A 44,704-nucleotide genomic window follows, 5' to 3' on the forward strand; every position below is an offset into this window, starting at 1 on the left:
CCGATGATTAGGCACTAAAAGAAACCCCGGGGGGTGGGGGGGGGGGGGGGGGGGGGGGGGGGGCGGGGGCGGGGGGGGGCCGGGGCGGGGGGGGGGGGGGGGCGGGGGGCGCCGGGGGGGGGGGGGCGGCCCCGCGGCAGCGCTGCGGATGGCGAATTTGCCGAACCGGCCGTGGATCTGGCGGACTCGGCGGAAGTCCGGCAGCCGTTGCGGGCGTTGCCGAAGCCGGCCGAGCGCCGCAAGCAGGCGCGCACCGGCGCACCGGCGGCGGCCGGCGGCAAGCGCGCAAAAGGAAATAGCGGCGCCGCGCAGCAGGCCGAGTGGGAGGAATTTTAAGCGGGCAGCAAGGCATGCTCCTACACGCCACCAAGAGGAATTCCGATAGCGATCCCCTACACGAAAACGCATCATTGCCACACCTGAAACGCGGCGGAATTTCAAGTGTCGGCGCGAATCCGGCGAGTACGTTCTTTCACTTTCGCAAAGGAATCAAAATGAACTCGAATCAAAAAGGTGGCGGTAGTAAACAAGGCTCCAACCAGGGCAGCAGCAAGCAGTCCGGCGGCCAGGGTTCGTCCAGCGGATCGCGCGGCAGCAGCGGCGGCACGCAGGGCGGCACCCATGAGCAGCACGTGGAGGCCGGCCGTCAAAGCCACAAAAACGACGGCAAGAAACAGTCCGGCGGCTCCGGTAATCAAGACCGCTGAATAAGCCGGCGAGGCCGGTGAGGCCAGCGGCGGTCACTGCGGCGCCAGCCCCGGCGCCGCATCAGATGTTTGCCACCCGTTGTCCGCGCGGCGGCACGAAATCCTTCACTTCATTGATCATCCCTACCACCTGGCCTTCGGACGCCGTCAGGTGCAAATCGGAATATTCGTGGATGCGCCAGTGCTCGGCGGTGAGCTGCACGTGCTCGCGCAGGATCTGCTCGGTACGGGCATCGTCCGCCTGCAAGCCCTCGACGATGATGCGCAGCGCGTCCGGCCGGGCGCCGTGCGGCGCGCTGGCGTGTGACTTGTGCACCATGAAGCGCGCCGTGTCGCTGGCATAGCGCTCCGAGCCGGACAGGAACAGGATCACCGCGATCGAGGCCACCGCGCCGGCGTTGTAGGTGCAGATGCGGATCGGCAGCTTGCTCAGGTAGTTGTACAGGCAGATGCCGTCGCTGACGTAGCCGCCGTTGGACTGGATCAGGATATGGGCGGTGGTGATGCGGTCCTCCGTCATGTCGGCGACCGCGTCGAACACGCGACGCACCATGTCGCTGTTGACGTCGCCGGACAGGGTGAACCACGCGTGGCCCTCGTAAGTAGTTGAATCTTGGCTCATGGCTGGGCTCTCGAATAGGTGTGGTTTATTCTAGCAAATAGTTGTTTTGCCGGCCTTATTGTTGCATTCATTCGTGCGCGGGTATTGTTGCCACCATCGCCGCCACCGTTGCCGTCAAGATTGACAATATCGCCCTTCTGACATATATTCCCGAGTCTTGATCGGGAGAGGGTTGCCGGGCGAATTCGCCGGAGCAGCCGCCGAAGGGGCACTACCCAAAAACTCTCAGGCAAAAGGACCGATCAAGGGGCCAGTTTGGCTCAACTCTGGAGAGCGGCCGCGGCATACGCCGGCGGCCCACCGAAGGGGCGCGCGGAGATCCATTTCTCCGTAATCTCTCAGGTACCAAGGACAGAGGGGTCTGCGATCATTGTGGAATCAGCTTTTTAGCCGTTCCTTGTATGTTCTGTTAACCCCTATTCGAATTGGACCGAGGAATCATGACGCTCAAAGCCACCCCACTCAACAACGCCCACCGCGCCGCCGGCGCCCGCATGGTCGATTTCGGCGGCTGGGACATGCCGGTCAACTACGGTTCGCAGATCGAAGAACACAACGCCGTGCGCACCGACGTCGGCATGTTCGACGTGGCCCACATGTGCGTGGTCGACATCAAGGGCGACAACGCGCGCGCCTTCCTGCGCGGCCTGCTGGCCAACAACGTCGACAAGCTGCAGGTGTCGGGCAAGGCGCTGTACTCGTGCATGCTCAACCCGCAGGGCTTCGTCATCGACGACCTGATCGTCTACTTCATCAACGAGAGCTGGTTCCGCCTGGTGGTCAACGCCGGCACCGCCGAAAAAGACGTGGCCTGGATGCAGCAGCAAAACACCGCCACCAACAGCGGCCTGACCATCACCCAGCGCAGGGATGGAGACGGCGCCAACGCCATGGCCTTGATCGCCGTGCAGGGCCCGAACGCCCGCGCCAAGGTATGGCAGGTGATCCCGGAATCGAAGGAAGGCACGGCCGACATGAAGCCGTTCAACGTGGCCTTCGCCCACAGCCCTGTGTTCGGCGAGGCGATGATCGCCCGCACCGGCTACACCGGCGAAGACGGCTTCGAGATCGGCGTCGCCGCCGACCAGGCCGAGAAGCTGTGGAACGCGCTGGCCGCGGCGGGCGTCAAGCCGGCCGGCCTGGGCGCGCGCGACACCTTGCGCCTGGAAGCGGGCATGAATCTGTACGGCCAGGACATGGACGAAACCGTCAACCCGCTGGACGCCGGCCTGGCCTGGACCATCGACCTGGTCGCCGAGCGCGACTTCATCGGCAAGGCCGCGCTGCAGGCGATGGGCCAGAACGCCCAGTTCGTCGGCCTGATCCTGCGTGAAAAAGGCGGCGTGCTGCGCGCGCACCAGAAGGTCGTCGTGGCCGGCACCGACGCCGTCGGCGAGATCACCAGCGGCACCTTCAGCCCGACCATGCAGCAGGCCATCGCGCTGGCGCGCGTGCCCAACGGCGTGGCCGTCGGCGACACCGTGCACGTCGAGATCCGCGACAAGAAGCTGGCCGCGTCCGTCGTCAAGCTGCCGTTCGTGCGTAACGGTAAAATCCTTGCTGTATAAATTAGTACCCCTGACACCTACCCTCTGGAGCCTTACATGAATATTCCTGCAGACCTGAAGTACACCGAATCCCACGAATGGGTACGCGCTGAGTCTGACGGCACCGTCACCGTCGGCATCACCGAGTTCGCGCAGGACGCGCTGGGCGACATCGTCTTCGTCGAACTGCCGAAAGTGGGCACCACCTACGGCGCCGGCGACGACGCGGCCGTGGTGGAATCGGTCAAGGCGGCCAGCGACATCTACGCGCCGATCGCCGGCGAAGTCGTGGCCGTCAACGAAGACGTGGCCAGCGCGCCGGAATCGATCAACACCGACGCCTACAGCGCCTGGCTGTTCAAGATCAAGCCGGCCGACGCCGCAGCGATCAACGGCCTGATGGACGCCGCCGCCTACGGCAAGACCACCGAAGCGTAATTTCGCCGCCACGCCGCACCGTCATTCCCGCTTGCGCGGGAATGACGGCAGCGGCTGATTTGCCGTCCCGCTCACTTACTCAGCTCCCCGCCCCCATATCATGACCCGCACCAGCCTGACCCAACTCGAAGCCCGCGACGCCTTCATCGCCCGCCACATCGGCCCTGACGCCGCCGAACAGGAAGCCATGCTGTCGGTACTCGGCTACGCCTCGCGCGCCGCCCTGATCGACGCCCTGGTTCCCGCCAACATCCGCAACCAGGGCGCGCTGCCGCTGGGCGCGTACTCGCAGCCGATGCCGGAACAGGAAGCGCTGACCAAGCTGAAAAAGATCGCCTCGAAGAACAAGGTGCTCAAGTCGCTGATCGGCCAGGGCTACTACAACACGCTGACGCCGGGCGTCATCCTGCGCAACATCTTCGAGAACCCGGCCTGGTACACCGCCTACACGCCTTACCAGCCGGAGATTTCGCAGGGCCGCCTGGAAGCGATCCTGAACTTCCAGCAGACCGTCACCGACCTGACCGGCATGGGCATCGCCAACGCCTCGATGCTGGACGAAGGCACCGCCGCCGCCGAGGCCATGACCTTGCTGCAGCGCGTGGGCAAATCGAAATCTGCCGTGTTCTACGTTGCCGACGACGTGCTGCCGCAGACCCGCGAAGTGGTCGAGACCCGCGCCAAGCCGCTGGGCATCGAGGTGCGCGGCTTCCATCCGGCCGAGCTGGCCGGCATCGGCGAAGCCTTCGGCGTGCTGCTGCAGTACCCTGGCGTCAACGGCGCGGTGCGCGACTACGCGGCCGACGTGGCGACGATCAAGGCCAAGGGCACGATGGTGGTGGTCGCCGCCGACCTGCTGGCGCTGACCATGCTGACGCCGCCGGGCGAATGGGGCGCCGACGTCGTCGTCGGCAACAGCCAGCGCTTCGGCGTGCCGCTGGGCTTTGGCGGCCCGCACGCCGGCTACCTGGCCACGCGCGACGAATTCAAGCGCAGCATGTCCGGCCGCCTGGTCGGCGTCACCATCGACGCCCAGGGCAACAAGGCCTACCGCCTGGCGCTGCAAACCCGCGAGCAGCACATCCGCCGCGAAAAAGCCACCTCCAACATCTGCACCGCGCAGGTGCTGCTGGCGGTGATGGCGTCGATGTACGCCGTCTACCACGGCCCGAAAGGTCTGCAGCAGATCGCCAAGCGCGTGCACCGCTACACCGGCGTGCTGGCGTCCAACCTGAAGACGCTGGGCTACACCGTCGTCAACGACAGCTACTTCGACACGCTGACCGTCGCCGTCAAGAACGCCGAGCAGCTGCACGCGTCGGCCCATTCGCACGGCGTCAACCTGCGCGTGATCGACGCCTCGCATGTCGGCGTGTCGCTCGACGAGACCACCACCCGCGAAGACATCGCGCTGCTGTGGACCGTGTTCGCGCATCCGGTTGGCGGCCCGGCCCACGGCCCGGACTTCGACACCGTCGAAGCGGCTGTTTCGCGCTCGTTCCCGGAATCGCTGGCGCGCACCAGCGACTACCTGACGCATCCGGTGTTCAACCGCTACCACTCCGAAACCGAAATGCTGCGCTACCTGCGCAGCCTGGCCGACAAGGACCTGGCGCTGGACCGCACCATGATCCCGCTCGGTTCGTGCACGATGAAGCTGAACGCGACGTCCGAGATGATCCCGGTCACCTGGCCCGAGTTCTCCAACATCCACCCGTTCGCGCCGGACGCGCAAACCGTCGGCTACCGCGAGATGATCGCCCAGCTGGAAGAGATGCTGTGCGCGCTGACCGGCTACGCGGCCGTGTCGCTGCAGCCCAACGCCGGTTCGCAGGGCGAGTACGCCGGCCTGCTGGTGATCCAGGCCTACCACGCTTCGCGCGGCGAAGGCCACCGCAACATCTGCCTGATTCCGTCGTCGGCGCACGGCACCAACCCGGCGTCGGCCAACATGGTCGGCATGCAGGTGGTGGTGACCGCCTGCGACGCCAGCGGCAACGTCGACCTGGCCGACCTGAAGGCCAAGGCCGAGCTGCACTCGAAGAACCTGGCCTGCGTGATGGTGACCTACCCTTCGACCCACGGCGTGTTCGAGGAAGGCATCCAGGAACTGTGCGAAATCGTCCACGGCCACGGCGGCCAGGTCTACATCGACGGCGCCAACATGAACGCGCTGGTCGGCGTGGCGGCGCCGGGCTCGTTCGGCGGCGACGTGTCGCACCTGAACCTGCACAAGACCTTCTGCATCCCGCACGGCGGCGGCGGTCCTGGCGTCGGCCCGATCGGCGTCGGCGCGCACCTGGCCAAGTTCCTGCCCAACCAGCGCTCGAACGGCTATATCCGCGACAACGCCGGCATCGGCTCGGTCAGCGCGGCGCCGTACGGTTCGGCCAGCATCCTGCCGATTTCGTGGATGTACATCGCGATGATGGGCGCCGAAGGCCTGACCGCGGCCACCGAGACGGCGATCCTGAACGCCAACTACATGGCGCGCCGCCTGTCGCCGCACTTCCCTGTGCTGTACTCGGGCCACGACGGCCTGGTGGCGCACGAGTGCATCATCGACCTGCGTCCGCTGCAGGATGCCACCGGCATCAGCAACGAGGACGTGGCCAAGCGCCTGATGGACTTCGGCTTCCACGCGCCGACCATGAGCTTCCCGGTGCCGGGCACCCTGATGATCGAGCCGACCGAGAGCGAATCGAAGGCCGAGATGGACCGCTTCATCGACGCCATGATCACCATCCGCGGCGAGATCGCCAAGGTTGAAAGCGGCGAATTCGACAAGCTGGACAACCCGCTCAAGTTCGCGCCGCACACGGCCGAGGTGTTGACGGCCGACGTCTGGGAGCGCAAGTACAGCCGCGAAGTGGCGGCCTACCCTGTGCCGTCGCTGCGCAAGCAGAAGTACTGGCCGCCGGTCGGCCGCGCCGACAACGTCTACGGCGACCGCAACCTGTTCTGCGGCTGCGCGCCGATGAGCGACTACGAGTAAATCACCCGCTCCTCACGAAGCCCGGCACGCGCCGGGCTTTTTTTTGCCTAAAGTGTTTGACACGCTGACACCTGTCAGATATTCTTTACACATGAAATCGAAAACGCCAACCCCCACCGGAGACCAGCTGCTGGCCATGCTGGCGGCGCTGTCGAATCCGCACCGGCTGCGCATCATCGCCGCCCTGTCGGCGGGCGGACGCAACTACGTCAGCCAGATGGCGCGCGAGCTGGGCATCAGCCGGCCCTTGCTGCACCTGCATCTGCAGAAGCTCCAGGACGCCGGGCTGGTCGCCAGCCAGCTGGAGTTGTCCACCGACGGCAAGGCGCTGAACTATTTTGAAGTGAACGCCTTTGCCGTCGAGCTGACCCCGGCCTTGATCGCCGAGGCGGCGAAAACCCTGTCCAACAACACTGAAACCTAGAGGCCATCATGTCCGAACACATCTATTTGTTAACCCTGGCCCTGCCGCTGGCGGCCATCGTCGCGGTCTTCGGCCTGCGCGCGCTGGCCGCGGTCAAGCAGGCCAGGCTGCGTTTTGAGAACGATGAAGAGTACCGGCAGATCGCCGAGAAATCGGCGGCCGCGCAGGCCGAAACGGCAGCCGCGCTGAAGGCCATGGGCGCATCGCTGGCCGACGTCCAGTCGCGGCTGGCGCAGGTCGAGAAGGTATTGAAGGAAGTCGAGTAGTCCACTTTTTAAGGAGCCACGCCATGCATCAAGTATCGTTGTTACGCCTGTATATGCTGAGAACCGTCTACCTGATCATCGCCGTGGGCCTGGGCCTGGTGATCTGGCCCGGCGTGATCCATCACACCCAGCCGTGGGGCCTGATGCAGGGCTTCGTCAACTGCATGCTGGCCGCGTTCGGCCTGCTGTGCGCGCTCGGCATCCGCTATCCGCTGCAGATGCTGCCGGTGCTGCTGTGGGAGCTGAGCTGGAAAGTCCTGTGGCTGGTCGTCGTCGCGCTGCCGGCCTGGCAGGCAGGCCCGCTGGATCAGGCCATGCTGGAAAACCTGATTGAGATAGCCGTGGTGGTGATCATCCCGATCGCCATGCCGTGGGGCTATGTGTTCAATAAATACTTGAAACAGCCGGGCGACCGCTGGGTGGGCGCCTAGCTGCGCACCGACGCCAGACGCAGACGCGCCACGCGGGGCGAGCCCGCCGGATGGACCAACCCGGGCGGATCGCGTCCTTCGTCCAGCTTGAACGTCGCCACCGCCTCCGACAGCGTGACGGCCTGGCGCTGCAGGCCGGTCGCGGCGGCGGCGGCCTGCTCCACCAGCAGCAGGTTTTGCTGCGTCACCTGGTCCATCTCGACGATGGCCTGTTTTACGTCCTGCAAGCCCTGCGCCTGTTCCGCGCTGGCCTCGCTGATCTGGCCGATGATGTCGCCCACCTGCCGCACCGACGCCACGATCTCCTCCATGCTGACGCCGGCCTCCTCCACCGAGCGGCTGCCGCCCTCGATCTCGGCCACCGACTGGGCGATCAGCAGCTTGATCTCCTGCGCCGCAGTGGCCGAGCGCTGCGCCAGCGTCAGCACCTCGCCCGCCACCTGCGCGAAGCCCTGCCCGTGCGCGCCCGCGCGCGCCGCCTCGGCCGCCGCGTTCAAGGCCAGCAGATTGGTCTGGAAGGCGATGCCGTCGATCACGCCGACGATCTCCACCACCTTGCGCGAGCTGCCGCGGATGGCCGCCATCGTCACCACCAGCCGCTGCACCACGCTGCCGCCGCGCACCGCGAAGCTGGTGGCGCAGCGCGCCAGCTGGTTGGCCAGTTGCGCGTGGGACGCGGTCTGCGTCACGGTCGCGCTGAGCTCCTGCATCGAGCTGCTGGTCTCCTCCAGCGTGCTGGCCTGCGCCTCGGTGCGCTGCGTCAGATCGGCATTGCCCTGCGCGATCTCGCGCGAGGCGGTGTCGATCGACTGCGCCGACGCCAGTATCGTCTTCAAGGTCGTGTTCAGGTTGCGGATGCTGGTGTCCAGGGCGCGCGCCGTCTCGGCGATTTCGTCCTTGCCGTAGACCCGGTTCTTCACCGTCAGGTTGCCCTCGGCCAGGTCGACCGCCGCCGCGCCGATCTCGCGCACCTCCTTCAGCATGGCGTTGCGCACCGCCATCGTCACCAGCAGCGACAGCGCGATCGACAGCGCCACCACCACCGGCATCATGGTCGACAGCGACTTGAACTCGGCTTCGGCGTCGGCGTAGGCGCGCTCGCTGAGCGACTGCTCCAGCCGCGACAACTGCTCCAGCCGCTGCGCCACCACGTCGAACGCGCGCTCGGCCTTGGACATGGCGTTGGCCGCCATCGACTGGTCCACCATGGCCAGCTCGATGACGTCGGCGATGGCCTGGACGTACAGCGCGTGCGCGGCCTGCGACTGTGCCACGAAGCGCCGCTCGGCGGCCGAGTTCTGGGTGGCCATCTCCAGCTGCGCGAACTGGCGGTCCAGCGCCGCGTGGCGGGCGTGGATGTCGCGCACCAGCGCGTCGATGCGCGGCGGCGAGAAGCTGGCGTTGATCCAGGTGAGCAGCTGGTAGATCTCGGTGTGCGCGTGCTGGGCGCCGGCCACCAGGTCGGCCGCCGCCTTCAGCCGCACGGCGCGCTGCTGCACCATGTCCTCCAGCCGCTGGTTCTGCCGCACCATGCCCAGCCCGGCGCCCGCCGACAGCACGATCAGCAGGATCAGCACCACGCCGGGCGCCAGCAGCAGCTTGGGACCTATCCTCAGTTTGCTGAGCATCGCGGCTCAGTGCTTGTAGATGCCGGCTTCCAGCGCCACGTCGCCCACCCGCAGCACGTAGGTGGTCTTGGCCTCGACCTTGCCCGATTCGGGGTTGCGGAACTTGTAGCCGACCCAGCCGTGACCCTGGCCGCGCGCCACCGCCACCATCTCCCGGCGGAACGGCTTGCCGTCGGCGTCCGGCACGTCGAGCAGGTTCTTGCCGATCAGCGCGGTGGTCGGATGGGCCACGGTGATGCCTTCCAGGTCGCGCATCGCCAGGTACAGCGCGCCCTGGTTGAATTCCGGGTCCCGGCTGTTGATGCGCGCGATCATCGCCGCCTTGCCGTGCGTGCGGACGAACCGGGCGCCCTTCTCGGCCAGCGCGACCGCGTCTTTTTCGTTGGGCGCGGCGGCGGCCGCAATGTAAGGGCCGCTCAGCAGCAGGATGATGGCAAACAAGGCGCGCATGATTCCCCCCGGCAGGTAAGATGTTGTAATCTACGTCACGCCACCCGGCCTAATATTGCGTTTAGTCAATTCCACCACGGCCCGACAAAGAAACAACAGGAACCCCATGAAAGCCTCCACCAAGGCGGCGCTGATCTCGGCGCTGCTGTTCCCCGGCCTCGGCCACCTGGCGCTGCGGCGCGGCCTGCGCGGCCTGCTGTTCATCGTGCCGACGCTGCTGGCGGCCGGCTATCTGCTGCGCACCACGCTGGTACTGGCCGGCACGCTGGTCGACGACATCAACAGCGGCAAGCTGCCGTTCGACCCGTTCGCCATCCTCGAACGCGTCAACGCCTCCGGCATTGACAATCCGGCCACCAACGGCGCCGCGCTGGTGTGCATCGTCTGCTGGGCCGGCTCGGTGCTCGATGCGCTATGGCTGGGCCGCCAGCAGCGCCACTGACACCGCTACCTGTTGCGGAAACGCCATTGCAACACGGCAGCCGCCGCGCGCCCCTGTACAAGCGCGCCGCGACCTGCCACCATCTTAACTATGAGAAACAAAATCCCGCGTCCACCGCGCCGTGCGCTGGCCGCGCTGACCTTGCTGCTGACGCTGGCGCCCGCGCGCCACGCCGCCGCCGATAGCACCGACCACTCCGCCGCGCCGCAGGACGCCGACCTGACCGCGTTGCCGCTCGAACAGCTGATGGCGCTGGAAGTATACAGCGCCTCCAAATTCACCCAGCGCGCCAGCGAGGCGCCGTCCAGCGTGACCGTGCTGACCGCCGCCGACATCCGCGCCTACGGCTGGCGCACGCTGGCCGACGCGCTGCGCAGCGTGCGCGGCCTGTACGTCAGCTACGACCGCAACTACAGCTACCTGGGCGCCCACGGCTTCCTGCGGCCGGGCGACTACAATACCCGCTTCCTGCTGCAGATCGACGGCAACCGCGTCAACGACGCCGTCTACGACCAGGCCCCGCTGGGCGCCGAATTCCCGCTCGACCTGGAGCTGGTCGAGCGCATCGAATACGTGCCCGGCCCCGGCTCGTCGATCTACGGCGCCAACGCCTTCTTCGGCGTGATCAACGTCATCACCCGCCGCGCCCAGGACCTCGAAGGCAGCAACGCCAGCGTCAGCGGCGGCCAGGGCGGCGCGCGCCGCGCCAGCGCCAGCCACGGCTGGCGCGACGGCGCCGGCATCGACTGGCTGCTGTCGGCCAGCCGCTACAAGACCGACGGCCGCGACCTGTTCTACGCCGACTACGCCGGCGACGGCAGCGACGGCGTGGCCCGCGGCCTCGATTACGAAAGCGGCAGCCGCCTGTACGCCAAGGCCACGCGCGGCGCCTGGACCGCCACCCTGCTGCACGCCGAACGCGACAAGGGCGTGCCGACCGCCTCGTTCAGCCAGGCCTTCAACGACCCGCGCTCGCGCACCATCGACGACCAGACCTATGCCGACCTGGCCTGGCACGGCGCGCTCGGCGCCCGGGCCGAGCTGGACGCCCGGCTGTACTGGGGCGCCTACGAAACGCTGGGCGACTACGTCACCGATAACCAACTGCGCACCCTCAACCGCGACCTCAGCACCGGCCGCTGGTGGGGCGGCGAACTGCGCGCGCTGGCCGCCGCCGGCGGCCACAAGCTGCTCGCCGGGCTGGACTTCGAGGACGACTACCGGCTGCGTCTGCTCAACTTCGACCTCGAACCGGCGCAGAGCTACCTGGAACAGAACCGGCAAGGCCGGCGCATCGGCCTGTACGTCCAGGACCAGGTGGCGCTGACGCCGACGCTGCTGCTGAACGCCGGCCTGCGCTACGACCACCACCCCGGCAGCGGCGGCGTGTTCAACCCGCGCCTGGCGCTGGTCCGGCAGTGGGACGTCGCCACCACCGTCAAGGCCATGTACGGCAGCGCCTACCGCGCGCCCAACCTCTACGAGCGCTTCTACCAGGTGCCCGGCGCCGGCGGCCAGCTGGCCAATCCGGCGCTGGGCCGCGAGCGCATCCGCAGCAGCGAACTGGCGCTGGTGCGCCAGCTGGCGGGCAACCGCCGGCTCACCGTGTCGGCCTTCCGCAACGAGGTATCGGGGTTGATCGCCGCCGTCGACACCGGCGAGCTGCCGATGTTCATCAACGCCGGCACGGCGGTCGCGCGCGGGATCGAACTCGAATACGAGCAGAACTGGGCCAACTCGGCGCGGCTGCGCGCCAGCTACACCTGGCAGCGGGTGCGCCAGGACGGCGCCGGCGACGGCGTCAACACGCCGCCGCAGCTGGCCAAGCTCAACCTGGCGCTGCCGCTGGCCGGCGCCTGGCGCGCCGGCGTCGAAGCCCAGTACGTCGGGCAGCGGCAAATGATACAGGGCGGGCGCAGCGGCGCCCACCTGCTGGCCAACCTGAACCTGTACTCGCAGCGGTTGACGCGCCACTGCGACGTCGCGCTGGCGGCCTACAACCTGTTCGACCGCCGCTACGCCGACCCGGCCGCCGAGGAGCACCGGCAAAACGCCATCGCCCAGGACGGCCGCCGCCTGCAGCTCAAACTGACGCTGGCCTACTGACATGCCCGTCGCGCACCTTTTCTCCCCGTCCACCCTGCGCGCCGCGTCGCGCGGCGCCTTGTGCGCGCTGCTGCTGGCGGCCAGCGGCGGCGCCTGGACGCAGGTGCCGCCGCCGGTCACCGCGCCGGTGGCCGAATACCAGCTCAAGGCCGCCTACATCTTCAACTTCGCCGTGTTTGCCGAATGGCCGGCCGACGCGCTGGCGGCCGGCGATCCGCTGCAGCTGTGCGCCTACGCCGGCAACACGCTGTTCGACGCGCTGCAGGCGCTGGCCGACAAGACCGTCAACGGCCACCGGCTGGCGGTGCGGGCGCTGGCCGGCGACAGCACGCGCGGCTGCCACCTGCTGGTGCTGGACCGCCAGGACCGCGAGCGCTGGCCGCTGCTGCACCGCAGCCTGACCTTCGCCAGCGTGCTGACGGTGGCCGACGACCGCCAGATCGCCGCCGCCGGCGCCATGCTGTCGCTGTTCATGGAAGACAAGCGCGTCGTGTTCGACGCCGACCTGGGCGCGGTGCGCAGCGCCCGCCTGCTGCTCAGCTCCAAGCTGCTGCGCCTGGCCAGGAGCGTGCAATGAGCAAGCCGCCGCAGTCGCCCACGCCGCTGCCGAACATCTCGCTGCGGCCCGGCCCGCTGGGCAGCCGCGTCGCGCGCAGCAACCTGATGGTGGCCGGCGCCGCGCAGGCCCTGGCCGGCGTGCTGCTGGTGCTGTTCCAGTACATCGCGCTGCGCGGCGCGCTGCTCGACGACCTGCAGGTGCAGGCGCGCATGACCGGCAACAACAGCACCGCCGCGCTGCTGTTCGGCGACCAGCGCGCCGCCGCCGAAACGCTGGCCGGGCTGGCGCTGTCGCCGGCGGTGCAAAGCGCGGCCGTGCTGGACCGCGCCGGCCGGCCGCTGGCCGGCTACCAGCGCGACGGCGCCGCCGCGCCCGCGCTGACGCCGCAACTGCTGGCCGAGCGGCGCCAATTCAGCGGCGCCACGCTGGAGGTGCTCGAACCGGTGTCGGCCAACGGCGAGATGATAGGCAGCGTCGTCATCCGCGCCTCGCTGGCGCCGCTGTACCAGCGCCTGACCGGCTTTGCCGGCTTCACCGTGGCCGCCGCGCTGGCCGCGCTGGGCCTGGCCTGGCTGCTGGTGGCGCGCATGCGCGCCGCCGTGCGCAAGGCCGAGCAGCACCTGCACTACCTGGCCCACGTCGATCCCATCACCTCGCTGCCGAACCGCAACGAGTTCAACGAGCGGCTGGCCGCCTGCCTCAAGCGCGCCGACCGCCAGCACACCGCGGTCGGCCTGCTGCTGCTCGACCTCGACAACTTCAAGGTGGTCAACGACACGCTGGGCCACAACTGCGGCGACCTGCTGCTGCAGCTGGTGGCGCAGCGGCTGCGCGGCACGCTGCGCGCGCACGACATCATCTGCCGCATCGGCGGCGACGAGTTCGTGGTCATCATCGAAGCGGCCGAAGCGGCCGGCGAAGCCGACACCGTGGCGCGCAAGATCCTGCGCGCGCTGTCCGAGCCGTTCCAGATCGAGCACCATCTGCTGCACGTCAGCGCCAGCATCGGCGTGGCGGTCTACCCGGCGCACGGCGACAACGCGCTGTCGCTGATGCGCGGCGCCGACACCGCCATGTACTACGCCAAGAGCCTGGGCAAGAACGGCTACGAAATGTTCCTGCCCGAGATGGCGCTGCGCGCGCACAAGCGCCTGAAGATGGAGGCCAACCTGCGCCGCGCGCTGCAGGAAAACCAGCTGACCCTGCACTACCAGCCGCAGATCGACGTGCGCAGCGGCCGCATGACGGGCATCGAAGTGCTGTGCCGCTGGACCTGCCCCGAGCTGGGCACGGTCAGCCCGGCCGAATTCATCCCGGTGGCCGAGGAAAGCGGCGTCATCGTCCCGCTGGGCCGCTGGGTGCTGCAGACGGCCTGCCGCCAGGCCGCCGCCTGGCGCGGCCAGGGCCTGTTCGACGACATCGCCCACTTTGCCGTCAACCTGTCGGCCGCGCAGACGCGCGACGTCGGCCTGATGGACGAGGTGCTGGCGCTGCTCAAGGAAACCGGGCTGCCGGCCGGCGTGCTGGAGCTGGAAATCACCGAGGGCGTCATGATGGACAACGTCAACGCCAACCTGGCGCTGATGCAGCGCATCCAGGAAGCCGGCATCCACCTGTCGATCGACGACTTCGGCACCGGCTACTCGTCGATGGCGTATTTGAAACGCTTCCCGATCGACCAGCTGAAGATCGACCGCAGCTTCGTCAGCGACGTGCCGGGCGACGGCGCCGCCATCGCCACCGCCATCATCGCCATGGCGCACAGCCTGAACCTGTCGGTGGTGGCCGAGGGCGTCGAAAGCGCGCAGCAGGTCGAGTTCCTGCGCGAGGCCGGCTGCGACATCATGCAGGGCTATTATTTCGCCAGGCCGATGGCCGCGCCCGAGCTGGAAGCGCTGCTGCGCGAACGCCGCCGCTTCATCGGCTAGCGGCGCCGGACCGTCTGTCGTACAATCTGCCTGCGCACCGCCATACGACAGCCTTCGATGTACCTTCCGCCGAAAGGACACGCCATGAAACCGCTTCCGTTTGCCCGCACCACGCTGATTCGCAACACGCTGTTCGTCCTGCTGCTTGCCGGCGCCGCCGGCACCTTGCTGGCCCAGGCCCCCGGGATACGCCGCACGGTGATCAAGAAGGCCGACGTCTCGGTGCCCGGCCGCGAAGCGGTGGTGGCCAGGGTAGAGCTGGACGCCGGCGCCACCGCCGGCCGCCACACCCATCCCGGCGACGAGATCAGCTACGTGCTCGAAGGCGAAGGCGAATTGCGCATCGACGGCGAAGACCCGCGCCGCGTCAAGGCCGGCGAATCGTTCGTGATCCCGGCCGGCACCGTGCACGACGCCCTCAACGTCGGCAGCGGTACGCTCAAGCTGGTCGGCGTGTACGTGGTCGAAAAAGGCAAGCCGCTGGCTACCGCCGCCAAATAGTTGTCATCACAGTTTCATCTGATGGCGCTACAGTGGCGGCGCCTCGAATGAATATTGAACTGTAATGATGATGATGTTGACTTCCCTCGCCCGGCTGCGCGCAGCCGGTGCATACGCCGCCCCTGCCGCCCTTGTCCTCCTGCTGGCGCCCGTCTGCGCCCACGCCGGCCGTCCGATGACGGTCGACGATGCCGCCATTGCCGCGCCCGGCCAATGCCAGCTGGAGACCTACGCGCAGCATGCGCAGCACTACGACGAATACTGGGCCACGCCGGCCTGCAATGTCGGCGGCGACTGGGAGCTGGCCGTCGGCGGCGCCTGGGCCGACGACACGGCCGGCCCGCACAGCCGCACCGTGCACTTCGGCCGGGTGCAGGCCAAGACGGTGTTCAAGCCGCTGGAGACCGACGGCTGGGGCCTGGGACTGGTGCTGGCCGACCAGTTCCGCACCGGCCGCAGCGGCGACGGCGACCTGTCGGCCAACGTGCCGCTCAGCTTTTCGCTGCGCGGCGATGCGGTGCTGGTGCACGTCAACCTGGGCGTGATGCGCCCGGCCGACGTCCGCCGCAGCAGCGCCACCTGGGGCAGCGGCGCCGAGTTCAAGCTCGGCGAGCGCGACTCGCTGACGGCCGAAGTCTACGGCCAGCAGCGCGCCGGCTCGCGCTACCAGTTCGGCCTGGCCCACGCGCTGATCCCCGACCACCTGCAGATCGACGCCACCTGGGGCCGGCGCCTGGCGCGCGGCGCCGTCGAACAGGTCGTCACGGTGGGGCTGGTGCTGCAGTCCAACTGAGCGGCCGCGCGTCAAACCGCCAGCCGGCCCGCGGGGAACGCCTGCGGCAGCGCCATCATGCGCTGCCAGCGCAGTCCCATGGCCAGCACCGACAGCAGCGCCAGCGCGCTGCCCAGCCAGAACCATGGCATACCGGGCACGCTGCGCTCGACCTGCATCGCCACCAGATAGACCACCGCCCCGGCAAAGCAGCCGCCCAGGATCATCGTATGGTTGTAGCTGAACGGCATGCCGGCGTAGTCGCGCAGCAGTATGAGACCGAACGGCAGCACCGCCATCGCCATCACGAAGGTCGCGCCGCGCAGCGGCGGACCGCCGACGATCGCCGCATCCAGCCCCGCCGCACAGGCAAAGGCCGCCAGCCAGACCAGCAGGAAACGCGTCAGCAGCGTGCGCGCCAGCAGACGGTTGAGCGCGGCCGCTCGCGGGGCGCCCGGCGTCAGCAGGTACAGGCTTTGCTCCGTGCCGCGGCGGCTGATGGCGCAGGCCGCGCCGCCGGCGTAGGTCAATGGCGCCAACAGTACCGACATCTGGATCACCGAGGTCTGCGCCATTTGCTGCACCAGGCGGACGTCCGGGCCCAGGTACAGCACCAGCAGCACCGTCATCAACGCCAGCAGCAGCAGGCCGCCGACGGCGACGCCGTGATGGCCTTCGACGCCCACCGTATGCATCATCATGCGCGCGGCCGATGCCGGGACGGCGCGCCGGTTGTCGCGCCGCAGCGTCGCCCGATAGACGGCGCCCGATGCCGTGCACCACAACTTCACCCAGCGCGGCATGCCGCTGGCGGCGGGAGCGCCAGCCGACGGCGCCAGGTTGCGCTGGCGCGCCAGGCGCGCATTGAGTTTTCTGTGCCATGTCCAATGGTTGTCGCCACCGCGCGGGAACACCGCCAGCAGTCCCCACGCGCCCAGCGCGGCGACCACGACCAGGCCGACGCCCGCCACCGCCGGCTCGCCGGCCGCGGCGGCCATGCCGATCAGCTGTTCCAGCCGCCGCTCCACCGACACCGATGCAAGGATCACCGCCGACGGCAGGAACACCAGCAGCATGTAGCGCTGCACGAACAGCATGTACACGCAAAACAGCCCGACACCCGCCAGCAGGTAGCCGAAATGGCCGAACACCGCCGCCAGCAGCGCCGAAGCCAGCAGCGTCGTGGCGACGAGCACCAGCACCGTCAGCACCATCAGCCGGCGCCGCAGTTGCGGCACCAGGCCGGCGTACTCCGGCTGGTTCTGCCGCGCCGCGCTGCGCAGCCAGGTGCCGCACCACAGCAGGATGCCCGCCGCAGCAGCGCAGGCGGCGACCGCGCCGCCGAAGCGCGGCAGCGCCGGCGACAGTCGCAACAGCAGCGGCGCGCCGATCGCCACCGCCGCCAGCAGCGCGCTCACGCGCAGCATCATGCCGCGTCCGCAGCGGTCCAGTATCACCTGGCGCATCAGCTGGCCGTAGCCGTCGTAGAAGGCCGCGCTCATTTGGTCACCTCGACGAACAGGTCTTCCAGGCTCAGGGTTTCGACCCGCAGCTCCGGCCCGGCGCGCAGGTCGGCCGCCTCCTGCCCGCTCAGCCGCGCCAGGATGCTGACGCCGCCGCTGCGGTCCTGCCGGCGGCCGATCTCGTCGCGGAAGCGCAGCGGCGCCAGCGCGGCGGCGCTGCCGGTGATGCGGTGCGTGCTCTCCAGCAGCTCATCCAGCGGCGCCTGCAAGGTGATCTTGCCGCCCTGCAGGAACGCCACGTCCAGCGCCACCCGCTCCAGGTCGGACAGGATGTGGGTCGAGAAGATCACCGTCGTATCGCGCTCGATGACGCCATCCACCAGCTCGTGCAGGAAGTCCCGGCGGCCGACCGGATCGAGGCTGGCCACCGGCTCGTCCAGCACCAGCAGGCGCGGATCGTGCGCCAGCGCGCGGATGATCGACAGCCGCTGCTTCTCGCCGCCGGACAGGCGGCCGATCTGCTTGCCGGCGCAGTCGGCCAGGCCCCAGCGCTCCATCAGGCCGGCCACCTTGGCCTCGTTCCAGCGTGGGTACAGCGCCTTGAAATAGTCCAGCATCTGCGCCGGCGTCAGCCACTCGAACAGCTCCGACTTCTGCGGCACGTAGCCGATGTTGGCGCGCGCCTCGTCGCCGATCTGCGCGGCCGGCTGGCCGAACAGCGTGCTGGCGCCGGCGTCGGCCTCGCGCAGCCCGAGCAGGCATTCGAGCAGGGTCGACTTGCCGGCGCCGTTGCGGCCCAGCAGGCCGATCACCTTGCCCGGCGCGATGTCCCAGTTCACGCCCTGCAGCACTTGCTGGCCGCCGAACGATTTATGCAGGTTGGCGACATTGACGATCGATGCATTCATTTCTCTTCCTTCAGGATTTTATTAAAGAGAGCGATCACGGCGTCCGGATCGAGTTCGAGTTGACGGGCTTCGGCGGCGGCCCGCTCCAGCGTGGGCCGCAGCAGCGCTTCGCGTTCGTGCGTGCTGTGCGGCGCCGCCTTGCGCTCGGCCACCAGCATGCCGATGCCCCGGCTGCGCGCCAGCAGGCCTTCGGTTTCCATCATGTTGTAGGCCTTGGAGACGGTCATCGGATTGACGGCCAGCGCCTGCGCCACTTCGCGCACGGACGGCAGCACGTCGCCCGGCGCCAGCACGCGGGCGGCCAGCAGTCGGCGGGTCTGCTCGATCAGCTGGCGGTAGATCGGCTCGGACGAACCGGTCGCGATCGTGTACAGGGAGGGGGTATGGGAAGTCATCGCCAGTCGTATCCGTGTATTAGTTGAATAATACAGTAGACTACAAACGGCGGCTTGTCAAACAAAAAATATGCGGAGGGGTCAGCTGTTGCGGCGCTGCTCCGGCTGCCACAGCACCCGCGAAATGGTGCGCAGCGACACGCCCTGGGCGGCGAAATAGTCGATCGCGGCGATGTGGCCCTTGCAGGCGTACAAGGCGAGGCCGTTTTCCACCACCCGCGCCATGTCCTTGTCGGGCCGGGCGACCAGCCGCAGCGGCTGAGGATTGCAGCCGGGCCAGGTCTGCTTGCGCGGAGGCGGCGCGCGCAATGGATGGATGATGCCGACCACGCGGCCGGATTTGCTGTTGTCCATGTCACTTCCTCGTTCCGGATATGCCGCCAGCTTAGTACCGCCAACGCCGGCGGTATGTGCGGCCACGCACGGTGGCGGCGGCGCGGCTGACTGATAATCGGCTCATGCGCATCGCCACCTTCAACGTCAACGGCATCAACAGCCGCCTGCCCGCCCTGCTCGCATGGCTGGAGCGCACTCGGCCGGACGCCGTCTGCCTGCAGGAGCTGAAGGCGCCGCAGGACAAGTTTCCCGAAGCCGCTATCAACGAGGCCGGCTACCAGGCCGTCTGGCACGGCCAGAAGAGCTGGAACGGCGTCGCCATCCTGGCCCGCGGCGAGGCGCCGGTCGAGGTCGGGCGCGGCCTGCCCGGCGATCCGGACGACGAACAAAGCCGCTACATCGAAGCGGTGGTCGGCGGCGTGCTGATCGCCGGCCTGTACCTGCCGAACGGCAATCCGGCGCCCGGCCCCAAGTTCGACTACAAGCTCCAATGGTTCGAACGGCTGATCGTGCACGCGGCCAGGCTGCTCGACAGCGGCGCGGCGGTGGTGCTGGCCGGCGACTTCAACGTCATGCCGACCGAGCTCGACGTCTACAAGCCCGAGCGCTGGGTCGACGACGCGCTGTTCCGCCCCGAGGTGCGCGCCGCCTTCCACCGGCTGCTGGAACAGGGCTGGTGCGACGCGCTGCGCACCATGCATCCGGGCGAAAAGATCTACACCTTCTGGGACTATTTCCGCAACGCCTACAGCCGCGACGCCGGCCTGCGCATCGACCACCTGCTGCTCAGCCCCGCCCTGGCGCCGGCGCTGAAGGCGGCCGAGGTCGACCGCGACGTGCGCGGCGGCGACAAGCCCAGCGACCACGCCCCGGTATGGGTGGAGCTCGAACTGGAGGGGCGCTCATGAGCGAACAGAAATGGCCGCACCAGCTGTGGCTGGCGCGGCATGGCCAGAGCGCCGGCAACGTCGCGCGCGACGCCGCCGAAGCCGGCGCGCAATTGCTGATCGATATCGCCGGGCGCGACGTCGACGTCGCGCTGTCGCCGCTGGGCCGGCGCCAGGCGGTGGCGATGAGCGGCTGGTTCGGCGCGCTGCCGGCCGAGGCGCGGCCCAGCGTGGTGCTGTTCTCGCCCTACGCCCGCGCGCGCGCCACCGCGCAGGCGGTGCTCGACGCGCTGGACCGTGACCGGCTGAGCGCCGTGGTGGCCGACGAGCGCCTGCGCGAAAAAGAATTCGGCATCCTCGATCGGCTGACGCCGCTGGGTATCCGCGACAAATATCCGGAGCTGGCCGAACAGCGCCAGCACGTGGGCAAGTTCTATTTCCGTCCGCCGGGCGGCGAGAGCTGGTGCGACGTCATCCTGCGCCTGCGCAGCACGCTAGACACCATCACCCGCGAGTACCGCTGCGAGCGGGTGCTGATCGTCGCGCACCAGGTGATCGTCAACTGCTTCCGCTACCTGCTGGAGCGCATGGACGAGGACGCGATCCTGGCGATCGACCGCGCCGGCGACGTGCCCAACTGCGGCATCACCGAATACCGTTACGACCCCGGCGCGGGCAAGCACGGCAAGCTGGTGCTGGTGCGCGCCAATTTCGTCGCGCCGCTCGAACAGTCCGGCACGCCCGTCACCCATCAGCCGGACCTGCCGGCCGCACCCAAATCATGATCATGGACGACACCGAACACATCATTGAAATCACCGCCGCCACGCTGCGCGACTGGCCGCTGCCCATGCCGGACGCGGAGGCCGACAAGGAAACGCGCGGCCACGTGCTGATCATCGCCGGCTCGCGCGAGATGCCGGGCGCGCTGCTGCTGGCGGCCGCCGCGGCGCTGCGCGCCGGCGCCGGCAAGCTGACCATCGCCACGGCCGCCGGCGTGGCGCCGCAGATCGGCGTCACGCTGCCGGAAGCGCGCGTGATCGGGCTGGCCGAGACCGCCGAGGGCGGCTTGCAGGACAGCGGGCACAGCCTGCGCGACGCCTGCCGCCAAGCCAGCGCGGTGCTGATCGGCCCCGGCATGCAGGACGACGCGGCCAGCACGGTGCTGGTGCGGGCGCTGCTGCCGCACTGCGCCGAGGTGCCGCTGATCCTCGACGCCGCCGGCATGAGCATCGTGCGCGCCAGCCACGGCAGCCACCGCTTCGACCAGCCTGTGCTGTTGACGCCGCACGCCGGCGAACTGGCGGCGCTGAGCGGCGCCGACAAGCTGGAAATCACCATCCAGCCCGAAGCGGCCGCGCGGCGGGCGGCACAACGCTGGCACGCCACCGTGGCGCTGAAGGGTCCGGTGACCGCGATCGCCGCGCCGTCGGGCCGCCTATGGCGTCACCAGGGCGGCAACACCGGCCTGGCGATATCCGGATCGGGAGATGTGCTGGCGGGATTGATCGTGGGCCTGGCGGCACGCGGCGCCGCGCTGGAACAGGCGGCGTCGTGGGGCGTGGCGCTGCACGCGATGGCGGGTGAACAGCTGGCGCTGCAGCATGGCCCGCTGGGCTACCTGGCGCGCGAGATCAGCGCCGAGGTGCCGGCCCTGCTGCGCGCCATGGCGGCCCATTAAGTAATCCGGGGTCAGATCTGACATTCGGACACGAACTCTACCGTAACAGCCGCTACGGTAGAGTTCGTGTCCGAATGTCAGATCTGACCCCGGGTTTGTTTAGACCAGCTTGGCCGAGTGCTCGCGGGTGGCGTGGAACTGCAGCTTCGGCCAGCGTTCCTGCGTCAGGCGCAGGTTGACGCTGGACGTGGCCAGGTAGGCCAGGTTGCCGGCCGCGTCGTAGGCGACGTTGTGGCCCAGCGCGTCCTCGAAGTCCGACAGCGCCTTCTTGTCGTCGCTGGACACCCAGCGCGCGCTGCTGATGCTGGTGCCTTCGAACACCGCGTCGACACCGTATTCGTTCATCAGCCGGCTGGCGACCACCTCGAACTGCAGCACGCCGACCGCGCCCAGCACCAGCTCGCCGCCCTGCACCGGCTTGAACACCTGCACCGCGCCCTCCTCGCCCAGCTGCTGCAAGCCCTTGTGCAGCTGCTTGATCTTCAGCGGGTTGCGGATGCGCACCGAGCGGAAGAAGTCCGGCGCGAAGTACGGAATGCCGGTGAAGGTCAGCAGTTCGCCTTCGGAGAACGAGTCGCCGATCTGCATGTTGCCGTGGTTGGGCAGGCCGATGATGTCGCCGGCGTACGCCTCTTCCACCTGCTCGCGCGACGACGCCATGAACGTCACCACCGACGACACCTTGATCTCACGCCCCAGACGCAGGTGCTTGACCTTCATGCCGCGCTCGAAACGCCCCGAGCACACGCGCAGGAAGGCGATGCGGTCGCGGTGCGCCGGGTCCATATTGGCCTGGATCTTGAACACGAAGCCGGTGAACGGCTGCTCCTTCGGATCGACCGCGCGCACCGTGGCGTCGCGCTCGCGCGGCGCCGGGGCCCAGTCGACCAGCGCCGACAGGATCTCGCGCACGCCGAAGTTGTTGATCGCCGAACCGAAGAACACCGGCGTCTGCACGCCGGACAGGAACTGCTCCAGGTCGAACGGATGCGAGGCGCCGTGCACCAGCTCCACTTCCATCTTCAGCTGGTCCATCTCCAGCGGGAACATCTCCTGCAGGCGCGGATTGGCTATACCCTTGATGATCTCGAAGGCGCCGTCGGCCTTTTCCTCACCGGCCTTGAACAGCATGATCTCGTCGTTCAGCAGGTGGTACACGCCGCGGAAGTTCTTGCCCATGCCGATAGGCCAGGTCACCGGCGCGCACTGGATCTTCAGCACCGATTCAAGCTCGTCGAGCAGCTCCAGCGGATCGCGCGTCTCGCGGTCCATCTTGTTCATGAAGGTGACGATCGGCGTGTTGCGCATGCGGCACACGTCGAGCAGCTTGATGGTCTGCGCCTCGACGCCCTTGGCGGCGTCGATCACCATCAGCGCCGAGTCGACCGCCGTCAGCACGCGGTAGGTGTCTTCCGAAAAGTCCTGGTGGCCCGGGGTGTCGAGCAGGTTGACCACGTGGTCGCGGAATTCGAACTGCATCACCGACGAAGCCACGGAAATGCCGCGCTGCTTCTCGATCTCCATCCAGTCGGAGGTGGCGTGGCGGCCGCTCTTGCGCGCCTTGACCGTGCCGGCCATCTGGATCGCGCCCGAGAACAGCAGCAGCTTTTCCGTCAGCGTGGTCTTGCCCGCATCCGGGTGGGAAATGATGCCGAAGGTGCGGCGGCGCTGTACTTCGCGCGCGATCAGCGCCGGTGTTTTGGCGTTGATCGCGGTGTTCGCGTCGTCGTTATTTTCGGGTATTGCGTTTTCGATATCGTTGACCATTTGTTCGCGATCTGAGGCGGTTTTGCAAAACCCTCGATTTTACCGATACTTGGCCGCCCCGTGTGAACTCTTTACTCCCCCTTGACCCGGCGCCAGCCCACCCGGTGCGCCTCGGCCGACTTGCCCTCTTGCAGCGAGGTGGTCTTGGTTTCGCCGGTGGCCAGGGTGCTGATCATCTTCAGCTGCCCGTTCGGCAGCCGGATGATGATGAAGCCGACCGCCGCCGAGGTGTTCGACAGGATGCTGCCGGCCGGCACGCCAGGCAAGGCGTTGCCAGTGCAGATGTCGACCTGGTAGGCGTTGGACGAGCCGCCGACGTTGCAAGACGACGAGGACGTCGGCAGGTTGGTCACCACGTTGGCCACGCCGCTGACGATCTGCGGATCGAGGTTCATCCGTTCGCCCGGATGCAGCGACCAGTCGAAGTACCAGCCGTCCTTGGTGCTCAGGTCGACCGCGTTGCTGGTGATCGCATAGGTGATGTTGCTGCCGCTGCCGACCTGGCTCAGCGTCTGCTTGACCATGCCGCTGCCGCGTATCGTCAGCGGCAGGCCGTTGTCCTTGAGCAGGTACAGGCTCTGGGTGTCGGTGTTGGCCGTGTCCGGCAGGTCCAGCAGGCGGCCGCTGCCGAACAACACCACGCGCTGCGCGGTCGTGCTCGGTACGGAGACGCCGCCGACCGTGACGGTGGTGGTCACGCCGCACAAGGTCACATCCGGACGGGTGGTGATGGGCTGCAGCGGGCCGGAATCGCCCATCTTGACCACCGGCACGGTGGCGCCACTGGCGTCGGTCAGGTCGAAGCGGTACATATGGCCCTGGTTGTCGCCGCCGTAGATGTAGGTGGTGACCGGATCGATGTTGGGGTCGGTGCTGATCGAGGTGATCTTGGCCAGCCCCGACGGCGTGGTGGTGTCGCCGGCCAGGGTCGAGATCTTTTTCAGCACGGCGCCGGTACCGACGTCGACGATGTACAGGATGCCCTGGCCGCTGCCGGAATTGACGCCGTCCACGCCGGGCACGTTGTTGTAACCGGAGGTGAGGAACACCACCCATTGGCCCTTCCACATGCCGAACTGCGGGTTGCCGAAGGTCAGGCCGATGTCGGGATCGTTGGTGCTGCATATGGCGGGATCGGCGCACAGCTCCCACAGCTGCTTCGGATTGGAGGGGTCGGTAATGTCGAGCGCATAGTAGCCGCGGCCGCCGCCGTTCAGGCCGGCCACCAGCACGGTGGACCAGTTGCCGCCGATCTGCACGTCGGCCAGCTCGGGCGAGCCGTCGGTGGTGAACTGGTGGTTGGTGCCGTAGGTCGTGCTGGCCAGCGCGTACAGCTTCTTCATCGTGATGCGCGGCATGTAGGCCCACAGCTCGGCGCCGTCGGCCGCGTTGAACGCGTGCAGCATGCCGTCGTTGGCGGCGGTGAACACGGTGGCCGTGCGGCTCTGACTGTTTCCCTTGAAAGTGCTGTAGCCGGCGGTGGTGTAGTTCTTGCGCGAATCGCGCAGATAGGCCGGCTTGGACGAGGCAATGTCGCCCAGCAGGATGGGGATGGGGCCGGCCTGGCCTGCCGGCGTGTGGTCGGTCAGCGTGTAGGCGCGGAACAGGTTGTCGTCGGCATACTGCTGGACGCCCAGCAGGTAGTTGACCAGGTTGGCGCCGTTGTTGACAATGGCCTTGTCGGCCGTCGACAGCAGGGTGCACTGCGACAGCGACGTGCATTTGTTGCTGAACCAGCCCTGCTCTAGCGCCGACATGGTGGCGTAGTCGACCTTCCGCAGCGCGCCGCCGGCGGTATTGAACATCCACACCTTGCGGCCGCTGATGTTCTTGCCCACCGTGTCCGAGCTGGTCCACGTCGGCGTATTGCCGACGATGCCGGTCGACGGATCGATCTTCTTGTCCGACAGCTCGCCGTACCACTTCACGGTGGTGAAGGTGTCGGAGAAGATATCGTTGTCCTGCTGCGAGATATTCGGCGTCGAGGTCGCCGCCGCGGCCGCCGCGCCGATGCGGACCTGCATATTGGCCAGCGCCTCGCTCAGGCCGTCAACCACCTCCTTCGGCTGCGACGCGCTGAAATACTTGCCGTGGCCATTGATGGCCGCATGCCACAGGTCGTCCACCCGTTCCTGCACGGTGCTGGCGCCGTTGGTGACGTCCGGATCCGGCCAGACATAGGCCTGGTTGTTGTTCCACGGGCAGCCGCTGGCGGCCTGGGTGATCAGGTTGTAGAAGTCACCGCCCGGCTTGGGCGCGGTGTCGTAGTTAGGCTCGTAGCTCATCACGCCGTCCACGCCCAGGCCCAGCGTGTAGGTGTTCATGTGCAAATGCGTGTTCTCGCCGGCGCCGGCCGGCACCGAGCCGGGTGAACTCATGTCAGGCTCCAGCGTCGGCCGCAGCGACACCGTGGCGGTGCTGGAGCCGCCGTTGTACCAGTGCAGCGCCACGTCGGCGATCGAGGGCTGGGTCTGGTCGCGCTTGTCCACGCAGCCGCGCGCCGCCGTGCAGAAGCGCGTGGGGCTCTCGACGTTGTCGTTGTTGGTCACGTTGGCGGTCGAGGAGCCGTTCCAGTAGCCGTCGGTGGTCAGTATCATGAAGTTCTGCTGGCACGGGTACTGCACCACTTCGCTGCCGGCCGCGTAGTTGTACGGCGTCAGGTTGGCGAACATGCGGCCGACGTTGTCCATCGCGGAGCGGATCGGCGTCGAGCCCGAGGTGGTGGTGTTGTACAGCGCGGTGTACCAGCTGGAGCGCGCGGTGCCGGTGAAGTCGGCCGGCTTGAGGTCGATCGCGCTGCCGGCGCCGGCGTTGGACAGCTTGACGTAGCCGACCTTGTAGTTGGCGGTGATGGCCGAGAAGGCGATGCCGACCGAAGTCTTCATCATTTGCAGGCGGCTTTTGTAGTAGACGTACCAGTTGGCGAAGTTGGTCATTTCCTCGTCATAGGTGCAGACCCCGGCCTGGGTCACGCAGTCGCTGCGGTCGACGCCCTTCGGATAGGTCTGTCCGGAGACGATGTTGACCCGCACAAAGGTGCTCGGGCTGGTGCCCGACGACATGGCCGACGTCACCACCGGGATGCCGTCGACCCAGCCGCTGCTGCTGGTATTGGTGAAGCCGATGCCGGAGATGGCGGTGGCCCCCGGCGCTTCGCCGTTGCCGGTGGCGACCATGTTCACCAGGCACACGGTCGTGGTGGGCGAACTGGCGCCCTGGCATACGGTGGTAGCCGCATTGCCGCCTATATAAGCGCGTACATTGCCGGCGGTACCGATGGCGGCCACGATTTCACCGGCTGTGAAGCTGGCCGCCTTGCTCTTGGTGATGGAGATATTGGACGCGACCGCCGTGCCGGCCAACGACACCGTGGTCTTCAGTCCATTGGTGTTGGTGGTGGAGCCGGCCAGCGTGATCAGCGCGGTCGACGGCACCGGCGTCGTGGTGGACACCGCCAATGGCCAGCCCGCGCGCGAGCTGTCGGCCACCACGGGACAATTGGCGATGTTCTTGGGGGTGCTGCTGCAATTGACCGCCAGCACGGCGACGATATTATCGGCAATCAGCGAGATGCCCAGCGTGCTGCAGGCCGGCACGTTGGCCACGCCGGTCGGCGAGCGCACGCAGGCCAGGTAGCGCTTGGCGGCGGCGGTGCTGATGTTGTTGTTGATGCTGGAGGCGAGCAGGCTGGCCACGCTCTGGCGCTTGAGCGCGGTGTTGGTGCCGGTGCTGGCCGTGACCACGCCGTTGGTCAAGGTGAACGTGCCGCCGCTTTCAGTGATGGACGCGCTGCTGATGGTCATCGACGTGGCGCCGCTCGAGGCGCCGATGGCGATGGTGCCGTAGGATGCGATCGACGCCACCGACGTCGAATAGCGCGGATACTTGAACGCAGCGACCTGCTTGGCCTGGCAAGTGGTCAGGTTGACGTCGCTGCACCAGCGCACCTTGACCGGCACCGGATAGCCTGACGGCGCCGGCGCGCCCACCGACGTCGCCTTGCAGTTGGTCATGGTGGCGTCGGTGCAGTACTCGGCCACGCCGATGGTGTAGTAGTAAGGGCCGCCGTAGATGGTGGTCGCCTTGGTGTAGAGGTTGTCCGGATAGTTATAGCTGGTGCTGTTGACGTTGCAGTCCGACGTGTTGCTCGGGTCGCACCACTTGGTGTCGGGGAAGCCGGTCACCAGGCTGATGGAGGTGGAGCTGCTGTTGAACATGTCGGCCTTGTGGGCGCCGAAGCCGTCGCCCGAGACCACGGTCCAGGTGCTGGTGTTAGCGCTGGTCTGCTCGGCGTAGTAGCTGCCGTCGGACTTGATCGGCACCGCGTAGTGGATCGCCGGGTTGTAATACTGCTTGTTAAAGTCGGGACTCATGAACGGCGGATGACCGACGTTGCACGGGATCTGGCTGGCGGCGAAGGTGGCGGCGCCGCGGCAGATCGTGTCGTTGACGTAGTCCGGCGTGTAGGTCTGATCCATCGAGCCGGAATTGTCGAACAACAGCATCAGGTTGGGCTTGACGGTGCCGGTGCCGGTGATGTTCAGCAGCGGCACCTGGGCGATCTGGGTCTGGGCCGAAAACGCGGCGGCGGACGCCAGCAGCGACAGGCCGAGGACGGCGCGCAGCAGCGCGGACAGTGTCAGTTTCATGATCGTTCCTATGCTTAAAATGGCCCCATCATGACCACCGCCTGCGTCATGACGTTGCCGCCGCGCGGCCCGAAGATACGGGCCGTCACGACATAGTGCAGCTCGGGCTGCCCCTGGTAGGTCGGCGCGTCCTGCGCCAGCGTGGTGCCGAGCGCGACCGGCGCGGCCACGCCCTGCTTGGCCGCGGTCAGCATGCAGGTGTTTTGCGGCGTGGTGGAGTTGTAGGGTCCGGCGAAGTTGCACATGCGGTGGATCACGTACTCGACCACGTTGCCCGAGTTATCGGCCGGCAGTTTTTTCGAGCCGGTCCAGAAGCCTGGGCTGCTGACCGTCCAGGTCGGATCGAGCGTGGCCACATAGCCGTCGTTAGGGCTGTTGGCGTTCAACACCGACTTGCTGGGCAAGGTGCTGAGCCACTGGAACGCGCGGTGCACGCCCAGGTCGGCTTCCTTGCTGAGCGCGGAATCGTAGGCCAGGTTGGCCACCGTCAGCGTGGTCGAGGTGCTCGAGCGCAGCAGGTAGATGCTGCCGATCAGCATGACGGTCAGCATGATCAGCATCACCGGCAAGGCGATGCCGGCCTGGCGCAAACGGGAACGGATCATGACGGTCTCCATTGCGCGTTGCGGATAGGGACGATGGTTTCAAACACGCGATAGCGATAGCACTTCCAGTCAATGGTGTCGCCGGTGACGGCGACATTCACTTGCACCGGCACCGCCGCCACGGCGGCCGGCGCGGCCGTGCCGAACACGGTCGGCAGCGTGGAGGTCGACGTGCAGCCGCCCGGGCTCGGTTTCTCGACGCTCTTGGCGCGCGCCACCACCGCCAGCCGCACCGCCGCCACGCGCTGGAAGTCGCCCGGATCGCCGACCGTGCCGTCGCTGTCGGCGTCGATCATGGTGCTGCTCCACTGGGTCACCTGCATGCCGTTGCCGGTCGGCGGCAAGGCCGGGTTGTAGTTGGGCAGCACACGGGCGTCGAAGCCGTATTGGGCCTTGATGGAAACGATGTTGTCGATCACCGACACCGGCGCCGTTTCGGCGCCGGCCAGGTCGGTGGCGCGCAGCAGCAGCACGCCGCCGGCCAGCGACCAGGTGTGGAACGACAGCCGTTCCGGCCGGCCCAGGTTGAACACCCGCCCGCCACCGAGGGCGTAGGCGTTGGGCATGCCGCCGGCCGGATTGAAGCGCATGGTGGCGCCGGCGGCGATGGTCAGCCAGTCATTCTTCGGCGACGGCAGCGTACCGCTCATTTGCACCACCGAGCAGCGCGAATTGGCCGCCGTGGCCGGCTCCGGCGCGACCAGCAGCACGTCGCCGACGGCAAAGCCGTACGGCGACGCGGTCGAGGTCGGGATCACCACGTCGCCGGCGGTAATCTTGCCGGCGGTTTTCACCGAGCCGACCGCCGCCTCGGAAGTGCCGGTGTACAGCGAGATGCGGTCGGGGTTGGCGCCGTTGGACTGGATCAGCACGGCCGCCAGCGGCGTGCTGGCCACGCCGCCCACGGTCAGCGTGTCGAGCGCATAGCCGTTGGCGTCGGTGAAGCTGGTGTTGCAGCCGGCGACCAGCGTGTCGTTCAGGCCCCAGCCGGCCTGGGCGGCGTCGTTGCTCAGCGAGTACAGCGCCAGCATGCCGTTCTGCATGGAGTCGGAGCCGCCCAGCGCGGCGTCGCGGTTAGTTTCGCCGCTGACCACCAGCTTGGTGGCAAACAGCAGGGCCAGCAGGCCGATGACCACGCTGACCATCAGTTCGACCAGCGAGAAGCCGGCGGCGCGGCGGAGGAGAATGGTAGGCATGTCAGGATCCGAAATAGGCGGTGACCAGATGGCGGTTTTCCGCCGTGCCCGCCTTGCGGGTCCAGCGTATCGTGATGTCGACCTGGTTGCTGCGCACCGCCGGCGTGACGACGACGGTGATGATGGCGCCGGGGATCGCGGCCTTGGTTTCCGTCACCCACGGCTGCATGGCTGTGCTGGGCGTGCCGCCGGCGGCCAGCGCATAGCTGGCCACGTTGCCGGAATCGGCGGAGATGGTGCCCAGCAGCTTGTCCGCAGCCAAGGTGGCTTCGGCGCGCAGGCCGGCGTCCGACAGCGCCGAGTAGGCGCGCGCCTGCAGGCCGATGGTGCCGAGCAGGCCGATGCCGAGGATGACGATGGCGATCATCGCCTCCAGCAGGGCGATGCCGCGCTGCAACCGGCCGGCGGCAGGCCGGCGGCGGGGAGTCGGACGCGGCATCATGGCGGACACGCGCGCGAATCGCCGGCGCTCAGCGTCGGATCGCATTTGGACGGCATGCCGGCCAGCGAGATGGCCAGCGCCGCGACGGGAATGTCGTGCGCATAGCTGGCGGCGGGGTCGAGCCGCAGCTGCGTCAGGCGGTTGCCGACGGCGGTGTCGACCCAGCCCAGCGCGGTGTAGTAGACCGAGGTGGCGCCGTCCGGCAGCGTGCTCGGCAGCAGTACCTCGGACGGCGGCAAGGCGGTGGCGGGACGGAACACCGACTTGAAGCCGGCGGCGCCCTGGGGATCGCCGGGGGCCGGCGCGTCGACGGTGGACCAGGTGCCGCTGGTGGTGTTGCACGGCGTGCCCGGCACCGGGAAGCAGATGTCCACCTGCCAGTCGAGCTGGCCGTTGTCCGGATTGACGGTCAGCTGGATGCGGCTGGCGGCGTTGTGCGACACCGCCTGGCGGCGCGCCAGCGCGAAGCCGTCCAGGTAGAACTCGCTGGCGGCGCGACCCTTGCTGGCCACCAGCCAGCCGCCCATGCTGGGGATGGCGAGCGCCAGCATGATGCCCAGGATGGTCAAGCCGATCATCAGTTCGATCAGCGTGAAGCCGCGCTGCCGCCGCGTCAGTGTTAGTTGGTGGAGCATGAGCCGCCCTTGTGATCGACCCAGCAGCTGGTGCTGGTGCCCCAGCCGGTTGGCGTGGCGGTGGTCGCGCGCGTGCCGTTCTGGTCGATGGTGTAGCTGAAGCCGGCCATCTTGGCCTGGCCGGTGGCGGTCACCGTGTAGGCCGAGGCGCTGGCGTTGCTCAGCGTGTAGGTGAAGTTGGCGCTGGCGGGCGGGAAGCTGAGCGCGCTGTCGAAGCCGACATAGGTGCGGCCGTTGGCCCAGAACTGCTCGGCGGCCGGCTGCGCGCCGCCCAGCGCGGTGAAGGCCTCGGTCAGGCGGCCGCGTATCACATAGTCGCTGTACAGCGGCAGGGCCACCGCCGTCAGGATACCGACGATGGCGATGGTGACCATCACTTCGATCAGCGTAAAGCCCTTGGTATCGCCAGTGCCCACACGTTTCATCGTCGCTCTCCCGGTTAAATTTCCTTGAGAGCAAGTTTAGACCAGCAAGCTTGCATTTCCCTGAGGAAATGCTGACAAATTCCTGACAAGCGCGAAATTTATGGGAAATGCACGGAAAACAGCGCGCCCCGGCCGCCGGCCGCGTCGCCGATGACCAGCCGGGCGCCGTGGACGGCGGCGATGTCGCGCACAATGGCCAGGCCCAGGCCGCTGCCCTGGGTCTTGTCGTCCAGCCGCACGTAGCGGCTGAACACCTGCTCGCGCCTGGCCGGCGGGATGCCGGGGCCGTTGTCCTCGATCGCCAGCAGGCCGCCCTCGCCCTCCTTGCCGGCCGGCCGGCAGCTGACGGTCACCGCGCCGTGGGCCGGCGTGTAGCGGATGGCGTTGTCGATCAGGTTGTCGATCAGGTCGCGCAGCAGGAAGCGGTCGCCGGTGATGGGCGTGGGCTGCAGGTCGAAGCCGATGTCGATCGCCTTCAGCGAGGCCTGGTCGACAAAGGACTGGATCGCCGCCTCGACCAGCCCGTCCAGCCCCAGCGGCTCGAGGCGGGTCTTTTCAAAATGCGAGGGCTCGGCGCGCGCCAGGGCCAGCAGCTGGTTGACCTTGCGCGCCATGCGCTCGGTGGCCGACAGCATCAGCTTGACCGAGTGCGCCGTGTCCGGCTCGGCATGGCGCGCGCCCAGCCATTCGAGCTGGGTCTTCAGGCCGGCCAGCGGCGTGCGCAGCTGGTGCGCGACGTCGGCCAGGAATTCCTGGCGCGCCCGCGCGCCCTCGCCCACCTTGTCCAGCAGGCCGTTGAAGGCCGACACCACCGGCTCCAGCTCGTAGGGAATGTCGACGGCGGCGATCGGCGCCAGGTCGTCGCCGTCGCGCGCGTTGAGGCCGGAGCGCAGCCGGTTCAGCGGCCGCAGCGCGCTGCTGACGGAAAACCACACCAGCCCCACCGAGGCCGCAGTCAGCACCACTTCCAGCAGCACCAGCGCGCGCAGCGTGGCTTGCCGTATCTGGTCGCGCTGCATCGGCGGCCGCTGCTGGCCGCCGGCGTTGACCGCGTCGGCCGGCGCCCAGGCCAGCACGTAGGCCAGCGCGCCGCCGGCCAGGTTGATCAGCAGGATGGGGCCGATCAGCCACTTCAGCAGCCGCAGGCGGATGCTGTTCATGTTCCCGCGCTCGCCGGCGCCAGTTCCAGCATGTAGCCGAAGCCGCGGATGGTGCGGATCGACACGCCGGCGTCGGCGATCTTCAGCCGCAGGCGCGAGATGTAGACTTCCACCGCGTTCAGGGTCAGGTCGTCGCCCCAGGGCAGGATGGCGTCGATGATCTGCTGCTTGGACACCACGCGCGAACCGTGCTGCAACAGGTATTCCAGCACCGCCCACTCGCGCACCGACAGCTCGATGGTCTTGTCGCGCACGCGCGCGCGCTTGGCCGACAGGTCCAGCGCCAGGTCGCCCAGCGCCAGCACCGCCGGCTTGGGCGCGTTGCGCCGCACCAGCGCGCGCAGCCGCGCCACCAGCTCGGCCGTGGCGAAGGGCTTGACCAGGTAGTCGTCGGCACCCAGCTCCAGCCCGCGCACCCGGTCCTCGACCGCGTCGCGCGCCGTCAGCAGCAGCACCGGCACCTGGCTGCCGCGCGCGCGCAGCCGCCGCACCACCTCGAAGCCGTCGATGCCGGGCAGGCCGATGTCGAGCACCACCACCTCGGTCTGCTCGGCGCGCTGCAGCATGGCGTCGGCCTGGCTGCCGTTGCCGACCACCTCCACCGCCATGCCGTGCCCGCTCAAGACCCGGCTCAAACCATCGGCCAGGACGGCGTCGTCTTCCACTACAAGTACGTGCATGTTCTGTGCGCCAGTCGGAATGAATTTGTGCATTATGCACGCGCCTCCACGAGAAAAACAGAGGCTGTGTAGGACCAGGACTACAAAGCGCCATGTTGCAAGCCTACATTTGTGCGTCTGCTCCTCTTATGTTCGCAATCTAACAAAGTCCCTAAAGTTACACCAACACCAATGAACGCACTTGGTGACTTTGTATAGCACGTTGTATAGCAGATTGTGAGGATCAAAATGAACAACACCCAAGTCAACGCAACCGAAAAAAACGCAGCACCGCGCGCCCCGCGCGTGGGCTCGAAAGCATTCAAGGTGGCGTCACGGCCTGTTGTCAGCGTCAGCGGCGCCCAGCAGAACGAATTGCTGGCCGCACTGCCGCGCGAGGTGCTCGAATCGCTGTTTGAACATCTGGAACTGGTGACGCTTCCTTTCGGCAAGGAACTGTTCGAATTCGGCGGCGCCATGGAATACGTACACTTCCCCACCACCGCCATCGTGTCCTTGCTGTATGTGATGGAGGACGGCGCCACCACCGAGATCGCCGTGGTCGGCCATGAAGGCGTGGTCGGCGTGTCGCTGTTCGAAGGCGAACGCGCGATGTGCAGCGCCGTGGTCCAGGCCGCCGGCTACGGCTACCGCATGAAGGCCCAGCACCTGCGCGCCGCCTTCAACCAGGGCGGCGCCCTGCCCGCGCTGCTGATGCGCTACAACACCGCGCTGTTCGCGCAGATGGCACAGAACGCCGTCGGCGGCCGCCACAGCTCGATCGAACAAAAGCTGTGCCGCTGGCTGCTGGACCGCCTGGACCGTTCGCCATCGAACGAGTTGAAGGTCACCCAGGAAATGATTTCCATCATGCTCGGCGTGCGCCGCGAAAGCATCACCGCCGCCGCCGGCAAGCTGCAGGACGAAGGCTTGATCACCTACCGCCGCGGCAACATCACTGTGCTTGATCGGTCAGGCTTGGAGGCGTATGCGGGTGAGTGCTATAAGGTGGCGAAGACGGAGTATGACCGTCTGCTGGTGGATGTAGCACGCTGCTAAGCACGGCGCTGAGGGCGGGCGGCAGCGTCGGGATGGGCGCGGCCGGTTCGCCGTCGGCCGTGGCGCGGCGTTCCTCGCCGGGCGCTTCCCGCGCTCGCAAGGGGATGGCCACTTCGATGCAGGTGCCGGCGTCGTTGCGGCCGCGGCGGATGTTCAGCGTGCCGCCAAGCAGCAAGGCCCGTTCGCGCATGCCCAGCAGTCCGTGCGACATGGGCTTGACGATGGTGTTGGAGGCGATGCCGATACCGTCGTCGATAATGCGCAGCATCAGGCCGTCCTGGCTGCGGTTCAGGGTCACCGACACGCGGCTGGCCTTGGCGTACTTGCGGATATTGGTCAGCGATTCCTGGACGATGCGGAACAGCGCGATCGACAGGTCGCCGGAATGGCGTGCCTCGCTTTCGATATCCTCGCCGACGTCGCAGTCGCAGCGCACCTGCGCCAGGCGGCTGAACTCGTTGCAATAGCTCTCGATCGCGGCGCACAGGCCGAGGTTGTCGAGCAGGCTAGGCCGCAGATTTTCCACGATGCGGCGCTTCATCTCGACTGTCTCCACCAGCGTGGCGCGGGCGCGCTTGAGTTGCGCCGCCAGTTCGGGATCGGTCTTGTGCAGCTGCTGGGTGACGGCGGCGATGTCCATGCTGATCGAGGTCAGGTTGGCGCCCATTTCATCGTGCAGTTCGCGCGACAGCCGCACCTTCTCTTCCTCGCTGATGCTGATCAGGTGGCGCGACAGCACCGACAACTGCTCGGTCCGCTGTTGGACTTGCGATTCGAGGTTTTCATTGGCGCTCTGCAGCGCATGCTCGACCTGCGCGCGGTTGGCGAAACTGCGCCGCACCAGCTGGTAGAACATGACCAGCACGACGATGGCGACGGCGTTGATGCCCATGCCCAGCAACACCGCCTTCTGGTATTCCTGGTAAAACATGGCGCTGCGCGCGGCCATCGTCTCGTTCTGCTCCTGCTCCATGATGACGACCTGCAGGCGGATCTCGTCCATGCTGGCGCGGCCGTCGCTGAGCTTGGCGATCTTGACGATTTCATCCAGCCCGCCCTCGCGGTAGACATCGATGGCCTGGCTCATGATGGTCAGCCGGCGGCGCACCAGCGTGTGCAGCTGCGTCAGGTTGCGCAGTTGCGAAGGATTATCGGCCAGCAGCTTTTCCAGCTCCTTGAACTCGATTTCGGTTTCCGCCAGCGCGGTCTTGGTCGGCCCGAGGTAGGCGTCGCGGCCGGACAGGAAATAGCCGCGCATGCTGCTCTCGGCATCGAGCACCAGCACGTTCAGATATTGCAGGCGATCGGCCACCCGCGCGCTTTGTCCGAGCAGTACCTGCGCGCCGCGCAGTGCTTGCAAGTTGTGGAACAGGCTGAATCCGTTGACGATCAGCAGCAACGCACAGGTCACGCACAAGACGGTCTTGTACAGCGGCAGGCGATGATGCGGCGCTGTTTCGACGGTGAAATACATCCTGACGAGTTTCCTTCACTGGTTAATCCGGGGCGGGGATGCGCCACGTTACCGAATTATAGACCGCTGAGGAAATAGCTGCGCCAGGGGCGCACCTCAATAGTGCGCACCCCTAGGGATATCAATCCAGAAGATTGTTCTTCATGGCGTAATACGTGAGGTCGGAATTCGACTGCATGCCCATTTTTTCCATGATGCGGGTGCGGTAGGTGCTGACGGTCTTGATGCTCAGCGACAGCGCCACGCCGATGTCCGACACGGTGGCGCCGCGCGCCAGGCGCAGAAACACCTGGAACTCGCGGTCCGACAGCTCGGTGTGCAGCGCCGTGTTCGGATCGCGGTCGAAGCTCTGCGCCAGCAGCTCGCCGACGGTCGAGCTGACGTAGCGGCGCCCCTGGTAGACGGTGCGCACGGCGGTGATCAGCTCGTCGGCCTCGCATTCCTTGTTCAGGTAGCCGTTGGCCCCCATCTTGAACAAGTTCAGCGCGTATTGCTGCGCCGGATAGCCGGACAGGATCAGCACCGGCAAATCCGGCTGGCCTTGGCGGATGGTGCGCAAGGTATCGATGCCGCTCTGGTCGGGCATGGCGATATCGAGCAGCAGCACGTCGCAAATCTCGCGGCGGGCGATATCCAGCGCTTCGCGGCCGGTACCGGCCTCCGCCACCACGTCGAAGTCGTCCGACGCGGAAAAAATCTGTTTGAATCCTGCTCTTACTATCTGATGGTCGTCACAAATGGCAACGCGTATCATTGTTTCCCCTCGTCATGTCCGGCTGTCGTGCCTTGGGCCCCGCCGGACTTCACGCCACCGAGTATCAGCGTCGCTGATAAATGAATAATATTGAAAGTATAGCAGCAATCGTTCCGCCGTCCGCAGCCCGCGGCAGCGGTGCGCGCTACTCGGGCTTGAGCAGGCGCAGTATCGACAGCAGTTCGCTGCGTATCATTTCACGGTCCAACGGAGCAGGAACGGCTGCCGGCACCGAACCGTTGACAGCTGAAGCGCCATCATACTCCGCCGCGGCGCCATCGTAGGCACGGCTGTCCAGCTTATTGCGGGCGCCGCTGATGGTGAAGCCCTGTTCATATAGTAATTCGCGGATGCGCCGTATCAGCAGCACTTCATGGTGCTGGTAGTAGCGCCGGTTGCCGCGCCGCTTGACCGGCTTGAGCTGCGTGAACTCCTGCTCCCAGTAGCGCAGCACGTGCGGCTTCACGCCGCACAGCTCGCTCACTTCACCGATCGTGAAATAGCGCTTGGCCGGGATAGGCGGCAGCACAACCAGTTCAGACTTGGCGAGGCGATCGTTCATCACGGCTCATTTCTCACTCAGGCGGCGCGCGCCATCGGATTGCTCTCTTCGACCATGCCCTTGAGTTTTTGGCTGGCATGGAAAGTCACCACGCGGCGCGCCGTGATCGGGATTTCTTCGCCGGTTTTCGGGTTGCGGCCCGGCCGCTGCGGCTTGTCGCGCAGCTGGAAGTTGCCGAAACCAGACAACTTGACGGCCTCGCCGCGCTCGAGCGCATTGCGGATCTCGTCAAAGAAAGTCTCCACCATGTCCTTGGCCTCGCGCTTGTTCAGGCCGACCTGCTCGAACAACAGCTCGGCCAGCTCCGCCTTGGTCAGCGTAGGCAAATCTTTTTCCGCATCCTGGCGTACCTTGGCCACCTGCATGGCCCGATGCAGATCGGCAGCCAATGCGGATTGGAGTACGGCGGAATCAACGTCGTTATTATTAATTTTCCTGCCCTGCCTTATCTAGGAACGAATGAGTCCGGCGTAGGCCGGACTCCCATTGGTCAAAAAATCGAGGTTTAAGCGCGCAGACGGGCACCGTGTTTTTGCTTGGCCGCATCGCCAACGGCGGTCATCACGGCTTCCACCACATCGTCTTGCAGCGTGTTTTGAGTATCTTGCAAGCTAAAGCGGAAAGCAAGCGATTTTTCGTCCGACTCCAGTCCTTTACCACGATATTCATCAAACAAAACAATGGCTTGCACGATCTTGCCTTGTGGATTTGTTTGCACAACTGCATTAAATGCGTCCAGCAAATCCTGTGCCGGAACGTCTTGCTTGACGACCACCGCCAGATCGCGGGTGGCGCCGGGGAACTTGGAGATTTCCACGTATTCTGGCACGGATCGTTGCTGCAAAGCAACCGCATCCACCTCGAACACCACCGGCGCATGCGGCAACTCGTATTTCTGCAGCCAGCGCGGATGCAGCTCGCCGATGAAGCCGATGACCTTGCCATCCAGCAGCACGTGGGCCGAGCGGCCCGGGTGCAGCGCCGGATGCTCCGCCTTGACGAAGCGCAGCGACAGCGGGGCGAACAGGTGCTCCAGGTCCGCCTTCAGGTCGAAGAAGTCGACCGCGCGGCTGTCCTGGCCCCACTGCTCGTCCGCCACGCCGCCGTAGGCCATGGCCGCGACGCGTTTCGGTTGGTGATAGCAGGCCACCGTCAGCGCGCCGTCGGCCACGCTGTCGTCGCGCAGGTAGATGGCGCCGATCTCGAACAGGCGCACGCGGCTGGTCTTGCGGTTCAGGTTGTAGCGCACGTTGGCCACCAGGCTGCCGACCAGGGTCGAGCGCATCACGCTCATCTGGCTGGCGATCGGGTTCTGCAGCCTGATCGGGTTGGCGTTGCCGCCGAAATCCTGCTCCCAGGCCGCGTCCACAAAGCTCATGTTGACCACTTCCTGGAAGCCCAGGTCGGCCAGCTGGTGGCGCACGGCGAACAGCGAGCGGGTGTTTTCCGGCGCGATGATCATGGTGTTGGCGGCCACCGGCGCCACGGTCGGGATGTTCTCGAAACCGTAGACGCGGGCCACTTCCTCGATCAGGTCTTCCTCGATCTCGATGTCGAAGCGGTACGACGGCGCGGTCACCGAGAACACACCGTCCGCCAGCGTGAACGGCAGCGCCAGGCGGGTGAAGATGTCGGCGATGGTCTGGTCGTCCAGCGCCACGCCGATCACTTTTTGCGCGCGGGCGGTGCGCAGCTTGACCGGCTCGCGCTTCGGCAGGTTGACGATCTGGTCGTCGACCGGGCCCACCTGGGTGGTCGGCGTACCGCAGATTTCAAGCAGCAGCGAGGTGATGCGCTCGAGGTGCTCGACCGTGGTCGCATAGTCGACGCCGCGCTCGAAGCGGTGCGCCGCGTCGGTCGAGAAGTTGTACTTGCGGGCGCGGCCCTGGATGGCGTTCGGCCACCAGAACGCCGCTTCCAGGTAGATCGACTCGGTGTCCAGCGAGACGGCGGTGGCGTCGCCGCCCATGATGCCGGCCAGCGATTCGATTTCCTTGTCGTCCGAAATCACGCCCACCCATTCGTCCACGGTGACGGTGTTGCCGTTCAACAGCTTGAGCGTTTCGCCGGCCTTGCCCCAACGCACGTTCAGGCCGCCATGGATCTTGGCCAGGTCGAACACGTGGCTAGGACGGCCCAGCTCCAGCATCACGTAGTTGGAGATGTCCACCAGCGCCGACACCGAGCGCTGGCCGCTGCGCTCGAGGCGCTGCTTCATCCAGTCCGGCGTGGCGGCCTTGGCGTTCAGGTTGCGGATCACGCGGCCGGAGAAGCGGCCGCACAGGTCCGGCGCCGAGATCTTCACCGGCAGCACTTCGGCGCTGTTGACGGCCGCGGTGCGGTACGACGGCGCATGCAGCGGCACGCCGGTCAGCGCCGACACTTCGCGCGCCACGCCCAGCACCGACAGGCAGTCCGCCTTGTTCGGGGTCAGCTTGATGGTGAACTTGAGGTCGTTGAGCGCGTAGTAGTCGCGGAAGTTCTGGCCGACCGGGGCGTCGTCCGGCAGCTCCAGCAGGCCGCTGCCCTCTTCCGACAATTTCAGTTCCTTGGCCGAGCACAGCATGCCCTGCGACTCGACGCCGCGCAGCTGGCCAACCTTGATTTCAAACGGCTTGCCGTCGGCGCCGGGCGGCAGCATGGCGCCGGCCATCGCGCAGACGACTTTCAGGCCCGGGCGCACGTTGGGCGCGCCGCAGACGATGTTGAGCAAGGTGCCGGTGCCGACGTCGACCTGGCACACGTTCAGGCGGTCCGCGTTCGGGTGCTTGGCCATTTCGCGCACGAGGCCGACCACCACGTTGGAGAACGGCGGCGCCACGGCTTCGACTTCTTCCACTTCCAGGCCGGACATCGTCAACAGATGGGCCAGTTCATCCGAAGTCATCTTCGGATCGACCATGGTACGGAGCCAGTTTTCGGAGAATTGCATAATCAAACTTTCTAGTCAGTTATCGCGTCGTCCCCGTGAAAGCGGGGATCCATGCTGAAGCGGCTTGGCCGGCGTTCCATGGATTCCCGCCTGCGCGGGAATGACGTCATCCGTATTTAATTGAACTGCTTCAGGAAGCGCAGGTCGCCCTCGTAGAACAGGCGCAGGTCGCTGACCCCGTAGCGCAGCATCGTCAGGCGCTCCAGGCCGGAGCCGAACGCGAAGCCGATGTACTTTTCCGGATCCAGGCCGAAGTTGCGCACCACCGACGGGTGTACCTGGCCCGAGCCGGAAATCTCCAGCCAGCGGCCCTTCAGCGGACCGGAACCGAAGGCGATGTCGATCTCCGCCGACGGCTCGGTAAACGGGAAATACGACGGACGGAAACGCACCTGCAGGTCGTCGGTCTCGAAGAAGGCCTTGACGAAGTTCAGGTACACGCCCTTCAAGTCGGCAAAGCTGATGTTCTCGGCGATCCACAGGCCCTCGACCTGGTGGAACATCGGCGAGTGGGTGGCGTCGCTGTCGACGCGATAGGTGCGGCCCGGCGCGATGACCTTGATCGGCGGCGTGTGGCTGCGGGCATAGCGCACCTGCATCGGGCTGGTGTGCGTGCGCAGCAGCAGCGGCTTGCCTTCGCTGTCGTTGCCTTCGATGTAGAAGGTGTCCTGCATCGAGCGGGCCGGATGGTTTTCCGGGCTGTTGAGCGCGGTGAAATTGGTCCAGTCGTTTTCGATCTCGGGGCCGTCGGCCACGTCGAAACCGATGGAGCGGAAGATCTCCTCGACCCGCTCCCAGGTGCGCATCACCGGGTGGATGCCGCCGCCGGCGCGGCCGCGGCCAGGCAGCGAGACATCGATGGCCTCGGCGTTCAAACGGGTTTGCATCTGGGCGTCGGCCAGCGCGTCGCGCCGGGCCGTCAGCGCCGCTTCAATCTGCCCTTTGGCAGCATTGATCAGGGCGCCCTGCGCCTTGCGTGCTTCGGGGTCGAGCTTGCCCAACCCCTTCATCAATTCGGTGATCTGGCCGGTCTTGCCCAGATATTTGGCTTTGGCATTTTCCAGTGCGGCGGCGTCATCTTTGACCGCGTCGAAATCCTGCACTGCTGAGGCGACGAGTTGTTCCAGGGAGTCCATGCGTTTTTCTTATCCTCAATCAAAAACGGGGCACAGGTATATACCTTTGCCCCGTTCTCTGCGCAACCCCCGCAGGGATTGCGATCCCAAATCAATGCGTATTAAGCAGCGATTTTTGCTTTCACAGCGTTGACAATCGCGGCGAAGGCCGGCTTGTCCATCACTGCCATATCGGCCAGGACTTTACGGTCCAGTTCGATCGAAGCTTTCTTCAGACCATTCATGAAGACGCTGTAGGTAACGCCATGCTCACGGGAAGCGGCGTTGATACGAGCGATCCACAGACGGCGGAAGACGCGCTTCTTGTTACGACGGTCGCGGTAGGCGTATTGGCCAGCGCGCATGACTGCTTGCTTGGCAACACGGTAAACCTTGCTGCGACGACCGCGGTAACCCTTGGCCAGGTTTAATACTTTTTTATGACGGGCACGAGCTGTAACCCCACGTTTTACTCTAGGCATAGTAACTCCTTAAAAGTGTGAGATTAAGCGGTTGGCATCATGCGCATGACGGACGTGACATCCGATGCGTTGATGTTACGGGTGCCGCGCAGCTGACGTTTGTTTTTGGTGGTTTTCTTGGTCAGAATGTGGCGCTTGAACGCCATACCCGACTTAACAGTACCACCTGGACGCACGCGAAAACGTTTTTTCGCGGAGCTTTTGGTTTTCATTTTTGGCATAGCAATCTACCCTCTTGGGTAGCTCCATATCAAACAGGATTGCAGGTGGCAACACTACGCTGCGCTTAGATGCCTGCTTTCACTTGTTTTTGCAGCAGATGCGAGTCCACTACATTTACAACAGCCGGCAATTATAGACCAGTTGCTGCAATTCTGCACCACAAATTATAAGGGGCGCCTCGGCGCCCCTTATGCTTGCATTTACGGCAAGATTACTTCTTTTTCTTAGGCGAAAGGACCATGATCATCTGGCGGCCTTCCATCTTCGGGAACTGCTCGACCTGGCCGTACGGCTCCAGATCGGCCTTCAGGCGTTCCAGCATACGGAAGCCAATATCCTGGTGCGCCATTTCACGACCGCGGAAACGCAGCGTGATCTTGGTTTTGTCACCCTCATCGAGGAACTTGATGAGGTTGCGCAGCTTGATATTGTAGTCGCCGTCATCGGTACCCGGGCGGAATTTGACTTCCTTCACGGCGATGATTTTCTGCTTCAATTTCGCTTCGTGAGCCTTCTTCTGCTCCGAATACTTGAATTTGCCGTAGTCCATCAAACGGCAGACCGGCGGAACCGCGGTAGGCGCGATCTCAACCAGGTCGACGTTTGCTTCTTCCGCCAGGCGGAAGGCTTCGGCCAAACTCACGATACCGAGAGGCTCGTTATCGACCCCACTTAAACGCATTTCAGGGGCAGTGATTTCGCCATTGATGCGATGCGACTTGTCAGTAGCTATGGTGATTCCTTTTAAAATCTAATGAAAGGCCAGTGCGATCAGGCTTTGTTGGCGACGTCTTGCTGGAGTCGCTCGATCAGGGCATCGACGGACATGACGCCCAGATCGACATTGCCCCGCGCCCGCACGGCCACGGTGTTGGCATCCCGCTCTTTATCGCCGACTACAAGGATGTAGGGCAGTTTTTGGACGGAATGTTCGCGTATTTTATAGGTTATTTTCTCGTTGCGCAAATCGGTCTGTACGCGGAACCCGCTGCGGCGCAGCTTTTCAGCCACTTGCGCCACATATTCGGCCTGCGCATCGGAGATGTTCAGCACCGACACCTGCACCGGCGCCAGCCACATCGGCAGCGCGCCCGCGTAGTTCTCGATCAGGATGCCGATGAAGCGCTCCATCGAACCGACGATCGCACGGTGCAGCATGACCGGCACCTGGCGGCTGTTGTCGGCCGCCACATATTCGGCGCCCAGGCGCTCCGGCATGAAGAAGTCGACCTGCATGGTGCCGACCTGCCATGGGCGGCCCAGCGAATCCTTCAGGTGGTATTCGATCTTCGGACCGTAGAACGCGCCCTCGCCCGGCAATTCGGTCCAGCTCACGCCGCAGGCACGCAGGCCCGAACGCAGCGCGTCCTCGGCCTCGTCCCAGACTTCGTCGGTGCCGATGCGGTTGTCCGGACGCAGCGCCAGCTTGACTTCGATGTTGGTGAAGTCGAAGTCCTTGTAGACTTCCATCGCCTGCGTGTGGAAGGACACGACTTCCGGCTCGATCTGCTCTTCGGTGCAGAAGATGTGGCCGTCGTCCTGGGTGAAGCCGCGCACGCGCATGATGCCGTGCAGCGCGCCCGAAGGCTCGTTGCGGTGGCACTGGCCGAACTCGCCGTAGCGCAGCGGCAGGTCGCGGTAGCTGCGCATATTGCTGTTGAAGATCTGCACGTGGCCCGGGCAGTTCATCGGCTTCAGCGCGTAGGAACGGTTTTCCGATTCCGTCACGAACATGTTTTCGCGGTAGTTGTCCCAGTGGCCGGTCTTGCCCCACAGGCTGGAGTCCAGGATCTGCGGCGCCTTGACTTCCTGGTAGCCGTTGACCTGGTACTTGTTGCGCATGTACTGCTCGACCTGCTGCCAGATGGTCCAGCCCTTCGGATGCCAGAACACCAGGCCCGGCGCCTCGTCCTGGAAGTGGAAGAAGTCCAGCTGCTTGCCCAGCTTGCGGTGGTCGCGTTTTTCCGCCTCTTCCAGCTGGAACAGGTACTGTTCCTGGTCTTCCTTCTTGGTCCAGGCGGTGCCGTAGACGCGCTGCAGCATCTCGTTCTTGCTGTCGCCGCGCCAGTAGGCGCCGGCCAGCTTCATCAGCTTGAACACTTTCAGCTTGCCGGTCGACGGCACGTGCGGGCCGCGGCACAGGTCGGTGAAGCTGCCTTCGGTGTACAGCGAGACGTCCTGGTCGGCGGGAATCGACGAGATGATCTCGGCCTTGTAGGCTTCGCCGATGGACTTGAAGTAGGCCACGGCCTCGTCGCGCGGCAGCACCTTTCGGGTGACCGGCTCATCCTTCTTGGCCAGCTCGGTCATTTTCTTTTCGATGGCGACCAGGTCGTCGGGCGTGAATGGACGCTTGTACGAGAAGTCGTAGTAGAAGCCGTTTTCGATGACCGGACCGATGGTCACTTGCGCATCGGGGAACAGCTCCTTGACGGCGTAGGCCAGCAAGTGGGCGGTCGAGTGACGGATCACATCCAGGCCTTCGGGATCCTTGTCGGTGATGATGGCCAGATCGGAATCTTTCTCGATCAGGAAAGAGGTATCCACCACTTTGCCGTCGACCTTGCCGGCCAGGGCAGCCTTGCCCAGGCTGGTGGCGATGCTGGACGCCACTTGAGCAACGGTGACTGGGCCGTCGAATTCACGGGCAGAACCATCAGGAAGGCGAACTGAAAGCATAACGATCTCCATTTCGGCACTCAGGCCAGGTGTAGAACAAACAATAAAAAACGCGGACGAAAAAAAACGCGGGCTAGCCGCGTTTTCTCTTTTTTTGAGCAAAAAGAATCCCGATCGACTAGCGTCACTCCCAAAGCTTGGTAGTAGTTCGCGGTGTCATAACCGGATTGCCTTTCTCGCTCTTACATGTTCTGGTGGGCGGTGCAGAATTCGAATCTGCGACCCCTTGGATGTCGACCAAGTATTCTAACCAGCTGAACTAACCGCCCGGGGGTACTACTCATTACTGCTAATTTTACTGCTTTTTACTACTGTGCTGCGTAATCTGGTGGGCGGTGCAGAATTCGAATCTGCGACCCCTTGGATGTCGACCAAGTATTCTAACCAGCTGAACTAACCGC

At 66.0% G+C, this 44,704-nt stretch carries 44 protein-coding genes, 1 tRNA gene and 2 riboswitches; of the genes, 17 read left to right on the top strand and 28 right to left on the bottom strand.

The genetic code is table 11. The features are described from left to right. Positions 1-14: 14 nt before the first annotated feature. Positions 15-281, bottom strand: coding sequence for a hypothetical protein (locus tag ACCD07_RS28020; protein ID WP_413449238.1), 267 nt, complete (start codon positions 279-281; stop codon positions 15-17). 213 nt (positions 282-494) lie between these two features. Between ACCD07_RS28020 and ACCD07_RS28025 the strand changes: the two genes are divergently transcribed. Continuing rightward, complete coding sequence (locus ACCD07_RS28025; RefSeq protein WP_176651128.1) at positions 495-707, top strand: hypothetical protein; 213 nt, start codon at positions 495-497, stop codon at positions 705-707. A 61-nt stretch (positions 708-768) separates the two neighbouring features. Here ACCD07_RS28025 and ACCD07_RS28030 read toward each other — a convergent pair whose 3' ends face one another. Next, a complete protein-coding gene (locus ACCD07_RS28030) occupies positions 769-1,329 on the bottom strand; it encodes an ATP-dependent Clp protease proteolytic subunit (RefSeq protein WP_413449239.1) in 561 nt (186 codons plus the stop codon). 152 nt (positions 1,330-1,481) lie between these two features. Then, a riboswitch (glycine riboswitch) is annotated at positions 1,482-1,580 on the top strand. Between the two features lie 5 nt (positions 1,581-1,585). Continuing rightward, a riboswitch (glycine riboswitch) is annotated at positions 1,586-1,694 on the top strand. Between the two features lie 75 nt (positions 1,695-1,769). On the opposite strand from ACCD07_RS28030, the gene gcvT reads away from it, so the two are divergent. From gcvT to ACCD07_RS28060, 6 genes are all read left to right on the top strand, one after another. Further along, positions 1,770-2,897: a glycine cleavage system aminomethyltransferase GcvT gene (gene gcvT / locus ACCD07_RS28035; protein WP_413449240.1), complete on the top strand. Its 1,128-nt coding sequence runs from the start codon at positions 1,770-1,772 to the stop codon at positions 2,895-2,897. Positions 2,898-2,933: 36 nt separating this feature from the next. Further along, positions 2,934-3,314 carry a glycine cleavage system protein GcvH gene (gene gcvH, locus ACCD07_RS28040; protein WP_176651131.1) on the top strand — a complete coding sequence of 127 codons (381 nt, stop codon included), beginning with the start codon at positions 2,934-2,936 and terminating at the stop codon, positions 3,312-3,314. Between the two features lie 100 nt (positions 3,315-3,414). Next, positions 3,415-6,309, top strand: a complete 2,895-nt coding sequence (gene gcvP, locus ACCD07_RS28045; protein WP_353404494.1) for an aminomethyl-transferring glycine dehydrogenase — start codon at positions 3,415-3,417, stop codon at positions 6,307-6,309. Positions 6,310-6,400: 91 nt separating this feature from the next. Further along, entirely contained in the window at positions 6,401-6,733 is a 333-nt protein-coding gene (locus ACCD07_RS28050; protein ID WP_413449241.1) for an ArsR/SmtB family transcription factor, read from the top strand. Between the two features lie 8 nt (positions 6,734-6,741). Continuing rightward, positions 6,742-6,999 carry a hypothetical protein gene (locus ACCD07_RS28055; protein ID WP_176651134.1) on the top strand — a complete coding sequence of 86 codons (258 nt, stop codon included), beginning with the start codon at positions 6,742-6,744 and terminating at the stop codon, positions 6,997-6,999. 23 nt (positions 7,000-7,022) lie between these two features. Continuing rightward, on the top strand, positions 7,023-7,430 hold the full coding sequence (locus ACCD07_RS28060; RefSeq protein WP_413449242.1) for a hypothetical protein: 408 nt from the start codon (positions 7,023-7,025) through the stop codon (positions 7,428-7,430). Here ACCD07_RS28060 and ACCD07_RS28065 read toward each other — a convergent pair. Together ACCD07_RS28065 and ACCD07_RS28070 are read right to left on the bottom strand one after the other, a co-directional pair. Continuing rightward, positions 7,427-9,058 (bottom strand): methyl-accepting chemotaxis protein, encoded by a 1,632-nt coding sequence (locus tag ACCD07_RS28065; RefSeq protein ID WP_413449243.1) that lies wholly within the window; start codon positions 9,056-9,058, stop codon positions 7,427-7,429. The two genes, ACCD07_RS28060 and ACCD07_RS28065, sit on opposite strands and share 4 nt — an antisense overlap. Before the next feature lie 6 nt (positions 9,059-9,064). Further along, complete coding sequence (locus ACCD07_RS28070) at positions 9,065-9,508, bottom strand: cache domain-containing protein (protein WP_413449244.1); 444 nt, start codon at positions 9,506-9,508, stop codon at positions 9,065-9,067. A gap of 106 nt (positions 9,509-9,614) precedes the next feature. Here ACCD07_RS28070 and ACCD07_RS28075 point away from each other — a divergent pair, with 106 nt between their 5' ends. The 6 genes from ACCD07_RS28075 to ACCD07_RS28100 all read left to right on the top strand — a co-directional run bounded on the left by ACCD07_RS28075 (position 9,615) and on the right by ACCD07_RS28100 (position 15,837). Then, a complete protein-coding gene (locus ACCD07_RS28075; protein WP_176651138.1) occupies positions 9,615-9,950 on the top strand; it encodes a DUF6677 family protein in 336 nt (111 codons plus the stop codon). Positions 9,951-10,040: 90 nt separating this feature from the next. Then, on the top strand, positions 10,041-12,056 hold the full coding sequence (locus tag ACCD07_RS28080) for a TonB-dependent receptor plug domain-containing protein (RefSeq protein ID WP_413449245.1): 2,016 nt from the start codon (positions 10,041-10,043) through the stop codon (positions 12,054-12,056). Between the two features lies 1 nt (position 12,057). Then, complete coding sequence (locus ACCD07_RS28085) at positions 12,058-12,633, top strand: YfiR family protein (RefSeq protein ID WP_413449246.1); 576 nt, start codon at positions 12,058-12,060, stop codon at positions 12,631-12,633. Beyond that, positions 12,630-14,543 carry a putative bifunctional diguanylate cyclase/phosphodiesterase gene (locus ACCD07_RS28090; RefSeq protein ID WP_413449247.1) on the top strand — a complete coding sequence of 638 codons (1,914 nt, stop codon included), beginning with the start codon at positions 12,630-12,632 and terminating at the stop codon, positions 14,541-14,543. Before ACCD07_RS28085 ends, ACCD07_RS28090 begins: the two co-directional genes overlap by 4 nt. 84 nt (positions 14,544-14,627) lie before the next feature. Next, positions 14,628-15,044 (top strand): cupin domain-containing protein, encoded by a 417-nt coding sequence (locus ACCD07_RS28095; RefSeq protein WP_176651142.1) that lies wholly within the window; start codon positions 14,628-14,630, stop codon positions 15,042-15,044. A gap of 64 nt (positions 15,045-15,108) precedes the next feature. Further along, a complete protein-coding gene (locus ACCD07_RS28100; protein WP_413449248.1) occupies positions 15,109-15,837 on the top strand; it encodes a hypothetical protein in 729 nt (242 codons plus the stop codon). Between the two features lie 11 nt (positions 15,838-15,848). Here ACCD07_RS28100 and ACCD07_RS28105 read toward each other — a convergent pair whose 3' ends face one another. From ACCD07_RS28105 to ACCD07_RS28120, 4 genes are all read right to left on the bottom strand, one after another. Continuing rightward, positions 15,849-17,318, bottom strand: a complete 1,470-nt coding sequence (locus ACCD07_RS28105; RefSeq protein WP_413449249.1) for a hypothetical protein — start codon at positions 17,316-17,318, stop codon at positions 15,849-15,851. Continuing rightward, positions 17,315-18,187, bottom strand: a complete 873-nt coding sequence (locus ACCD07_RS28110; protein ID WP_176651145.1) for an ATP-binding cassette domain-containing protein — start codon at positions 18,185-18,187, stop codon at positions 17,315-17,317. Before ACCD07_RS28110 ends, ACCD07_RS28105 begins: the two co-directional genes overlap by 4 nt. Continuing rightward, complete coding sequence (locus ACCD07_RS28115) at positions 18,184-18,582, bottom strand: GntR family transcriptional regulator (protein ID WP_176651146.1); 399 nt, start codon at positions 18,580-18,582, stop codon at positions 18,184-18,186. Before ACCD07_RS28115 ends, ACCD07_RS28110 begins: the two co-directional genes overlap by 4 nt. An 81-nt stretch (positions 18,583-18,663) precedes the next feature. After that, a complete protein-coding gene (locus ACCD07_RS28120; protein ID WP_176651147.1) occupies positions 18,664-18,936 on the bottom strand; it encodes a hypothetical protein in 273 nt (90 codons plus the stop codon). A gap of 104 nt (positions 18,937-19,040) precedes the next feature. Here ACCD07_RS28120 and xth point away from each other — a divergent pair, with 104 nt between their 5' ends. Genes xth through ACCD07_RS28135 form a run of 3 tightly spaced genes read left to right on the top strand, consistent with a single transcriptional unit; the run spans position 19,041 to position 21,486 of the window. After that, entirely contained in the window at positions 19,041-19,826 is a 786-nt protein-coding gene (xth, locus tag ACCD07_RS28125; RefSeq protein ID WP_413449250.1) for an exodeoxyribonuclease III, read from the top strand. Further along, complete coding sequence (locus tag ACCD07_RS28130) at positions 19,823-20,590, top strand: histidine phosphatase family protein (protein WP_176651149.1); 768 nt, start codon at positions 19,823-19,825, stop codon at positions 20,588-20,590. The genes xth and ACCD07_RS28130 overlap by 4 nt, the downstream gene beginning before the upstream one ends. A gap of 2 nt (positions 20,591-20,592) precedes the next feature. After that, a complete protein-coding gene (locus ACCD07_RS28135; protein ID WP_413449251.1) occupies positions 20,593-21,486 on the top strand; it encodes an NAD(P)H-hydrate dehydratase in 894 nt (297 codons plus the stop codon). 99 nt (positions 21,487-21,585) lie between these two features. On the opposite strand, the gene ACCD07_RS28140 is transcribed toward ACCD07_RS28135, so the two are convergent. The 9 genes from ACCD07_RS28140 to ACCD07_RS28180 all read right to left on the bottom strand — a co-directional run bounded on the left by ACCD07_RS28140 (position 21,586) and on the right by ACCD07_RS28180 (position 33,045). Next, the gene (locus tag ACCD07_RS28140) at positions 21,586-23,253 is read right to left on the bottom strand and encodes a peptide chain release factor 3 (RefSeq protein ID WP_413449252.1); all 1,668 of its coding nucleotides are present in this window, start codon (positions 23,251-23,253) and stop codon (positions 21,586-21,588) included. A 71-nt stretch (positions 23,254-23,324) separates the two neighbouring features. After that, positions 23,325-27,902, bottom strand: a complete 4,578-nt coding sequence (locus ACCD07_RS28145; protein WP_413449253.1) for a pilus assembly protein — start codon at positions 27,900-27,902, stop codon at positions 23,325-23,327. A gap of 14 nt (positions 27,903-27,916) precedes the next feature. Beyond that, entirely contained in the window at positions 27,917-28,507 is a 591-nt protein-coding gene (locus tag ACCD07_RS28150) for a hypothetical protein (RefSeq protein ID WP_413449254.1), read from the bottom strand. After that, a complete protein-coding gene (locus tag ACCD07_RS28155) occupies positions 28,504-29,703 on the bottom strand; it encodes a PilW family protein (protein WP_413449255.1) in 1,200 nt (399 codons plus the stop codon). The genes ACCD07_RS28150 and ACCD07_RS28155 overlap by 4 nt, the downstream gene beginning before the upstream one ends. A gap of 1 nt (position 29,704) precedes the next feature. Further along, positions 29,705-30,145, bottom strand: a complete 441-nt coding sequence (locus ACCD07_RS28160; protein WP_353404466.1) for a prepilin-type N-terminal cleavage/methylation domain-containing protein — start codon at positions 30,143-30,145, stop codon at positions 29,705-29,707. Next, positions 30,142-30,780: a type II secretion system protein gene (locus ACCD07_RS28165; protein ID WP_176651155.1), complete on the bottom strand. Its 639-nt coding sequence runs from the start codon at positions 30,778-30,780 to the stop codon at positions 30,142-30,144. Before ACCD07_RS28165 ends, ACCD07_RS28160 begins: the two co-directional genes overlap by 4 nt. Beyond that, the gene (locus tag ACCD07_RS28170) at positions 30,765-31,205 is read right to left on the bottom strand and encodes a type IV pilin protein (RefSeq protein WP_413449256.1); all 441 of its coding nucleotides are present in this window, start codon (positions 31,203-31,205) and stop codon (positions 30,765-30,767) included. Before ACCD07_RS28170 ends, ACCD07_RS28165 begins: the two co-directional genes overlap by 16 nt. 98 nt (positions 31,206-31,303) lie before the next feature. Continuing rightward, complete coding sequence (locus ACCD07_RS28175; RefSeq protein ID WP_176651157.1) at positions 31,304-32,365, bottom strand: sensor histidine kinase; 1,062 nt, start codon at positions 32,363-32,365, stop codon at positions 31,304-31,306. Beyond that, the gene (locus ACCD07_RS28180; RefSeq protein WP_176651158.1) at positions 32,362-33,045 is read right to left on the bottom strand and encodes a response regulator transcription factor; all 684 of its coding nucleotides are present in this window, start codon (positions 33,043-33,045) and stop codon (positions 32,362-32,364) included. Before ACCD07_RS28180 ends, ACCD07_RS28175 begins: the two co-directional genes overlap by 4 nt. A gap of 228 nt (positions 33,046-33,273) precedes the next feature. Here ACCD07_RS28180 and ACCD07_RS28185 point away from each other — a divergent pair, with 228 nt between their 5' ends. After that, entirely contained in the window at positions 33,274-34,083 is an 810-nt protein-coding gene (locus ACCD07_RS28185) for a Crp/Fnr family transcriptional regulator (RefSeq protein WP_176651159.1), read from the top strand. Here the strand turns inward: ACCD07_RS28185 and ACCD07_RS28190 are convergent. From ACCD07_RS28190 to ACCD07_RS28240, 11 genes are all read right to left on the bottom strand, one after another. Next, positions 33,980-35,557, bottom strand: a complete 1,578-nt coding sequence (locus tag ACCD07_RS28190) for a CHASE3 domain-containing protein (RefSeq protein ID WP_413449257.1) — start codon at positions 35,555-35,557, stop codon at positions 33,980-33,982. The two genes, ACCD07_RS28185 and ACCD07_RS28190, sit on opposite strands and share 104 nt — an antisense overlap. Before the next feature lie 121 nt (positions 35,558-35,678). Further along, on the bottom strand, positions 35,679-36,311 hold the full coding sequence (locus ACCD07_RS28195; protein WP_090313944.1) for a response regulator transcription factor: 633 nt from the start codon (positions 36,309-36,311) through the stop codon (positions 35,679-35,681). Positions 36,312-36,456: 145 nt separating this feature from the next. Further along, positions 36,457-36,873 carry a MerR family transcriptional regulator gene (locus ACCD07_RS28200; protein WP_176651161.1) on the bottom strand — a complete coding sequence of 139 codons (417 nt, stop codon included), beginning with the start codon at positions 36,871-36,873 and terminating at the stop codon, positions 36,457-36,459. A 17-nt stretch (positions 36,874-36,890) separates the two neighbouring features. Next, on the bottom strand, positions 36,891-37,238 hold the full coding sequence (locus ACCD07_RS28205; protein ID WP_019919772.1) for an integration host factor subunit alpha: 348 nt from the start codon (positions 37,236-37,238) through the stop codon (positions 36,891-36,893). A 140-nt stretch (positions 37,239-37,378) separates the two neighbouring features. Then, positions 37,379-39,805 carry a phenylalanine--tRNA ligase subunit beta gene (pheT, locus tag ACCD07_RS28210; protein ID WP_413449258.1) on the bottom strand — a complete coding sequence of 809 codons (2,427 nt, stop codon included), beginning with the start codon at positions 39,803-39,805 and terminating at the stop codon, positions 37,379-37,381. Positions 39,806-39,921: 116 nt separating this feature from the next. Next, positions 39,922-40,941, bottom strand: coding sequence for a phenylalanine--tRNA ligase subunit alpha (pheS, locus tag ACCD07_RS28215; RefSeq protein ID WP_008449402.1), 1,020 nt, complete (start codon positions 40,939-40,941; stop codon positions 39,922-39,924). A 101-nt stretch (positions 40,942-41,042) separates the two neighbouring features. Continuing rightward, complete coding sequence (gene rplT / locus ACCD07_RS28220; protein ID WP_090313948.1) at positions 41,043-41,402, bottom strand: 50S ribosomal protein L20; 360 nt, start codon at positions 41,400-41,402, stop codon at positions 41,043-41,045. Between the two features lie 23 nt (positions 41,403-41,425). Beyond that, complete coding sequence (gene rpmI / locus ACCD07_RS28225) at positions 41,426-41,623, bottom strand: 50S ribosomal protein L35 (RefSeq protein WP_008449407.1); 198 nt, start codon at positions 41,621-41,623, stop codon at positions 41,426-41,428. 212 nt (positions 41,624-41,835) lie between these two features. Beyond that, positions 41,836-42,375 carry a translation initiation factor IF-3 gene (infC, locus tag ACCD07_RS28230; RefSeq protein ID WP_071658961.1) on the bottom strand — a complete coding sequence of 180 codons (540 nt, stop codon included), beginning with the start codon at positions 42,373-42,375 and terminating at the stop codon, positions 41,836-41,838. Between the two features lie 20 nt (positions 42,376-42,395). Beyond that, positions 42,396-44,303, bottom strand: a complete 1,908-nt coding sequence (gene thrS, locus ACCD07_RS28235) for a threonine--tRNA ligase (protein ID WP_413449259.1) — start codon at positions 44,301-44,303, stop codon at positions 42,396-42,398. Positions 44,304-44,495: 192 nt separating this feature from the next. Next, positions 44,496-44,572, bottom strand: a tRNA-Val gene (locus ACCD07_RS28240). Positions 44,573-44,704: the final 132 nt, after the last annotated feature.

Source organism: Duganella sp. Dugasp56 (genome assembly GCF_047304105.1).
GTDB lineage: Bacteria > Pseudomonadota > Gammaproteobacteria > Burkholderiales > Burkholderiaceae_D > Rugamonas > Rugamonas hordei.

Excerpts from the sequence above, each read along its gene's own strand:
- ACCD07_RS28025 (WP_176651128.1), top strand. The coding sequence starts at position 495 with ATGAACTCGAATCAAAAAGGTGGCGGTAGTAAACAAGGCTCCAACCAG.
- ACCD07_RS28030 (WP_413449239.1), bottom strand. The coding sequence starts at position 1,329 with ATGAGCCAAGATTCAACTACTTACGAGGGCCACGCGTGGTTCACCCTG.
- gcvT (WP_413449240.1), top strand. The coding sequence starts at position 1,770 with ATGACGCTCAAAGCCACCCCACTCAACAACGCCCACCGCGCCGCCGGC.
- gcvH (WP_176651131.1), top strand. The coding sequence starts at position 2,934 with ATGAATATTCCTGCAGACCTGAAGTACACCGAATCCCACGAATGGGTA.
- gcvP (WP_353404494.1), top strand. The coding sequence starts at position 3,415 with ATGACCCGCACCAGCCTGACCCAACTCGAAGCCCGCGACGCCTTCATC.
- ACCD07_RS28050 (WP_413449241.1), top strand. The coding sequence starts at position 6,401 with ATGAAATCGAAAACGCCAACCCCCACCGGAGACCAGCTGCTGGCCATG.
- ACCD07_RS28055 (WP_176651134.1), top strand. The coding sequence starts at position 6,742 with ATGTCCGAACACATCTATTTGTTAACCCTGGCCCTGCCGCTGGCGGCC.
- ACCD07_RS28060 (WP_413449242.1), top strand. The coding sequence starts at position 7,023 with ATGCATCAAGTATCGTTGTTACGCCTGTATATGCTGAGAACCGTCTAC.
- ACCD07_RS28065 (WP_413449243.1), bottom strand. The coding sequence starts at position 9,058 with ATGCTCAGCAAACTGAGGATAGGTCCCAAGCTGCTGCTGGCGCCCGGC.
- ACCD07_RS28070 (WP_413449244.1), bottom strand. The coding sequence starts at position 9,508 with ATGCGCGCCTTGTTTGCCATCATCCTGCTGCTGAGCGGCCCTTACATT.
- ACCD07_RS28075 (WP_176651138.1), top strand. The coding sequence starts at position 9,615 with ATGAAAGCCTCCACCAAGGCGGCGCTGATCTCGGCGCTGCTGTTCCCC.
- ACCD07_RS28080 (WP_413449245.1), top strand. The coding sequence starts at position 10,041 with ATGAGAAACAAAATCCCGCGTCCACCGCGCCGTGCGCTGGCCGCGCTG.
- ACCD07_RS28085 (WP_413449246.1), top strand. The coding sequence starts at position 12,058 with ATGCCCGTCGCGCACCTTTTCTCCCCGTCCACCCTGCGCGCCGCGTCG.
- ACCD07_RS28090 (WP_413449247.1), top strand. The coding sequence starts at position 12,630 with ATGAGCAAGCCGCCGCAGTCGCCCACGCCGCTGCCGAACATCTCGCTG.
- ACCD07_RS28095 (WP_176651142.1), top strand. The coding sequence starts at position 14,628 with ATGAAACCGCTTCCGTTTGCCCGCACCACGCTGATTCGCAACACGCTG.
- ACCD07_RS28100 (WP_413449248.1), top strand. The coding sequence starts at position 15,109 with ATGATGATGATGTTGACTTCCCTCGCCCGGCTGCGCGCAGCCGGTGCA.
- ACCD07_RS28105 (WP_413449249.1), bottom strand. The coding sequence starts at position 17,318 with ATGAGCGCGGCCTTCTACGACGGCTACGGCCAGCTGATGCGCCAGGTG.
- ACCD07_RS28110 (WP_176651145.1), bottom strand. The coding sequence starts at position 18,187 with ATGAATGCATCGATCGTCAATGTCGCCAACCTGCATAAATCGTTCGGC.
- ACCD07_RS28115 (WP_176651146.1), bottom strand. The coding sequence starts at position 18,582 with ATGACTTCCCATACCCCCTCCCTGTACACGATCGCGACCGGTTCGTCC.
- ACCD07_RS28120 (WP_176651147.1), bottom strand. The coding sequence starts at position 18,936 with ATGGACAACAGCAAATCCGGCCGCGTGGTCGGCATCATCCATCCATTG.
- xth (WP_413449250.1), top strand. The coding sequence starts at position 19,041 with ATGCGCATCGCCACCTTCAACGTCAACGGCATCAACAGCCGCCTGCCC.
- ACCD07_RS28130 (WP_176651149.1), top strand. The coding sequence starts at position 19,823 with ATGAGCGAACAGAAATGGCCGCACCAGCTGTGGCTGGCGCGGCATGGC.
- ACCD07_RS28135 (WP_413449251.1), top strand. The coding sequence starts at position 20,593 with ATGGACGACACCGAACACATCATTGAAATCACCGCCGCCACGCTGCGC.
- ACCD07_RS28140 (WP_413449252.1), bottom strand. The coding sequence starts at position 23,253 with ATGGTCAACGATATCGAAAACGCAATACCCGAAAATAACGACGACGCG.
- ACCD07_RS28145 (WP_413449253.1), bottom strand. The coding sequence starts at position 27,902 with ATGAAACTGACACTGTCCGCGCTGCTGCGCGCCGTCCTCGGCCTGTCG.
- ACCD07_RS28150 (WP_413449254.1), bottom strand. The coding sequence starts at position 28,507 with ATGATCCGTTCCCGTTTGCGCCAGGCCGGCATCGCCTTGCCGGTGATG.
- ACCD07_RS28155 (WP_413449255.1), bottom strand. The coding sequence starts at position 29,703 with ATGCCTACCATTCTCCTCCGCCGCGCCGCCGGCTTCTCGCTGGTCGAA.
- ACCD07_RS28160 (WP_353404466.1), bottom strand. The coding sequence starts at position 30,145 with ATGATGCCGCGTCCGACTCCCCGCCGCCGGCCTGCCGCCGGCCGGTTG.
- ACCD07_RS28165 (WP_176651155.1), bottom strand. The coding sequence starts at position 30,780 with ATGCTCCACCAACTAACACTGACGCGGCGGCAGCGCGGCTTCACGCTG.
- ACCD07_RS28170 (WP_413449256.1), bottom strand. The coding sequence starts at position 31,205 with ATGAAACGTGTGGGCACTGGCGATACCAAGGGCTTTACGCTGATCGAA.
- ACCD07_RS28175 (WP_176651157.1), bottom strand. The coding sequence starts at position 32,365 with ATGAACAGCATCCGCCTGCGGCTGCTGAAGTGGCTGATCGGCCCCATC.
- ACCD07_RS28180 (WP_176651158.1), bottom strand. The coding sequence starts at position 33,045 with ATGCACGTACTTGTAGTGGAAGACGACGCCGTCCTGGCCGATGGTTTG.
- ACCD07_RS28185 (WP_176651159.1), top strand. The coding sequence starts at position 33,274 with ATGAACAACACCCAAGTCAACGCAACCGAAAAAAACGCAGCACCGCGC.
- ACCD07_RS28190 (WP_413449257.1), bottom strand. The coding sequence starts at position 35,557 with ATGTATTTCACCGTCGAAACAGCGCCGCATCATCGCCTGCCGCTGTAC.
- ACCD07_RS28195 (WP_090313944.1), bottom strand. The coding sequence starts at position 36,311 with ATGATACGCGTTGCCATTTGTGACGACCATCAGATAGTAAGAGCAGGA.
- ACCD07_RS28200 (WP_176651161.1), bottom strand. The coding sequence starts at position 36,873 with ATGAACGATCGCCTCGCCAAGTCTGAACTGGTTGTGCTGCCGCCTATC.
- ACCD07_RS28205 (WP_019919772.1), bottom strand. The coding sequence starts at position 37,238 with ATGCAGGTGGCCAAGGTACGCCAGGATGCGGAAAAAGATTTGCCTACG.
- pheT (WP_413449258.1), bottom strand. The coding sequence starts at position 39,805 with ATGCAATTCTCCGAAAACTGGCTCCGTACCATGGTCGATCCGAAGATG.
- pheS (WP_008449402.1), bottom strand. The coding sequence starts at position 40,941 with ATGGACTCCCTGGAACAACTCGTCGCCTCAGCAGTGCAGGATTTCGAC.
- rplT (WP_090313948.1), bottom strand. The coding sequence starts at position 41,402 with ATGCCTAGAGTAAAACGTGGGGTTACAGCTCGTGCCCGTCATAAAAAA.
- rpmI (WP_008449407.1), bottom strand. The coding sequence starts at position 41,623 with ATGCCAAAAATGAAAACCAAAAGCTCCGCGAAAAAACGTTTTCGCGTG.
- thrS (WP_413449259.1), bottom strand. The coding sequence starts at position 44,303 with ATGCTTTCAGTTCGCCTTCCTGATGGTTCTGCCCGTGAATTCGACGGC.